Source organism: Armatimonadota bacterium (assembly GCA_017993055.1).
Classification (GTDB): Bacteria; Armatimonadota; UBA5829; order DTJY01; family DTJY01; genus JAGONM01.
This window is the reverse complement of the sequence record JAGONM010000004.1, coordinates 115,344-158,632: the sequence shown is the minus strand read 5'-3', so window position 1 is coordinate 158,632 and position 43,289 is coordinate 115,344. Positions and strand designations below refer to the sequence as shown.

Below are 43,289 nucleotides of genomic sequence, written 5' to 3'. Positions count from 1 at the left end.
CGGGACATGGTACGGCACGCCTGAGTTCACGTTCACGGCGGTCGGCGGGTTCGGGGCCGGGACGGTTGCCGGATACCGATACGCGTGGGTGCAGAGCGCGGGATACACGTTCACCGGCGCCGAGCCGGTATGGAACACGAGTGATCTGGTCGCGGCGGCGTCGGCCGACGGCGGATGGTATCTGCACGTACAGGGGCTGAATGCGCAAGGCGATGCGAACGGGACGCTCGCGCTCGGGCCGTACAACTTCGACGGGACTCCGCCGGAGAACCCGACGTCGGCGGTCGAGGTCGGCGGGGCCGCGGACGGTGAGTGGCAGTCGCTCGTATCCGACCCGTCGTTCACTTGGAGCGGCGCATCGGACGCGCTCTCGGGAATCGGCGGGTACTACGTGTACTTCGGCGAGGCCGACGACGGCACGTCGGAGACTCAGGTGACCGCGGCGGCGTACGATCCCCCAGCGGCAGACACCGGGACTTACTACCTGAGGGTCTGCGCGATGGACGGCGCAGGCAACCGGTCGCCCGACTGGGTGACACTCTTCACCTTCAAATACGACGGCACGAAACCGGAGACCCCGATCGTAAGCGACGACGGACCTTACACGGGCTCAAGGAGTGCCTTGAACGCCTACTGGTACTGCAGCGATCCGGAATCGGCCATAGCCGAATACCGGTACGCGGTCGGCACCGCGGTCGGGGGCGATGACGTCGTCGCCTGGACCTCTGCCGGTACCGCTACCGACGCGACCATAGACATCCCGACGCCCGGAATGATCTCCGGCACGACTTACTTCATATCCGTGAAGGCGAGGAGCGAGGGCGGTATCTGGAGCGATCCGGGGACATCGAACGGCATTCGGGTTGCGCCGGTCGTCCAGACTATAGCGCAGGCGAAGGCACTCCCCGACGGGACGCCTGTAGCCCTGGAGAACAAGATGGTGACCGCCGACCTCGGCGGCGCCTACTACATCGAGGAGACGGACCGGTCTTCCGGAATTCTGGTCATGGGCGCCGGTGCGGCTCCCGGCGCCCTGGTCACCGTCGGCGGAAGCATGGGCCTCAACGAGCACCGCGAGCGCGCTATCGTCAGCCCGGCGACCGTAGTCGAGGCTGAGCCGGATCCGATGCTCATACCATCGGCACTCCTCATCAGCTGCAGGGACCTGGGCGGCGGAGACCTCAACACGTGGACTTTCGGAGTGACGGGGAGAGTGAGCGCCAACAATGTCGGTCTCCTTGTGCAGGTAACCGGCACGGTGGTATCGGTAGGCGAGGGTGAGATCTGGATCACCGACGGCTCGTCGCCGAGCCCGGTCAAGGTCACTGCTTACTTCAGCGACCTCGGCAGCCTGCAGGCAGGCGACATTGTGATTGTGAGAGGCATATCTTCGCTCGAACTGAGCGGCAACGCGAGAATGCCTGTCGTCAGAGTCGGCGAGGCTTGGGGAATAGCCGAGAAGAACTGACTCGCCGGGGCTTCGGATCGGAGGTCCCGGCCTGCAGGTCGGATTGGATAGTTGCTGAAGGGCGGGAATGCGTGTCCCGCCCTTCAGCCATGTCGAGCGTCGGCAGTAGGCGGGATAGACTGATGGGGGTGCATGCGAACCTTGAATGCGGCATCGTTGAATGACATCGTGAGCAGCGGCGGTCGTCGCGACCTCAACCGGACGTCCGCCCGCAACTAAGAGCTTGACAGCCAGCGGGGATGAAGCGCCATCGGCCGATGCTGTCTCGCGAAACGAAGCCAAGTCCGGGCCGGCGGAGGGCCGAGAGAAGACCGGGGCGGAGCCACAGCCGGCCCCACCCCGAAACAAGGACTCGCTACTCCGCGCCGCGTCATCTCCTCCGGCGGAGAAGGAACGGGACAACGCCGAACGCCAGTCCGATGAGACTGCTTGGTTCGGGCACGACGTTGGACGGTACGTAGATAGGCACGTTCTCGGTATGACCGTCGTCCCAGGAGATGGTAGAAACCACCTGGGCAAACGGGAACTCATCCTCGAAGTTCGACTCGCAGTACTCCGCGTCCCAGAGACTGGCACTAGCGGCGGGCGCGAGCGGGAATCCGCCATCGTTTACCGCCGACGGGTGCGAACTCGGGATCACGGTCCCCGAGGCGCCTCCAGCCTGCCACGTCCAGGACGTAATGCTCCTAGTTATGGAGTTGTTCTCGATGTAGTAGTCGTACCACCAGGTGTCATAGACGATGCCGCCGACGTCGCCCGGCGACTGCACCAGCGACTCGTAGGTAAAGCCGTACCCGGGGGCGTTGCTGCTCGGAGCAGTCGGGTAGTTGTTCAGGGCATAGTTCTGCACCGGACCAGCGAACGAACTTGCCGACAGACAGATCAGCAGCGCCGCGAGCCCGACGAGAGACGTTCTGAAGCTCATATTCGGTCACCTCTTTTCCAGACAGCGTTTGCCGGCGCGCAGAGTGCCGTCACCCTCGGATGCCCTGCTTTCTTCCCGGGCGATGCCCGAAGAAGGCCGACGGTGCGACAAGTCGCACAGTAGAGCCCTGTGCAAGACTCGTGCCAAAGAACGCTGTTTGAGAAAGAAGGTCGAAAACCTGTCACTTTTGCCGGGTACTGTGCACCGGGCGAGGTCCCGTTCATCCGATGCGACGCGCCGAGCCGGCGGTGCTACCAATCCGCCTCGATAGACAGCTTGTCACCTGCCCTGAGTTCCAGAGGCTCTGTGAACCGGAGAGTGAGCCTCGACCCATCACGTTCAACTATCGGCGTCATGGCGCGCCTGCCGACGCCGGCAGATACGGAGAGCGGCTGCGCGCCTTCGGGCACGCGAAGCGAGACCGTCCGGAGATTCAAGGCGCCGTAGGCGAGCGATAGCGTGTTCACCTGGCTTGTCGAGGTGCGCTTCTGCTCGAACGTCCCCCACCCCTCCGCGACCGCGAAGAACGAGCGGTGGTTCTCAGGTTGGAGCCGCGGGTCAAAACCCATCGAGCCGTCCGGCCCGCAGTAGGCAAACCCTTGCGCGGCGGTCAGCATCGACCAACTGCTCATTGCCCTCGCGTAGTGCTGGCCGCACTCGATTTCGTTCCACGGGTTGCGCCTGAAAGGCGGGTTCGGGACGCCGTTGTACCGGTCGTGCACCGCACGCGCGACCATGGAGGCGTCGTTGATCTTCCCCTCGTAGAGCATCAGCCCCGCGACCTCATACTCAATGCCGGTCCAGGCCTCGTCGGAGTAGAGCGTCATCTGCGGGGGGCGGCCTCCCTTCGGCCAGGTGCAGTTCAGGAGACCCTTGTCGCCCTTCAGCGCAAATACACGCTGCTGGGGCACTTCGGCGAAGTCCCACCGCCAGTTGTACCTCATTATCGAGTCGAGCGACGCGCGCACCCGTTCCCTGGGAAGCAGGTAACCCAGGTCCAGGAGGTGCGCCCACCACTGCCCGAGAAGCTGATCGGCATGGCATCCGGCGCCGTAGGGACGGTTCGCCCCCGCGTCTTCTTTTTGCGGCCAGTCTTCCACGATCCAATGGGCACCCTCAAGCGCCTCGGCCTCGCGCCTCTCGTCTATGTGGACGTAGTATTCGCCGTTCCACAGAACGGAGTCGAGCCGCTCGCTCCCGGACTCGAAGATCGAGCGGTAGCGGGCCGACTCGGCCTCGTCGTCGGCCACCCGTGCCATCTCCTCCGATGCCCTCAGTGCGGCGAGGTACATCGTGCCGATGAACGTGTTCGGGCCGTACATGGCGGCATCGTAGGTATTCCACTGCTCATTGACGAGCACCCCATCGCCGTTCGGATCCCACTCGCGGATCACGAAGTCCATCGCCAGCTTGATCTTCGGCCACATACCGTCGAACCACGCGCGGTCGGCGGAAAGGCGATACTCGCGGTAGCTCTTGAGGATCGTGCCGAGTTGCCCGTCAACGAAAGTCCCCGAGGCTCTCGGGAGGGACAGCGGGAGCACAGTCCGATGGTGGACCGCGCCGCTCGACATCTGCTGCACATTGAGGTCTGTGTCGCGCATGTTGCGCTCGAGTTCCGGGAAGAGGTGCGCGAGGGCCATCTCGTAGTTGTAAACGTGCGTGCAGTTCATCGGGCAGCAGCCGTGATCCCCCGAGCCCTCGAACCCGTGGAAGCTGCCGTCCTCGATCCAGAGCATCGTCTGGCTGGTCAGTGTGCTGACCGGAGCGCCCACGCGCTGGACGAACCAGTACGGGAGCGTGCTGTCGAAGAACTTGTCGCGGAAAAGCCGGGTCTCCCGCGATAGCCGGGAGATGTTGTCCGCAATGTAGAGCGATACGGCGTCGGAGTCCCCGAAAACGTTGGCATAGTTCCGCCCGATACGGTACTTCGCGAGGTTATCCTGGTAATCGGCGTAGAAGTTGGGAAAGTGCCAGGTGACAACGAAGGAGACCGTGCCCTCCTGGCGGGGCTTGAGTTCGAGCGGCACGGCGATCGAGCCGTTCCACGTGCGCCCGGTACGGCTCGGCCTCGGGGCGCCGATCGAGTATATCCTGCCGTCGTCCGAGAAGTCGTTCCAGAGTATCTCATAGGAGTCCCACTGGGGGTTCGCCGTCGCGGCGTCCGAGAGGGCGGCCAGGGTCATCGTCCCGAACTGCCTGTCGTCAGGGGAGAGCGACGGGTTCTTCATGCTGACGGCGGTATAGTCCTTCCCGACGAAGACCTCGTTGAAGTTGCCGCCGTAGCCCTCGAACCGAACGCCGTCCATCTGAGTGCGCCCGTCGTAGTTCACGGCGTTCTGGAGCGATGCAACGAGCGAGACTGAGACGGCCCGCGAACCCGGGTTTCGGACCCTGAACGAGAATACGATCCCGGGGATTCCGGAATCCTTAGCGTTCATCGGAATGAACGGCGAGAAGGCCTCCATCCGCACACTGACGGGCAGATCGTCATCCCTATAGATCACTTCCGCAATCGGAAACTCCCCTATGAACTCAGTCGCGCCAACAGTGGGCAGGTCCGCGACCGGGGCGGTCTGAAGCAGTCGCGCGACCGGGGCTCTGTCCGCCAGCTTTGCCCAGATGGCGAAGAATCCGCCGGGAACGACGCACCCGGCATTCACCTTGTTGAATATCTGCCACTCGCGAAGCGCGCCGTCGCCGCAGACCGCGATGTTCCCCGCGCCTATTCCTCCGAGTGGCATGGCGAGGTCCCTCAGCTCCGCACCGGCGTACGCCCTTCTGCCGTCGCTCTTCATGAGGCTTTCCATCCAGCGCCTGCCGTCGGCCTCGCGCCGCAGCTTCTCGGCCTCGATGCGGGCCTGCTCCGCGGGGGTCAGTTCCCTGATGTCGTCAACGTTGACGTGACCCCAGCCGCCGCGCTCGCGGTCCACGATCCTGACATGCGCCGTCCGACCGCGGTAGGCGGAGACGTCCCAATACCTGCGCTGCATCTGCTCGGAGTTGGCTCCAGTCTCGCGGTAGACCTCCTCGCCATCGACGTAGAGGGCAACATAGGTTCGGTCCAGAAGGCTTCCTCCGCCGATCAGAAGCGTCATGGTATCCGCCGAGATCACGAACTCTGGCGACAGGTACTCCACCTCGGCGTCATCCTTCACGTTCTCGTATGTGCCGATGAAGTACTTGCCCTCTTTGTTGAAGTTGCCGCCGTACCGGTCGTCGCTCTTGTCTACCGGCTGAGGGCCGGCGTCGCCCGAAACAACGGTCCAGCCCTGAAGCGTCCCGTCCTCGAAGTCCCACTTCACCCCGGCATATGCAGGGAGAGCACAGATGACACAGATGATCAGGAGTATCAACAAAGCGGATCGAAGCACGACGACCTCCTCACGGTAGCATCGCGGTTGTCATCCCGAGTTGCTCACAGAATGACGGTTTCTGTAATACTAGAGCCCCTCTCCACCTTTGCCCACGTTGTCCATGGTGTATATCTTGGTGCCCAGGGTGATGTTCTTCTCGACCTGCTCGCCCTTGAGTATCTTGATCGCGGTCTCGATCGCCTCCGGACCGCCGGTCGGGTACTGGAAGGTGGCACTAAGGATACCTTCCCTCACGTAGCGCACACCCTCGTGGGGGAGCGCGTCTATGCCGACGAACTCGATCTGCTTCTCGCGGCCCTTGCCCTCCTGCTTGGTGACAAGGTACGCACCGTGAGCGCTCGGATCGTTGTGCCCGTAGACGGCATCAATCTCCGCGAAGCGAGAGAGCGCCGATTTCATCTCCCTCTGGGCGTTATCCTCGAGCCACGCACAGTCCGCTGCGAACACGACTTCGATGCCGGAGCCCTTGATTCCCTCCAGGAATCCGTTGTGCCGCTCCTGACCGGGGGTGGAGGTCATCAGCCCCTGAAGCTCCACGACCTTACCCTTGCCACCCAGTTTCTTGACAATATACTCGCCCGCCTTCCTGCCGATCAGCACATTGTCCGCACCGATGAAGCAGGTGTACTTGTCACCTTCTACCTTGCGGTCGAGCACGATCACGGGGATGCCGGCGGCCATGGCATCGGCGACCGGCTTCGTAAGCGGCCGCGACTCCTTCGGGCTGATGATGATCAGGTCGACGCCCTGAGCAACGAACTCGCCGACCTGGTCCTGCTGGATCGTCTCCTTGTTCTGGGCGTCCTTGAAAAGGACCTTGACCTCGGGATGCGCCTCGGCGGCCGCCTTGATGTCGGCGTCCATCTGGACCCGCCAGGGCTCGCCCCGGTTGCACTGCGACATGCCGATCACCCATGGGTTCTCGGCGGCACCCTTCTTCCCCGCCGACCGCTGCTTGGAGCAGCCCACAAATGACGCCGCGACGACAACGACAGCCACGACAACGAACAGCTTCCACGGATTTCGCATGTTACTCTCCTCTACTCTTTTCTGCTCTGCTGGATGAGAACGGCGGCGACGATGATACCGCCTTTCGCCAGCAGACGCAATGCCGGTTCGACGTTGTTTATGCTCAGAATCTTATCTATGTAGGCTATGATCAGCACCCCTATCAGGGTAAGAAACATACCGCCTCGACCGCCCATCAGGCTCGTGCCGCCGATGACCACCGCGGCGATCGCATCGAGTTCGTAGGTCGCGCCGGACTCGGGGTTGCCGAGCTCGAGCCTGCATGCGTTGGCGACACCCGCCATCGCCGCCAGCCCACCGCAGAGCACGTACGCCCCCAACTTGCTGGTCGCAACGTTTATCCCCGACAGGCGCGCGGCCTCTTCGTTCCCTCCGATGGCGTACAGATGCCTTCCGAATCGCGTGTACCGAACGACGAACAGCATGATGAGGATGGTGACCAGGAACATCAGCGTGATGGGCTGCATCCCCACCCCCGGAAGCTTCGACGTCATCGAGGAGTAGAACTCGGGAGTCCCGCTCTGGTAGGCGTAGGTGGCGTCGGTGCCGGGCTGGATCTTGATGCCGCCGGAAATCCACTTGGCGGCGCCTCTCGCGGCGACCATCATCGCCAGGGTCGCCACAAACGGCTGCATTCGAAACCTCGAGATCAGGAACCCGCTGACGCTTCCCAGGGATGCTCCCGCAAGGAGCGTCACCAGGAATGCAGTGCCCGGATTCCATCCGTACTTGATCACGAGCAGCGAGAAGAGAGTGGCAGCAAAACCGAGGACCGAGCCGACGGAGAGATCAATACCTCCCGTGAGGATAACCAGCGTCATGCCCGTCGCGAGGATGCCGTATTCCGCGTACTCAAAAAGGATGCTCGACTGCGTCTGCGGATCGAGGAAGATCGGCAACCCCGTGTCCAGCTTCACCGGCGTGAAGAACACGCCTAGAAGGAACACGGCGATCAGGGCGGCGACGCCCCGGAAACTGCCGATTACCGAGAGAGAGCGTTTCCAGGGAGACGTTTCCGGGGGCTTCATCCCTTCAGACGCGCTGTCCGCCATAGTTCCTCCGCCGGCCGAAATCTGCGGGTATGTTCCCGCGACCCAAGGACGTTCCCTTCACGTTTCACCAGCCCCAGTCGGCATTCGTTCAGACCCGTTTCCTCCAGCCGTATGAGAGGCGGACCAGGTCGTCAGCCTCCTCGTGCGAGTCGGCATTCACGACCAGATCCAGACCCTCAGGGCCGAACTCCTCGACGAGGGCCTGCGCCTCGCCCGGAGTCACTCCAAGCATCATGACGGACTTGCCGGCCGCGCGTATTCGTCGGTACAACGGATACCAGAGCGGGTCGCCGATACCGGGCTGGCCCGCGCCCGGCGTCCACTGGATCGCCTGCAGATCGGCCATCCCAAGCAGCGGACCCTCATGCTGGAGCGCGCACGTCCCGTCCCAGTGATAGACCGTGTGGTCGAGCTGGCGGCACTGCTCAGACATGTACGGCAACACGAACTCTTCGAACATCGCCGCCGAGATCATCGCACTGAAGTCGCACTGGAGCTTCGCTATCCGGCCCCTGCCGTAGATCCGAAACGCCGAGAAGCACGACCCGCCGACCTCGTCCTTGATGATCTCGTAGAGGCGCCTGTGGTACTCGATGTACAGCGGCTGGATCGCCCTCTGGAACTCATGGACCTTCGCCGGATGCTCGACGAGCGCGAAGAGCAGTTCCTCGTTGCCGAACAGCGACGAGATCGTATCCGCGTTCTCGATGAGGTCCGGGAACGAGACGAGCGCGCGTCCCTGGAAGTGGTCTACGCAATCCCTCGCGATGCGGAGGCTCGCCTGCCAGTAAGGATTCTGCTCGTCGAACACGGGAGGCTTGCCGTTCGGTATGTCGTGCACGCACTTGTGATACCAGACGGTGTTGTGATGGAACTCGGGCCGCGCACCAAGGTAGAGAGAGAGCGTTCCCGGGCCTATGTGCGTATCGACGTATGGGAAGGCATCGCCCGCGTAGTACGTGCGGGCCATCTCCCACTCCAGCCTGCGGATGCGCCAGTCGGCGTCCAGGTACCGGGCCTCGAGCGAGTCGTAGGCCGGCATCGGTTCGTCGGGCGCGTCATCGCTCGGCGCAAACACCTGAAGCAGCGGGCGATCTACAACCTCGCCGTGCCACCATGCCTCGAACCGCTCCCGCGACTTCTCCCAGTCCCGTTTCCACTCGATGCCCACGCTATTGCCTCCGCCTATGCTACGCCGCTCCGTCCTAACAGGCTTTTCGCCGCCTGCTCGGCCGAGTCCTCCGCCGGATATGCAGTGAACTTCGGTGGCAGATGAGCGTCTACACCAAGAGCAAGACAAACAGCTACCAGGAGGTAAAGGATTGAGTAGGGTACGCACATTTCTGATCTTGACACTGGTTCTGGCCGCGGCGTGCATTCCGGCGCTCGCATTCAACGAGGCCACGCCGACGGCCCAGCGGAACGCGATCCTGTTCTCATGGGACGGGGCCCAGAGGGATCATGTCAACGAATGCCTCAAGCGCGGGGAGCTTCCCAACCTGGCCAAGCTCATCGCGGAGGGCAAGACGGTAAAGATGGATGTGACCAGCCACAGCACTGACACGAAGGCCGGACACACTCAGATGCTCACCGGATACGATCCGGACGTCACCGGCGTAATGAGCAACGGGAAGTTCAGGGCCATACCGGCGGGTTACTCGATCTTCGAGCGCTTGGACCAGACGTACGGCAAGGACAAAGTCGCCACGATCATGCTCACGGCAAAGACCCATCACGTCGGCGCCTGCCCTCCTTCCAAGCCCGCGGATATCAAGGCTGCGAAGGCGAAGCTCGCGCAGATTCAGGCAAAGTCAGGCGGCAGAGGAAAACCGGCCAACGCCACCGTTACCGGCCTGGAGGACCCGGATGCCGCGACGCAGGCCGCCAGGAAGAGGAAGGCCACGGTTCAGAACCTCAAGGGAGTCATCCAGAACACTGACGGCGAACCGTTCCTGAATACCGCAAAGGCCCTCGATGTGTGGGACGGCGAGAAAGGTCGCACCTACGATGTAGTCGGCCCGCTGATGCTCGGATATCTGGACAAGTACTCCAAGGGCCGCTTCTTCGCGTTCTTCCACTACAGCGATCCGGACCACATGGGCCACAACCATGGCGAGAACTCGAAAGAGTATAACGACGCCATCATCAGCTGCGACAAGATGCTCGGCGAATGCCTGAAGAAGCTGAAGACACTCGGCATCTATGACAAGACGATGGTCTTCGTTACGGCAGACCACGGATTCGACGAGGGCAAGACATCGCACAGCAACGCGCCGTACGTCTTCCTGGCGTCGAACCTCAAGACCCTGGCCAGAGACGGCGACCAGCGCGACTTGGCCCCGACCATCCTGAAGGAGATGGGTGTTGATGTCGCGAAGCAGCAGCCGAAGTACAAGGGCGCTGTACTGACGAAGTAACCTGAGTTCACCGATGGCAGTTGACCGAGAAGGCAGCCTGCATGAGCAGGCTGCCTTCTCTCTGAGCGTTCACTCAGTGAACCAATTCAGCGGGATGTTTCGGAAGCGCAGGTTCCAACCCCCACCCTTCGGGTTGTCGTAGTAGGTCAGAAGCACGCGGTCCTTCACGAAGTCGACGCTGACGTACGCGTAGTTCGACGTGGGGTCGTCCTCGATGTTCTTCACATTGAGCCAGGTCTTGCCGTTGTCCTTCGAAACAGCAGCGGTAAGCGGCGAGCGCTGCCTGCTACCCGTTCCATTGTTGTTCCACACAAGGAGCAGGTTCCTCGTGCCGGGAATGCGCTTGATCGTCGCCGGCGACTCGGGCGACTTCACATCCGTCGGCTGAGCCTCGGACCACGTCGCCCCTCGGTCTTTGGACAAGCTGCTGTAGACGCGGCCCGTCTGGTTGCGGATGACCATCAGCACACGGCCGTTCGCAAGTTCCACCACTCCGGGCTCCATCGCGCCTCTCTGCGGGCACTTCAGATCGGGGACCGAGCGCTTCCAAGTTCTGCCCTCGTCGTCGGAATACATGCAGAAGACCAGCAGCGGATCATCGGCTACGCTGATGTCGAACTCGTACGAGATCGGAACGATGATCCGCCCGGTCTTGAGCTGAATGATCCGGTCGTTGTTGACGATGCTGTAGCCGGAGGGCGTCGGGACCTTTTGAATCGGCCCCCACGTCTTTGCCTCGTCCGCCGAGTAGCGGAAGTGAACCTGAAGATCGGAGTTGCTGTTCTTCTCGAGGTAGAACATGCCGATCTTCCCCGACTTCAGCCTCAGGAAGCTGAGCGACATCACGTTCTGCTTGCCGGTGTTCTCCTGGATGACATACGGCTCGGACCACGTGAGCCCGCCGTCCTCAGACGTCATCGCCGCGATGTGAGCGGTGGAATGATCCGCGCCACCGCCGGTGAACCTCGTCCATGCGAGCAGAAGCGTGCCGTCATCGAGCTCGACAATGTCGCCCTCGCTGTGGCGAGGGTACTCCCGAGAGACCTGACCGACAAGCGATGTGAATCCGATATCGGCATTCTGAGCCGTTACGATACAACCCAACAGCGCGACCGCGTACAGCATATGGATAACCTCCCTGCCTGCGTAGTATAGCACGCCGCGCAACCGTTCGTCAGCATCGGCAGGACTCGAGCGCGCGGCGGGCGAACATAGCGCTCGAGAATAGTGCGGCTCACGGCAAGCAGGAGGTTCGGTCTGATGGCAGTTGACATCCACAGATTTCTCATCACGTTCTGTCTAACGTTCGCGCTGGCAGCGTCCGCGGCGGCAACTGGGGCAAAGGCAGTGATCCTCAAGAGCCAATTGCCGGGAGACGACGCGGCGCTCTCAGATTTGGTCGAGGCGCAGATCCGTCAGGCCGGCTACGAGATCCGCTCTCTCAGCGCAGAGGACATCTGCGGCCACGGGTGGTCGGACACGGACCTCCTGGTGCTGCCCAACTCGGCCGCGCTGCCGGCGAAGTCCACCGGGGCGATCGAGGCATTCCTGAAGGCGGGCGGCGACATCATCGCGCTCAATGCGCCGATGTGGCAGACGGCATATATCATGGCAGGCGGGAAGTGGATAACCCTCGACGACTATCAGCGGGCAAAAGCGGGGACCCCGCCGCCGCATGTCATCTACGACTTCAAGTCCGGGAAGGCCTCGGACTGGCACAGGGCGAGCGACAACGATAGGGAGCCGTCCACGATAGAGATCGTTGACCAGGGTCCGGCTGCCGGAACGCGCTCGGCGCACGTCGTCATCCCCAACCTGACCTCCTGGGACACCTATGGCGTCGCAGCGGACATCGAGAAGGCCTTCCCCGCGGGGCACACACTGACCGTCTTCTCGGCCAAGGGCGGACCGCTGACGACCCAACTGGCGATCGAGTGGGTGGAGAACGACGGTTCTCGGTGGATAGCCGTCGTTCCGCTCTACCCGGAGTGGCGGCAGTACGTACTCGTCCCGGAGGATTTCAAGTACTGGCTGAGCAATCCGAATCGCGGCTTCCGGGGCGACCGCCTGAAGCCGGAGAACGCCGTTCGGATGTCTTTCGGCATGGCGCACACTCACATGGGCGCCGTCATCGGCAGGCAGGAATACTGGGTCGGCCCGTTCGGCACGGCACAGATGACTGCGGAGTATGAGGAGGTACTCGGAGCGTTTGACCCTCCGAGGCTCGACATACTCTCGCCGGGCTACAAGTTCTTCGATTCGACCGGCGCGGCATCGCTGAGCGTGCGCGAGGACCAAACCGTCGCCGGCGAGACCAAACTCGACGTTCCCGGCATCATCCGATCTCCGCACCCGAGGCCAGGCGGCGGCGGGTTCGACAAAGGCAGGGCATGGCGTTACATACCACTCGTTCAGGCCGAGACCGCCGGCGGCGAGTGGCGCGGGACGCCCGTCACGATGATCGCACACGCAGACGGCCCGTTCAAAGGGGGCGTCTGGGCATCTTTCGGGATCGGCGGCACAGACTGGTACAAGTCGCCGGCCGCGCTCGGGCTCGTCCGACAGATCGCGGAGAGAATGCTGGAAGGCGAATTCTTCGTTGACGCCGGCACCGATTTCTACACCTATTTCGACGATCAGCAGATCATGCTGGGGGCAACCGTCGCCAACCTCGGGAAGGAATCTCCAAGGACGGTGAAGGCGCGGGTCGTCATCACGGAGGCGAAGAGCGGCCGGATCGCTACCGACGCGGAGTTCACCCTCACGCACGACGCCGGCCAGAACGCCAACCTCGCAAGGAACTGGAAGCCGGAGAGGTGGCCGGAAGGCGGCTACATCGCCACGGCGGAGTTGCTCGTTGCCGGCAAGGTCGTTGACAGAGTCACGCACCCCGTCAACGTGTGGACTCCGAAGAGGGACAGGCACTTCGTCACCACCGAGGACGGCGATTTCGTGCTCGACGGCAAGCGATGGCGAGCCCACGGCGTCAACTACATGCCGTCGTCCGGAGTGGGGACCGAGGACGGCGAGTACTTCGAGCACTGGATCGGAGCGCGGTCGTATGACCCCGAGATCGTCCAGCGCGACATTGATCACATGAAGGACCTCGGCTACAACGCCGTCAGCGTCTTCATGTATACCGGCCACCACAAGGCCCAGAACATGCTCGATCTGCTCCGCCGCCTGGATGCCGCCGGAATGAGGGCGGATGTCTCTCTTCGCCCCGGCACGCCAATGGACTTCCTGTGGCCTCAGATCGGTGAGATGATCACCGACCTGCGCCTGCATGAAAACGACACGGTGGTCGCATACGACCTCGCGTGGGAGCCGATGTTCGGGCACCAGCGAGACCGCGTGATCTGGGACGGCGAGTGGGAGAAGTGGATAGTCGAACGGTACGGGAGCGTGGAGAACGCCGAGAAGGACTGGGGCTTCCCAGTGACCAGGGACGCGAACGGCAAGATAACGAACCCCGAGCCGCATCAGACACTGGAAGACGGCGAGTGGCGGGTGATGGCGGCCGCATACCGACGCTTCCTGGACACCCTGCTGTACAAGAAGTACGGTGAGGCGCGGCAGCTGATACGCAGCGTAGACCCGAACCACCTGGTGAGTTTCCGGATGGCAGAGGCGTCGAACCCGAACTACCGCTGGGAGGGACGCATACCTTACGACTTCCCGTACCTGGCAGGGGCGGTTGACTTTCTCGCGCCGGAGGCGTATGGGCGCATCGGCGACAGCTGGGAGAAGGTTAAGCCCGCCTGGTTTCAGTTCGAATACGCGCGCTGGGCCGCGCCCGAGAAGCCGATGCTCTGGAAGGAGCAGGGAGTCACCGCGTGGGACAACTCGCAGATGCGGAGCACCGAGGACAAGCTCGAATACCAGGCGCGGTTCTACGAGCAGTGGTACCAGATGCTCATCAAGAGCGGCGCCGACGGCCTCTACTCTTGGTACTACCCCGGCGGATTCAGGGTGGGCGAGAACAGCGATTACGGGGTGATCAACCCAGACGGTTCGGACAAGCCGGTCAGCAAGGTCATCCGCCGATATGCCGATCAGTACCTGAACGGCCCGTCATCGAAGCCGATTGACTATTGGATCACGATCGACCGTGACAAGTACCCCGAGGGCATCGCGGGCATCTACGACGCGTCCAAGAGGCGGTTTTGGGCCGCGATAGACCAGGGACTCGCGCCGGGCCTGCGGACCGACGGCACGGGCACGACCTCGGCGAACTGCCCGTTGGTCGCCGTCGGGAACGTGCCGCTCACCGGGAACAATCCGCCGAAGTACCTCGATGCGGCGTTTGACCTGGTAGAGGTTCAGGACTCGAACGGCAGGTGGGTCCGAGCCGAGAAGGACGGGAGCATCAGAGTCGCGTCGGGGACGACCGTGAAGGCGCGAATCGGGTTCACCAACCTGGGCGAAGCCACCCTCCTGTCAGGAAAGCGTGAGACGGGAACAGTCGTCATCTCCGCGCATTCCGACCGCTACACGTTACCTGTGCGGCCTAAACGCAATGTCGGCCACCTGCAGTCGGCTACGGTCGAAACGCGTCTGTACGAAAACGTGAAGTCACCGGTCGAGGTGACTCTCGCTTTCGACGCCATGAACCGCACGCAGTTCGGCGAGAGGTTCACTATCACGCTCGTGCCGGCAGACTAAGGAGGTATCCAAGTGCTCATCTACCCACTCATAGCGCTGAACGCGGCGGCCGGTCTCGTCAATCCCGGCGACGACATCTTTGCCCGCGAGAAGGCACTCGGGCACATCGAGACCAGGATCGTCGCGAAGAGCACGGATGCGGAGTACTTCGCGTTCCCGTCCGTGTGCAAGCTGAAGAACGGCGATCTGCTGTGCGTCTTCTACAACGGCACGGCGCACGTCTGCCCGGACTCGAAGATCTCGATGGTCCGCTCCACCGACGAGGGCAAGACGTGGAGCAAGCCGGTCACGATCATCGATACCCCAATGGACGACCGCGACCCGTCGATCAGGCAGACGCGTGACGGACGGATACTGGTGAACTTCTTCATCCGCGACTCCGGGACGACGGGGGCGGCGAAGCAGACCAACAAGGTGCTCGTGTCCGGCTCAGATGACGGCGGCAGGACTTTCGGCGAGCCGAAGACGATCGGCACCGACTGGCTGTGGGAAGCCACTTCCGACGAGATCCTGGAATTGAAGGACGGCACGCTCCTCCTGCCGATATACGGCGCGGCGAGAGGAAGCAAGACGTGGGGTGCTGCGGTGGCGTTCAGCCGCGACGGCGGACTGACCTGGGACAAGGAACCGATAGCCGTAGTCGCATACGACGACTCCGACGATCCGGTACGGTTCGAGGAGCCCGCGCTCGTCCAACTCCCCACAGGAGACGTGATCTGCGCCCTGAGGACGACAAATGCCGACGGGTTCATCTATGAAACCAGGTCTCGCGACGGCGGGAAGACGTGGACCCCGTTCAGGCGGCTGGGTCTTCAGGGGCAGGCATCGAACCTGCTGTATCACAGCAGCGGGGTAGTCTTCCAAGCTTATCGTGACCGGCTGGGCACGGGAGAGGTGCGCGGAGTCGCGGGCATCTTCCGTCGGCTGGGCAATGACTGGGACGCGAAGAAGCAGTTCTCGATCCTCAACATCGGGGGCGATTGCGCCTACCCCAGTTCGGTCGAGTTGAAGGACGGCAGCATCCTGACCGTCTACTACGCGAGGGAGCGCCGCTCCATCGAATCAACCACCCTGTATCCCGCAGCGATCAAAGCGCTAAGGTAGGCACGCGCGAGGGGCAGGAACCGACGGCTCCCGCCCCTCGCAGCTCTCAGTCCGCGTCTCTGCGCACCGTCATACCTTGACGAGATGCGCCAGCGCAGGGTCTTTGCTCTTCTCTGCCTGGGCGACGAGCTTCTTGTGCATCGCCTTCATATCCGCCGATGCACCCGTGTCTTCGCGGAGGTTCTTGACCTCACCGGAGTCCTTAGCCAGGTTGAAGAGCTCCCTGCGGCCGTCGCTGAAGTACGCATACTTCCACTCGCGGGTCCGGACCATCCGACTCCAGCCTCCCGTGTCGCCGAGCCCGCGCTCGCAGAAGCCCGGCCTGTCGTCGCTTTTCGCCCCACCCTCCAGCAGCGGCCGGAGCGATACACCCTGGGAATCCTCTAGAGGCTTCCGGCCCGCGAACTCGAGGAGTGTCGGCGCGAGATCAACGGTGTTCGCGTGCGTATCGATGACCGTGCCGGGCTTGATGACACCGGGACAGCGCACGATGAGCGGCACTCGGACGATCTCCTCGTAGTAGCCCGGAAGCGATTTCCCGATCATGCCGTGCGAGCCCTGCATATCGCCGTGATCGCTCGTGAAGATGACGAGCGTGTTGTCCTCCAGGCCCTTCTCTCGAAGTGAGTCCAGTATCCTGCCGATGCACCAGTCCATCATGGAGACCTGGCCGTAGTAGCACCGAACCATCTCTCTCGCGCGCGCCTCGCCCATCATGCCGCCCATCTGTGCGGCGATACAGTCTCTGTAGGCGGCCGGGCGGTCGCTCCATGACGACGGGAGAGGCACCCGCGCCGGGTCGTACATGCCGTAGTAAGGGTCAGGGACGATCCACTCCGCATGGGGCGGATTCGCGGACCAGGTGATCATGAATTGGTTCCCGCCGTACTTTTCGATCAGGTCAACGCATCTGTCAGCGAGCCATGACTCGTAGTTCCGCCGGGCAGGAAGCAGGGATCGCCCGATCATCGAGAGGTTCTGCCCCGATCCCTGTCTACCGTCGGACCATGTCTTGTAATACTCGGCCATCTCCGGGGTGTAGCAGACGTCGCCGATGCGCACCTCGCCCTTGCGCGGCTTGTCCCACATGTCCGGGGTCAGCGCCCTGCGGGATTGAATGTACGCGTCTGTCGAGAGCATATCCTGTTCCCTGCGATAGCACCTGAGATCGGCAGCCTCACCGAGATGCCATTTGCCCATCTGGAAGGTCCGAACGCCTTGGTCGAAGAGTATCTGCTCCGTCGCCTCGACATTGTCGTCTAGGCCTCTTCTCCTGGCGCCGTCAATGTTCTGCACGATCCCGTGGGCGTGTGGCCACTTGCCGGTAATCATCGAGGCGCGCGTAGGGCTGCAGAAGGGGGTAGCGCAGACTGCGTTGGTGAATCGAGCCCCCTCGCCCGCCAGACGGTCGAGATTCGGGGTCTGGACGACGCGGTTGCCCGCACATCCCAGCACCGAATGGCAGTGCTGATCGGTCATCAAGAGGAGGATGTTGAGCTTCTTCCCGTCCGCGGCAACTGCGCTCTGCAGCATATTCGGCGACAGAGCGGCGGCGGAGACGAATCCGCCGGCCGCCTTCATGAAGTCCCTGCGCGTGATGCGAGGCATAGTCAGTGCTCCATGCTGCGAAGATCAGATTAGTACGTCGGTCTTCCAGCCGAGCCTGATCAGCTCGATCTTGTTAAGATCGCTCACGCCGAGCCCGTACTTCTCGTCCGCGACGACGACGTGGCTCGTAGGGGTAATCGGCTTGTCTTCACCGTAGAAAGCGATGCGTTTTGCCCGAAGCAGGTGCGCGCCCACCGCGTCCAAGGCCACCGGATCGGTCGAGACTGCAAGGCCCTTGTAGGCCCACAGGTTCGCCGGGTCGAAGTTCTGCGGGCCGCGGCCGTAGAACTGCGGAGTGAGGAGCACAAGGATGTTCAGGCGAGTCTTGCCCTTGACGACGGGCAGGTGCCAGACCGACCCCAGGGCCGCACAGGACTCCGGGTGCAGTTCCGAGGGCTTCGGGTGCAGGATGATGTAGTTCTTGATGCACCCGCCGATTCCCGACCAGTGATGCGTCCTGGCCGGGCGGACGTTGATCAGGGCCGTACTCGCCGCAAACCTGTCTTTCGAGCCCCTGTCGTCGCAGAACACGTTGTCTGACGACACGCCCGCAGATGCCACTCGCTCGGCGATGATCTTCTCGATCTCGGGCGGAGTCGGGAGCCTGTTCCAGTGGTTCGTCTTGATACCGACGATGTCGGAGGGCTTGACAAGCGACTTCCAGGCATCCGCAGCCTTCGACTTGCCGAGCGCCTTCGCGACTGCCTGATCGAGCATCCGCGCGAGGACTGAGGGGTTGATCTTCCCTTCGGCGTCCAAGACTCCCTCATCTCGCATGAGTACGACCCGCGCCTTCTTCTCGGCGGCTGGGTCCGCGGCAACCGGGAGTCCCACCGCCGCCGTCAGGGCCGCAGTCGCGGCCCCTCTGAGAAAGTCACGTCTGGTGATGATGCGTTCTCTATCCGTCATTTATCTCCGACCTCTATCTTCGCGATGATGCCGTCCGCCAACGCCGACGCGAAGTCAGCAGTGGGCGACTCGAAAACAGCCACGATGTACCGACCGGAACGTCGTGCGACGGCGAACTTGCCGTCCTCGGTCAGAACTGGAGCCGCGCTCCTCGCCTCGGGAAGGTAAGCACGGGTGAACGAGTTGTACGCATGAACCGCGCTGACGGGCAGCCGGTATTCGACAACCATCACGCGGGCTTCCGTAGCTTCCTCAGCGACTCCACCGGCGGGAGCCTTGCACCTGGCGAGCAAGACGTTGGTCCGTGCGGTGAGATTCAGGATGTTCTTGTCCGCGAGGAAATATTGGTAGTCCAGACCGGATTTTCGGTGGAAGTACCTGACGCTCGTCTGAACGAGAGTGTCTTCCGGCAGAAACCCGAGGATGTGCGGTCTGGTTCCGGCTTCGGGGATCGCGTCCACGACAGCCATTCCGAGTCTCTTCACGGCCTTCTCCGCTTCCTGAGTATCCGTGTCGGCAAGGATCGAGACGAAGTACCTGCCCTTCCAGAAGCGCAGGAATCCGGACGCGTACTCCGAGTCCATACCGATCCCGGCGCTCTCCCTCTCGCGCTCAAAGGTGAATATGCCGTAAGCATCTTCGGGAGAACCCATGTCGAAGAGGTCGGCCGTGATCGCGGGCTGACCTGACCTGACGAACCGCCGGGCAAAGGCGTTCCGGTAATCGTAGGCCAGATAGACCTCGGCGGCGCCGTCGATATAGTCGAAGAGGTCGTCCCGGTCGTAAGAGCCGTCCGCGCCGTCGGACGTCCAACCGCCGATCTCCTTGGGCACGAGCCCCTTGAGCGTGTCATCGGCCAAAGCCAAAACTGAAGACAGTAGTACCGTCATGATGACCGCAGTCCCCAAGAGTGCTGACTTCATGCTCCCGCTCCGCATCAGAAGGGATTCTCGATGTCGAGCAGTTCCACCTCGAATGTCAGCGTCGCGTTCGGGGGGATGTTCGGGGGACTGCCGGACGCTCCGTATGCAAGTCCGGGGGGAATGACGAGTCGCCGCGTACTCCCCACCGTCATCGTTGCCACGCCCTCGTCCCATCCGGCGATCACTTGCCCCTGACCCAGGATGAAGGAGAAGGGCTCGGAGAGGTAGTTGTCGCGCGAGGTGTCGAACTGCGTGCCGTCCTGCAGCCATCCCGTGTAGTGCACGAAGCATCTCTGGCCCGGCTCGGGCGTCGGCCCGTAGGCGACGTTGACGTCCGCATACATCAGGCCGGAAGGGGTCGTCACCCAGTTCATCGTCGCCACGTCCACGAGCTCGACATCATAGATGAGCGTCGCGTTCGCGGGGATTCCGTACTGGGAGTTGCCCTCGTCGCCGTATCCGAGATGCGGCGGGATGATCAGCCTGCGCGTTCCGCCAACGCGCATCGTCCGCAGTCCCTCCTCCAGGCCGGCAATGACACCGCCTTTGCCAAACGTAAACTTGTACGGATCACCGCCGCGGGTATTCGCGAAAAGGACTCCGTTCTCCAGCCTGCCTTCGTAGTGAATAGTCACGTCGTCATCGGTGAAAGGGGTGCGACCGGCCCCGACGAACACGTCCCGATACTTCAGGCCGGAAGCCGTCGTCACGGTGTCGTACAGAGCCGGCCCACTGCTTCCACATCCGATCAGTGCAAGCGCAGCGATCAAGGAACTGATCAGCGCGACTGTAAGCTTCATCTTTGCATTGCCCTCCAGGCCGGCCGTGCCCACTTCCTGCCGACCGGCACGATTCCTGCTACTCGATGCCCAACAACTCGACCTCGAACCAGAGAGTCGCCTGGCTCGGGATCATTGGGGGATAGCCATCCTGTCCGTAGCCGAGATCGGGTGGTATGAACAGCCTTCTCTTGCCGCCCACCTTCATGGTCGCGATACCCTCATCCCATCCGGGAATGACTTTGCCCATGCCCAGCTCGAACCTGAACTCGTCTCCGCTGTTCAACGAACTGTCGAACTCGGTGCCGTCCGTAAGCCAGCCCGTGTAGTGGACGGAGACGACCTGGCCCTTCTTCGGCGAAGGTCCGCTTCCGACCTTGACGTCAGCATACCTGAGGCCGGACGGGGTCGTCACCACGTTGGCGTCCTTTAGCGCCGTCGTCATCTCCTGTACAACCAGCGCGGCGTCGCTCTCAACCTGTCCGCCAGCGGGTTGAGTCTCGGGCGGGCACGCTTCACCCTCGGCGTGGTTGTGACCGGCGTGCTCCGCGGGTCTCATGATAGTGTTGTAGGCTACTCCTACGCCCAGCAAGACTATCACAAGTATTATCGGGGCAAATCTCTTTATCACAATATCCCTTTCGATCAACCTGCGCACTGCGCGACCTACCGATGATGATAGCACTTGGCGAAGGGTAAGGCAATATCCCGGTGCGAGTCTGCATACCCTCGGCGACTGTCAGGCATTGACCGACTGCCGGATCGCCATAAGAATCTCCTCCGGCGTATCGGTCGGGACGGCGCAGCCCGAGGTCAGGATGAAACCGTCGGCCCCCGCGTCTTCGATCGAGGACCGGCCCTGGCGTAGAACATCGGCAGGAGTCATGTCCTTGATGTTCTCCTCGTCTATGCCTCCCGCGATGCAACCCTGGTGGATTCGCCGCGCCTCGCCGAGAGTCGGGGCGGTCAGTCGGTTGCTCCATCCGAGCACGTTGTTCGGGAGGTCGTGCAGCAGGTCGAACATTATGTCGGTGCCGTGGATGTGCAGGAAGTTGAAGGCTCCCACTCCCATCGCGGCCTCGAGTATCATGTAGTCCAGCGGCTTGAAGATGTTGCCGTACTCCTCCTCGCTCATGCAGGTCGTCTGCGCACCGTCGAGTGCGTAGTAGATGCCGTCGCCGCCCTCCTCGACCCAAGCCTGGGCGTAGTCAATCAGCGAGACAGTGATCGTGCGCAGCGCCCGGATGACCGCTTCGGGCTGTTTTCGGTAGTGCTCCATGAACCTCTTGCCGCACATCTTCCCGGCGGCGTGATGCGGGTTGAAGACCGTGTCAATGATGATAACGTCGTCACCGAGTTCGCGGCGCATTATCTTGAGGGCCTCCAACTGATGCGCGAAGTTGCCCTTCCGTGGGTCCAGCGGCCGGATTTTCGCCCAGTCGGCGGGATCTCCGATCTCCGCCATGTCCTCCGGCAGGTCCAGTGGGAGATCGTGCATCACCTTGAGGAAATCCACATCGTACTTGCGGAAGAACTCAATCTCGGCTTCGGCGAGCGGCTTTCCCGAAGGGAACTCCAGCGGGAAATGATACCAGAAACTCACGGGAACGCGGTCGGCCCGCATGCACTGAGTCGCGGCCATCACTCGGTCGCGTCTGCTTGTGTTCGACATATACTTCCTCCTTGGCAATACTTATGGATCCATGCGGCCCGTCGGACACATGAGACCGCTCATGCGCTGATCTCGGCCGCTCCGTAAAGCGCACACGGAGCACCCGTTCTAACTGCCCACGCGCTGTCGCCGTAGGAATAGTGCCACCACTCGCCGGGATAGCTGCTGAACCCCGCAGATGCCATGACGTCGGCGAGCATCTGGCGGTTCCGTGCTGCGTGCGGCGTCGCCTTCCTGCTGTAGAGGGGCATGGTGGCCAGGAAAGGCTTCTCCTCCCCGTCAAGCGATGAGACCATATCGAGCTCGCAACCTTCAGGTCCGACAATGGTCACATCCACGGCGCCCCCGGTCGTGTGCCCCGGGGGGTGCTTCGCATCCGGAGGCGCGAGGAACTTGTTGATCTCCCTGCGGAGGCGGCTCTTGGGCCACTCAGGATGCTTCTCCTGGATTTCAGAGGTGATCCTCGCGTAAACCTCACGCTGTCTATCGAGCGTCCGGAGCAGAGTGTTCACCTTCAGGTGATGCCCGGAGGGAAGCATGGCGTTTGCCCTCAGCAGCATCTCAACGACGGTCTTCCGACCCCAGGCCGGTTTCTCGCGCAGCTCGATCTCCGGCGCAGCTTCCTCCAGGCTCACAAGGGGTTCACCGTTCTCACGAATCGGCACAGCGTCAATCGCTCGGACGGGCTCGGGACGCGGGGCGCTGAAGAGCGTGTGCGGTCTCCGGGCGACGGCGACCATGACGTCCGACTCCAGCGACACGAACGGCTTGGCCGGGTATCCTCCGTAGAACCGGACGTTCTCGAACCCGGCGGCCTCGAGCTTGGACGCGAGCAGGCCACTGGTGAGGGCGCGCTGGGGGATCGGGTGTACGTGCATCGCCCAATCGCCGCGCTCCTTGACCATTGTCACGAGATTGAACGTGAGCGTGTCGCCGTGGAAATCGAAGAACCGCTGGAAGAGATACTCCTTGCCATCCGACCGCCGCGCCGCGATAGGCATGAAGCGCTGCGCTCTGCCGACGATCATGTCGTAGTTGTTGTTCTGGATGATGACCGCACCGCCCGGAACAAGAACATCGTACATTGACCTGAGCGACGCGTCGAGTTCCTCATCCGAGAGCACGTGAGGCAGCGAGTTGCCGAGGCAGGTGACTGCGTCGAACATGCCGTCCGACTTGGCCAACTCGGTGAACCCGGCCTCGACAAACGCAATCGGACGGTCGCCGGCATTCTTCCTGGCTTTCGCGACCATCTCCGGGCTGGAATCCGCGGCGATGACGTGATAGCCCCAGTCCTGGAACGCGAATGCGTGCCGTCCGGTCCCGCATGCGGTGTCGAGTATCCTCCGGACCTTGTGTTCCTTGAACACGCGGGCAAAGAGCGGTCGCTCGCGCCTCAGGCGGGCCTTCCATGAGATCAGCAGGTCGTAGTATGCAGCCACCGGGTCGTATGGCTCGTTCATGGTCGTCAGTTCTCAGCTGTCAGCGATCAGGAACTCCACGTTCCTTCAAAAACGGTTCGCGTCGGGCCGGACGCGAAGATATCAGCCCGTCCGGGCCAATCCACCAAAAGTGTCCCACCGGGGGAGCGCACCGAGGCCGATTCGCCGGCTGTCCCGTGCAGGTTCGCCGCCGCCAGCGCCGCGCATGCCCCGGATCCGCATCCGAGCGTCGGGCCGACGCCCCGTTCCCACGTGCGAATCACCAGCGACCCGGGGGATTCGACGTGGCACCAGGTCACGTTGACCCGATCCGGAAAGAGCGGATGCTTCTCGATGAGTGGGCTGTCCGCTGGAATCTCGTCCCAGAAAACCTCGATATCGGCGAAAATAACAGCGTGCGGGGTCCCAACCTGGATACAGCTTGCGGTGTATTCCCTGCCGTCAACCCGCACGGGCACGTCCAGCGATTGCGCGGACAATACCGCGACAGGGATATCGGCCGATTCTATGCTCGGCACACCCATGTTCACCCGCGCCGAGGGCTTGCCGCCCTCGCCGATCTGAATCTCAGCGCACACGATCCCGGACTTCGCGTCCATAGTTACGAACGGACCTCGCGCCAGCCCGCACTCGTATGCATAGACGGCCCCGCAGCGCATGCCGTTGCCACAGACATCCTCGGAGCCGTCGGGATTCCACATGCGAAACCTGAAGTCCGCCGAGTTCGACGCGGAGATCACCAGCAGACCGTCCGCACCGACCCCGAACGAGTGCTCGCACATGCTGAGCGCAATCAGCGACCAGTCCGCCTCCGGCATGGAAACGGCGTTCACCAGCACGAAATGGTTTCCGATCGCCTCGACTTTGGTGAAAGCGATTTGCATGCGATCAGGTATCCAAATCCTCGAACTCGAAATCGGCGGTTTCGACTACACGCCGGAACCACTTGAGGTGCGGGTCAACGAGCATGAACCACCATGCCGCCGGGCGGTGGCCGGTGTAGGTCAGGCCCCTGCTCGTCAGGATCGCGTCCCTGACCAGCCACGCCCGCGCCAGCTCGGCTTCTCGCTCGATCGCTTTCAACGCCTCGCGCGCGGCCACCGCCTCGGGGCTCTTCTCCAGGTCCTGCACCGCCTTCTTTAACTCGTGGCTCCGGTTCTGAGCATCGAGAGCCCGGGCGCGCGCATCGGATATGCGGCTCTCGATCTCGGCCCGTTCCGCCTCGTGGACGGCAATCCTGCCCTCGAGCGAACGAGCATCCGCTTCGGAAACACCCTCCTGCCCAATCCGCCACAACTCGTCGCGTAGAGGCTTGATCGCGGCGCGGAAATGCTCACCCTTTTCGATCTCCAGCCGCTGGACTTCCTGCTTGAGTTGATGGCTCAGATCTTTGAGCCTGACGGACTCCTCCTTCATCGGCCCGGTGCGCTCCGAAAGATCGCGGATGAACGCCGACGCTTGGCGGTATTCCTCGCACCGGACACACGACGACTCGCCCCTGTGCCTTGAAAGATACTCGACGAGTTCCTCGGTCGTGGACAGCTCCCCGATCTCCTCCAGAAGCGCCTCCTGGAAGCCCACCACCGACCGCCAAGAGTCCGAGAACTCTGCGGCCGTGATCTTGCCCTGACCGAATGCCGCCGCCAGGTGGCCCGGCAGATTGAAGGTGACGTCAGACGCCTTGAGCGAATCCCAGGTGTTGTAGCCGATTCGCAGGATCGGATGGAAGGACAAGTTGACCCCGCGCTCGCGCATCAGGCCGACCATATGTCGGCATCGCGGGATATAGGACGACCCCTCACGATTTAGGACGAAGACGAACTCCCCTGCGATCATCAGTACAAGCGTTACGGCCTTGCCGATCAGGGCGGCATCCGTTCCGAGGTGGTCCTCGACCATCGCCGCCAGACCTTCGAGATCAGTAGGGCAGGCTGAGCACGGCATTCGGATCGGCTCATTCGCGTCAATGACCACCTCGCCTTCCCGCAGGCAGATCGTTCCCCTGCCCCGGCCCGGGATCACCAGATCGAACGGGATCGCGCCTTCACAGAACCTGTCGAGTGTGAAGATGTCCGAATCGGCGACCGCCTCGTCGTAGGCCGACTGGCAGACTTCGCGGGTCGCGGGATCGAGGAACGCGGCAACGGGCTCAAACCTGGACAGGTGCGCCGTGGAGCGGTTGAAACGGAACAAGTCGAGCGAGGTCGTCAACTCGAGATTCCTCGGTTTATAACCAAGTAGACGCTCGTAGAACCTCGGAAGCAGATCGCGAAACAAATCCGCGACGGAAGCATCGGGGCGGCTCTCAGCGTAACCCCGAACTTCGGCGAGTAGGTCGTCAATGACTCCCGAAACCCGCCGCGAATCGGAGTCCGACAGCGAATCGAGGCTCTCGCGGAATCCCCAGGCGAGCAGTTCCATCAGGTGCGGAAGCGCGTCCTTGAGCGCCACACAGCACGAAACCTCCACGCCGGAATCCACATGGACCAAGCCGCGCCATCCCCAGGCCTCGGTGACGGTGTCCACGAACGCCGAACGGCCGCCGGGGAAATCCTTGCCGATCTTGTCGATTTGCACCCCATGCTCGACCAGCAGCTCCCTCGAAGGAATCGTCTCGCTGCCGAAGAGACGAGATATCTCGCCCGTGGCGACCCAGAGGTCTCTGGTCGAGCCATCGTTGTGCGAGAGGATCTCCCAGTCTTTCGAAAGATGGAGGTTCGCCGGAATCTTGGAGAAGTAGTCGGCATCGTGGATGCCGATCAGCATTGTGGTTTCGGGGAGGCGCTCGTCGAGGACGTGGCGGAGGACGGCCTTCATCGGCTCATCCCAAAACACCGTCTGGCCGAGAGCAAGCAGTTTCACCCCGGCCAGATCGTTTTCTAGGCGATATAGGATGCGATCGAATTCCTTGTGTCGGCTGTCCATCTTCGGAGAGAACCTCTGAGACGCATGAAATGATAACACAGACGGCGGGCACGGTCAACGCCGATCAAGAACCAACTGCGGGGCGAATCCGACGACATCGGCGGACACCAACCGGTAGTTGACGCCGCCAACGGGGCCCTCGAGCCAGCCGCCGATGCCGAGATGCACGTGGCCGTACACGAGTATATCCACCGAATGGCGAGAGAGCACCTCCGCGAACTCATTCGGTCGGAGCTTCTCATCGAACGGAGGGAAGTGGAGCATCGCGATGCGGACGCTCACCGAATCGGGAATCGAGAGCAGGCCGTTCTCCAGGTACTGCAGTTCTCGCTGAAAGATTCTCGCGGCCTGATCCTCGTCCGGGCATTCGGATCGCGCCCCTCGACAGTCCCAGTCGCTCCGCCAGCCGCGCGTCCCCGTGATGCCTACCGGCCCTACGACGACCGAGGCGCCCTGGATGAAGGTCATCGTGCCCCCTACTTCCCGCTGGATACGGGAAGTCGCCTTCCTGTGCCACCAGTAGTCGTGGTTGCCCCGGATCACAACCTTCCGACCTGGAAGGGCGTCCACGAATGCGAGGTCCGGCCGGGCCTCGGGTAGACGCATCGCCCAAGATAGATCGCCGGGCATCAGCACGAGGTCTTCCGGGGCGACGGTCTGCTCCCAGTTCGACCGGATTCTCTCCTCGTGGCCTTCCCAGGCCGGGCCGAAGATGTCCATCGGCTTGTGTTTCGCGAACGAGAGGTGCAGGTCGGAGAGTGCATAGATGCTCATGGCCACTGGATTATACCCCAAAACGGCGAGCGAGCGTTGGCATCTCGGCCCTGAGCGTGCTATAATCCCGGCAGCAAAAGATCTCAGGGGTACTCGATGCTCGCCAAGCGCATAATCCCGTGTTTTGATGTCAAGGAAGGGCGCGTCGTCAAGGGGACGAAGTTCGTGAACCTGCGGGATGCGGGCGACCCCGTGGAGCTTGCCCGCCTCTATGACCGGGAGGGCGCGGACGAGATCGTCTTCCTCGACATCACTGCCAGCCACGAGGAGCGCGACGTGATGCTCGAGGTCGCCGCGCGAGTGGCTGAGCAGGTCTTCATCCCGTTCACAGTCGGCGGAGGAATCCGCACGGTGGATGATTTCCGCAGGATGCTCAAAGCCGGCGCGGACAAGATTTCGATCAACACCTCCGCCGTTGAGAACCCGGCGATCATCTCGGAGGCGGCAGACAAGTTCGGAGCGCAGTGCGTGGTCGTCGCGATCGATGCGAAGCGCGTCGAAGCTCAGAGGTGGGAAGTGTACACCCACGGCGGCCGGACTCCCACCGGCATTGATGCGCGCGAATGGGCGGCGAAGGTCGAGCGGCTCGGCTCGGGCGAGATCCTGCTCACAAGCATGGACGCCGACGGGACGAAGGACGGCTATGACATCGAGCTGACGCGGGCGATCGCCGAGAGCGTGAACATCCCCGTTATCGCATCGGGCGGCGCGGGTACTCCGGAGCACATGTATGAGGCGCTGGCGGAGGGCGGGGCCGAGGCGGCGCTGATCGCCTCGATCGTACACTACGGCGAGTACAGCATCAGGGAGATCAAAGAGTACCTGACCGATCGGGGTATCCCGATGCGGCCGGTGCTGTAGGGCAAAGGTTCCATGGGCCTTTGGACTCCGGAGGAGCAAGCATGCGGATTCCCGATGAGATAAGATTCGATACCGACGGTCTGATCCCCGCGGTCATACAGGATGCGAACAGCGGACAGGTACTCATGCTTGGATTCATGAACCGCGATTCGCTGCAGCGAACCCTCGATGAGGGAAGGGTCTGCTTCTGGAGCCGCACGCGCAACAAGTTCTGGCTGAAGGGCGAGGAGTCGGGCAACTTCCTTCTTGTGAGGGGCGTCTATGCCAACTGCTACGCCGACTCGCTGCTCATCAAGGCCGAGCCGGTCGGGCCGACGTGCCACAACGGCTACGAGAGCTGCTACTATCGGCAGTTCGGTGATGACGGCCTGGAGATGATCGCCGAGCAGCTTTTCGACCCGAAAGAGGTGTACAATAAATGATTTCCCTGCGTCGCTGGGCAATTCTTGCAGTCTCGATCATCGCAGTTGTCGCACCGGCGGCGTCGGCACCGGAATACCGGGAGATCACAATACTGCACACGAACGACACGCACGACCACCTGTTTCCGTTCAGCTACCCCGACCCGCCCACCTCGAGTTCGGCCTACGCCTTGAGATCCGAGACCAAGGACATCGGCGGCATCGCGCGAAGGGCCACCCTCGCCCGCGAGATCAGGCTCGAGATGCACGGGAATGCGCTTCTGATGGACGCGGGCGATATCTCGGACGGCACTCCGTTCTCGATCGAGTATCTCGGCGAGGCGAGCTTCGCTGCGATGTCGGCCGCCGGATATGACATCATGACTCTCGGCAACCATGAGTTCGGGCAGACACTCGATCAGTTCAGGAGGAACATCGGGACCGCCACATTCCCGATTGTCTGCGCAAACCTGCTCGACAGAAAGACCGGCAAGCTGCTCCTGCCGCCATACCTCATCTACGATATCGACGGCGCGAAGATCGCCGTAATGGGGCTGACCGTCATGTCGCCCGAGTACAAGGCGGCGAAGGAGGGACTCGACTTCCTGGATCCCTATCAGGTCGCGAGAGAGTTGGTGCCCGCACTCAAGAAGCAGGCCGACATAGTGATCGTGCTGAGCCACCTGGGGTCCAGCGAGGACGAGATGCTCGCGAAAGAGGCGCCGGGGATAGACGTAATCGTCGGAGGGCATTCCCACGCACGAATCACGAAGCCCAAGCTGATTCGCCAGACCGATGAACGGCACGCCTTCTGGATCGGCGGGACGGTGATCGTACAGGCCTACGAGAAGGGGGCGGAACTCGGACGGCTCGACCTACGACTCCGTCGAGACGGCGGACCGTTCACACTCATGGGCTGCAAGGGACAACTGATCCCTATCACTTCGGCAATCTCGGACGATCCCGCGACGGCCGCCGTCGTGAACCGCTACTACCGGCCGATGAAGGCCTACTACGGCGAGGTGCTGGGGGAGGCTACTGCGACGTTCTACGACGACCGGTCCAGAGAGAGCACGATCCTCAACCTCGTGTGCGACGCGATCCGTGAGGCCGCGCAGTCGGAGGTCGGAATTTACGGCATCGGAGGCATCCGGGCAGATCTCCAGTCAGGCCCGGTGCGGGGCTGGGACATCGCGACCGTGCTTCCGTTCAAGAACAAGCTTGTCGTGATGGAGATCACCGGGCAGAGGCTCAAGGAGGGGCTTCTGCGCTTCAGGCCGGGTGTGTCCGGAATGCGATACAGGGTCGTGGGCGAGAGAATGGTCGAGGCGAGCATCGGCGGAGAGCCGGTTGACGACAGCGCGATATACAAAGTCGCGACGATTGACTGGCTCGTGAGCCTGTACTTCACCGACGTCGCCGATACGAAGGTGATGGATACCATGTGCAGCGACGCGGTGATATCCTATATCAAGTCGCGGGGCAAGATCACTCCCACGGCGGACGGAAGGCGGGTCATAGAGTGAGCGACACAGCGGACCTGATCCTTCAGAACGGGCGAATCTTCACCCTCGACCCAGTGAATCCCTGGGCATCGGCGGTCGCTATCGCGGGCGACCGGATTCTTGCTACGGGAAGCCTAGGCGAGGTCGAGGCGCTGCGCGGCCCCGGAACAGAGGTCATGGACCTGACGGGCAGTACTGCGATCCCCGGCCTCACCGATTCGCACATCCACCTGCCGATGTACGGAGTGGACGAGCTGTTCCGCGCGGATCTCGGCGGGTGCACCTCGATCGGTGACGTGCAGGACCGTCTCCGCAAGTTCGACAGAGAACGCTCGCCGCAGTGGATCATCGGCCGCGGTTTTGACCATGAAATCTTCGCAGAGAAGCGGTTCCCGACGCGCACGGAGTTGGACGCGGTCAGTCCGGACAAGCCGGTGGTGGTCGTGCGCCTCTGCGGACATGCCGTCGTCTGCAACAGCCGGGCGATCGCGATGGCGGAGGAGGGCAAGCTGCCCGCCGAAGGGCGCGAGACCGGCCTGCTCACCGAGGACGATCAGGACTACGTCTTCGAACACGCGCCGTGCCTGACCACCGCTCAACGTACGGAGGCGATCCTCTTCGCGGCCGAGAAGGCTCGCGCGAGCGGCATCACGGAAGTCCACTGTCTGATATCCGGCGCCGAGGATCTTACGATCCTGCAGGGACTGCACGCCGAGAACAGGCTCCCCATTCGCTTCTATGTGCAGGTGCCGTACAGCCTGTTCCCGCAGTTGTCGGCGGAGGGACTCAGGACCGGCGACGGCGACGACCGGCTTCGCATCGGCTCGGTGAAGATGTTCCAGGACGGCTCGATGGGGGCATGGACTGCCGGCATGCGCGAGCCTTTCACAGACCGGCCCGAGACCAGCGGCCTCCTCATGCACGCGCAGGACGAGATGACCGAGATGGTCCGCAAGGTCCACAACGCCGGATGGCAGGCGGCGACACACGCTATCGGCGACCTTGCGATCGAGACCGTGATCAACGCATACGAGACCGTTCTGAGGGAAACCGGAGAAGACAACCGCGTGCGCCGCCACCGCATCGAGCACGCCTCGATACTGGCCGAAGACCTCGTCGCGCGGATGGCGAGCCTGCACATTCTTGCCGCAGTTCAGCCGCAGTTCGTGCTGACGGACTTCTGGACGATCAACCGCGTGGGTCCGGAGCGCTACCGGTGGACCTACCCGTTCCGAACGCTCGTCGAGGCGGGAATACCGACTTCGCTCGGCTCGGACTGCCCGGTGGAGCGGCTGGACGCCTTCCAACTGATCTACCGCGCGGTGACGCGAGACGCATACAGCCAGTCGGAGTGCCTGACGGTGGAGGAGACGATCAGACTGTATGCCCTCGGCGGCGCATACGCGGGCTTCGAGGAGGGTCTGCGCGGCTCGCTGGAGGCGGGGAAGCTCGCGGACATCGTAGTGCTCGACACGGATATCTTCGGTTCCGATCCATCGGATATCGCCAAGTGCCGCCCGACGCACGTTATCATCGGCGGTCAGTACCATGCGGCCTGACCGATAGGCCCGCAATCCCGCAATCGTCTCACGCGTTCCGGGCCAGGAGTGCAACTCCTGGCCCAAATGCCGTCTGCAACCCGGCCCATTCGTTCTCCGTTGGTACGCGGAGTGTCCTCTAAACTTCCCCAGCAATCTCACCGATAATGTAGTCACTAGTTGCCTCGTGCGGGCACGAGCACGGCATCGCGATCATCTTCGATGAGGTATGGGGATGGCTAACTCGGAGTTCAGCATCACACTTAGAAACTACGCAGGTGTCCCAGTGCTGGATCTCACCGGCGAGATAAACAAGCACACACTCGAACGACTCGAGGAGATGATCGAGAGACTGGTCAGCGCGGGCCACTACAACGTCATGATCAATCTCAAGAAGGCCGCCGCACAGAGCCTCAGAAACCTGGAATCGCTCAAGAAGGTAGCATCGCTCGTACAGTCGCACTACGGCAACCTGGATCTCATTGCAGACGCCCAGCAGATAGCAGGCATCGTGCATCGAAACTCGGTGGAGAAGCTGTTTCGATTCTGCACGTCGGAGGGACAGGCGCTCTCCAGGATTCGCAGGATATCCGAGCCGGCATCCGACGTCCGCTCCGTCACGGCCAGACTCGCTGAATCAAAGGTGAAACAGGTACAGGCATGAGTAGAGAGAATACACAGCTTCGAATCATAAATGTGGTGGACCCGATCATGTGCTTGAGGTGCAGCAGCGCACATATTGCCGAGGTGCTGTTCACGGACGGGTCAACGAAGAAGATGTTCTACTGCTCCCGCCTGGACTGCGACAACTGGAACTGCAGCGGGTCTGAGGTCTCCGAGGTCGAGGAAGCAGCTACCGAAGAACTGGGCGAATAGTCTCTCCCGCAGATGCGGAGTACCGGGCCGGCGATCAGGGATTGCCGGCCTTTTGCACGTCTGCCTGGAGCAGCCCCACCGGCGGATCGATGCGCACGAGGTTGCCTGCCGCTCCATCGAGGACATACAGTCCTCCGTCGCCCGACGCGCATACGCCGCTGAAGAGATTCTCGATGCGGGGCAGGCCGACCGACCCGAGGAAGTCACCCTGCGGGCTGAAGGCGTCTAGAGCCTGACGTCCAGACTGCCGAAATGCGAGCAGCACCCACAGGATAGAGCTGGCGGGATCAAAGCAGATGTCCGATATCAGCACGGCGTCCTCGGGATGGTCGAAATCCCTCTGCCAAGTGTCCAGCGAAGTCCCGGCGCACCTATCGCCGACCTCAGCAACCTCTGCGGTTCGCGATATGCGCCAGACTCGGTATGGAGGCATTCCATAGCTCACGTAGGCGCTCCCAACGGTATCCACGTCTACACTCACGAGTTCGGGCGCAAGGTGCGAGCGGTGCCGTTTTGGAGCACACAGGGTATCCAGCGGGCAGCCGATCGCGTCATAGCAGTCGAGCTTCTCTTCATCGCCGCTCGATGAGAGAACGTAGACCGTATCATCTGGACCGCCGCAGAAAGCAAGCAGGCCGGGCGCGGCAAACTCGCCTGTCTCCCGGCCCATGGGATCGTACCTCACCACACGCCCGTTTCCGGGATCGGCGACAGAGAAGGAAGAATCCGCGGTTACCAGCAGACTGAGGCCGGACTCCTGACCCTGAATCGGCGCCGGGTTGATCACGTCGAATGTGCGCTCGATCTCGCCCTGCGGGGCGATGCGATGCACCGAGGCATTGACCCCGTCGCCTACATACACCCTGCCTTCCGGATCGGCGCACAGATCGTCGAATCCGGTCTCGAATAGATCCAGGGCTTCCGCGATGTTCACCCGCCAGATGACTTGCGCTTCGTTCACTGGGCGTTCTCCCTGATCCCGAATACCGTAGCAGTGACGACGACCGGGTTGGTCATGCCGGTCCAGGCGCGAACTCCGGCGTACTTGCCCGAGAGATACGTCTCGTACCACAGTGCGATCTCATAGGTGCCGGGCGCGGACATATCCCACCTCCCGCGAGCGCCGGGCTTGTTGATCTCGACGGCGAATGACTTCGTTTCACCGGGTCGGACGCTCAGGAAGTCGCCTTTTCGATGCAACGGCATGACGGCCGCGTCCCCGTGGTAGGTGGTACGCTCGCCACCGCGCTTGATATCAACCTTCAAGGGAAGCTGATTGCTAGCGAGGATGGCGGGATACGGCTCCACCCATGAACTGAGCATGATGCTCCGGCTGCCGCGATTGGTCAGAAGGACCGTCAGCCCGATCGGGGCGCCCGACGCAACGCTCTGGGCCGCCGGCCGGACGTCCAGCACAAGGTCATTCTTGATCCCCGACCGCTCGCCGAGGCCCTCATACTCGTCTACCTCGGCCATCCTGCGGCGCTCGTCAGCGCCTGCGTCCAGACGCGCGGAAACCCACAGGCTCGCCAGCCACCCGGCGACTGCGGCCACCAGGACCACGACGGCCATCAGACCATAGCGACCATTGAACCCGGCGAGTTTCACGATAACACCTGTGATAGAAGACTACGAACAGAAGGCCTGCCTCTTCACTCTCAGGTAGTAGAGGTAGTTCTCATAGGAAACATCCGGAGGCACTCGATGGTCAACGTGGGGTATGAACCCCCCTGACTCCACAGTCGGGCGCAGCCTCTCGATCTCCTGCTCGATCTCGCCTCTGCCCCGCGCCAACTGAATCTTGTCCACGCCGCCCGCGAGTAGAACCTGCTGCCCGTACTTCGCCCTCAGCTCGGCGGGAATCGTGCCGGAGTTGATCTCCAGCGGGAACATGCAGTTGACGCCGCCCTCGATCCAGAGGCCGACCAGCTCATTGATATTTCCGTCGCAGTCGGTGATCACCACGTCAATCCCGTGCTTGTGAAGTATGTCGGTGATCCGCTTGTAGCGCGGGACCATCCATTCCTTGAACATCTTCGGCGAGATGATCGGGCCGTGGTTGAAACACATGTCCTCCCAGCCGGAAGCGAAGTCCAGATCGGAGTACTGTTCGAGTGAGTAGTTGAGGATCTTCTCGATCATAACTGTGACTTGTTCCATGACCTCGACGATCAGATCGGGATCGTCGTAGCACGTGAGAGACACGCCCTCAAATCCCATCCAGTTGCGTATCCAGCCGAACAGCGAACCGAAGCCGATGCCCGCCGGGTAATCTCGCCCCACGAGGTTCTTCCGGACGGCGTCCCAGTCCACGCCGTACCGCGCGGGATCGTCCGGGTTGATGCGGTGCTTGAAGTCCTCCTCCCAAGTCTGCCGATCCTTGAGCGGAAACTCGATGTAGTGCGGGATAGTTGACGAACCATCCGTGTAGACCATGCACTTGGCCCCGTCGCCGCCCCGAATGATCTTGTAGCGGTCGGTCTCCTCCAACACCTCGTGCTGGTAGCCGGGGTTGATGCCCATGTGAACCGGCACGCCCCCGGTTGGGTCGAAGCCGAAAAACACATCGGCCGCCCAGTTGGAGTCAATCTCGGCGGGCAGGCCCTCGTCGTGCCACCGCACGAGAGTGTCGTCCCAGTAGCCGAACTCATGGTTCGGGATGCGGTCCACGCTCTGGAAGTGCATTGTGCGCCGATAGCGATCCCGGTGCGTATAGGCACCGGGAGACGGCGTCTCCTCAAGCCCGTATTCCTTCAGTTTCCGGTCTTCCGATCTCAACTCGAGCAGCCGAGTGCGCTTATCTTCTGCCATAGGTCCCCCTGGTCCGAAATGGGCGGTCAATCGCGCAACCAGCATACACAATGAGCCAAGCGAGGTCAAGAGCGGGTCGGAATACAAGAGAACGGGCCCGGCGCCGATGGCGCCGGGCCCGTGTGGCACGCGGTCTCGCATGTAGACTATGCGCGTCTTCGGCGGAGAATCAGACCCGTGAGGCCGGCCATGCCGCTGAAGAGCGCCAGAACGCCGCTCGGCTCGGGGATGACGTTTATCCTGTCAATCTGCGATCCCCAGTCCGCGTCGCCGAGGATCGTGATCACCGCCATGCTCGGGATCGGCGCGACATTCAGCACCCAGGTATCGGTATACCAGCCGCCGCCCACGGGGCCAGCTTCGGCCAGCACCGTCGTCTTGCCAAGCACCGTAAACTGCGGCGATGCCTGGATCGTCGGAGCCTTGCTGATATCATCCCAATAGGTGATCTTCACGACAAGCTCCTTCCACGATTCCGGAGGGGCGTTGTCCATATCGGGAATGCTCAGAACGATGGAGCCCGTGGCGATATCCCACCAGCCCTGGGCGCTCCCGTACACGGCGGGCATGGTGTCATACCAACCGGTACCCCATAGGGGGTCCACGTTGATCACAGCCGAAGGCACGCCGTAGAAGTTCTGGTACACCTCAGGCGATGCCGGATTCGCCCACGTGCTGAAGTTCCACGTCGCGTCGGCAGCCTGGGCAACAGAGACCATGAGCGCCAAGACGGCTATGATCGCCGCGAAGACAATTGGTCTTCTCATCCTTCTCTCCTTTCCTTCCGGTTCAATAGACCGGATTCGCTGTTCTTCGGCACCGTCCGGGACCCCGAGTCATGCGGAATGCACCGAGGCCCCGACGGTTGCCTTTTCTATTCTCAAGCCGATTCTACTGAGGATCGCCCGCGGTGAACCAGTTGGCCTTCATGATGTTGTAGTCCGCACCGTTGACTACCCCATCGCCACTGATGTCGGCCGCGGGAGCCGCCTGGAACCAACTAGACTTGAGGAGGTTGTAGTCCGCTATGTTGACAGAGTTGCCGCCGTCGATGTCGCCACCTGCGAGAACAAAGTCCACCGCATCAACCAGCGAAGCGGCTTTGTTCTGCCTGAGCGTCCACGCGGTCTTGGCGCTCAATGTGCTCACCGTGTCGGGCAGGTTCACCAGCTTGTAGCCAGCAACGCCGCCGGCGAACGACAGGGACCTGGTGATCGGCGCTGCGCCGTCAATCGAGAACGCAACGTCTCTGGAAGCTCCTACGAAGCCGGGCAGAGTGACCGTGCCGTTGATCTCGTTCTTGTTGACATAGATCCAGTCGTTCAGAACGGTCACAGAGTCATCGGCCTCAGTAACGGTTACGGTGATCTGATGCGCACCGTTGGCGGTCGCACCATCTACCGTTGCCGTGCAGACGTAGTTGCCGCCAGACTCCGTCACGGCGCCGGTCGCCACGCCGTCCACGGAGATCTGAACCGGGTCGTTCGCCCCGAAGCCGATCGCGGGGCTCGGCATCACGGTGATGAGCACGTCGCCGCGAAGCGTAACAGGGGCGGTCGCCGCGGAACTGCCGGTCTTCACGTTGGCCGCGTTCTGGGTGGCCGTGAACCACGGGGCATCGACGCCGATCACGGCGGTGGCCGTGCTGCCGAAGTCTCCGCCCTTCCCGTCGTCCTTGCGCATTCTCCAACTCGTGTTGTAGTAGCCGCCGGTCGCCGGCGCAGTGAGACTCACAGTGAAGGTCGCGGTGTCACCCGGATAGTAGTAGCCGTCGTTCGCGAGCTGAACCTTGACGCCGGCGCCTCCAAACTGGTCTGCGTTGGTCCCCTTCAGCACCCACACGTTGTAGGGCCCGTAGACGGTACCGACCTGCTTCATTCCCCAGCACCATGCCTGACCGAGGTTTCGCATAGTGACCGTGCCCGTGAAGGTCTCACCGGGCTGCACTACCGCCGGGAAACTCACCGACTCGACGGTCGCGGCCAGCCTCGCCTTAGGAGTCACACCGAAGAAGTTGCAGATTCCGGTGTACATACCCCAAGCCACGGTGGAGCGGAAGATCGGGTCCTGGTGGAATGCCTGATCGGGGTAGAACTTCCAGTCGTCGTGGAAGAGAAGCTCCATCAACTGGGCCGGGCACTTGCACTCCCGGATTTCACCGAAGTTGGTTGTCTTCACGCCGCGATCCTGCCAGCGATAGTTAGTCCCGCCGTCCTGCACGTAGCCGCGATAGGTGCCGTACGCGACGGTCCACTCGGGCGGAGTTATCGTTGAGTTTGCGCTGTCGTAGATGGGCTCGGCCCAGTAGCCGTCATACTGCGTGCGAATGGCGCTGATGACGCCGTTCTCCACCGCCGTGCAGAAGGCCTGGGACTGGGCCTGTTCGGTCGGATACTGGGTAGCGTACCAGTAAGTCTCAGTACCGCGTGCCTGAGACTGTATGGGCGTCCCTGTTGTGGCCGCGTTGCTATGCAGGCTGAACGAGACGGTGTTGGTATAGCTGTAGCCCAGGGTCTGCATCAGCCAGTTGGTGTAATAGGCCCTCGCCCGGAGGTCTATGTTGCTCTCTCCGGTCACATCCGTGGTGTTCCAGACCGTGGAAGGTATGCCGCCCCGATCCTGCAGGGCATACTTGGTGGCAGTCTGCCACTTCGGCAGCGGGAACGTTGGCGCCGGATAGCCATAGGTCGTGGCAGGGAAATCGCCGGCGTTCTTGTCAAGGTTTCTGGAGCAGTAGGTTGCGGCGCCTCCAGACTGACAGTAGGCATAGAGGAACCTGATGGTCTCCGGGGACATATCGTCCTCGTAGTACATCGGCCACCCGAGCCCCTTCGTCCAGTAGTAGTAGTCACTGGGCTGATAGGAGTACGGGGCGTATGGCGAGTTCGTCACCGGGTTCGGCCCACAGAACGTCCGCATGGCCCTATACCAGACCGACGGGGGCGTACCGTACACGTATGAGCCGTGGCTGGGATGAAGGACGACCAGTTTCCCGGCCAACTCAGTGGAGATGGGGGCCACGCTAGGCTCGGACAGCGGGTTCTGCGCGCCCATGGCAAGTCTGCGGACGACGGGGCTAACCGAGGGCACGTCACCCTCATAGGTCTGCTCCGATCTCGTGAGATAGGCCCACAGAGGCTGACCGCCGACCTGCACCTCGATGTCCGTCAGTTCCTTGAAGGGCGACACAGCATCCACAATGGCCTTGACCATGCTATCCGACATCGTATCGCAGAAATCCGGAGGGATCGCCTCCAGGCTCAGTTCCACGATGATGCTGCCGCCGACAATCGTGATATCCACAACCGAAGTCCCTTCCGGGAACACGCCGCTGTCGGTCACCACGCTCTCGACCGCATCATAGGGGTCTGCCTGAACCGCGGACCCTGCCGAACATATCGCCAAACAGAGTCCGAGCACGACAAACAGAAATCGCTTCCTTATCACTTTCCAAATCCTCCTTCCTTATGTCGTCCCGGCTGTGAACGCCGGGTACGGGATCGAGTTAGATTGGTCAGATATGCATCACCCCATTCCTCTCATGCCAAGGACTATAACGCAAGACCCCGACACGCGTGCGTCGAGAAACGCGCAATGTCGGGGTTTTGCAGAGAAACAATATGCATCCAGAGTAGGTTTCGACTCAACACGTACGGACGTATCATCTCCGTCGCTCCAGATCCGGATTGCAGACAGATGCCAACGCCAAACGCCTCAGAAGCCGGGGAAGTGGAAATCCCGGCAAGTTCTGAAGCCGGAGTAGTTACTTTCCCAGTATAAGTGCGGGTCCGGACATTGTCAACTGGTATCTGCAAAAACTGGTAATAATACCGGCTGCTTCCGGCGGTGACAATCCGGCAAAGCTCGCCCCTGCGCAACCGATACTCGCCGCAGGCGTCTGGGCACGAATCATGCGAGCTTAGCGATCAGATTGTGAGTACGAGAAGACTTGGCATAAGATGCGGGGCGATGCAGCCCCTCGCTTCTTCCTTGCCGTCGCCTACGCTAGATCCCTCCCATGGCATAAAACCCTTTCCGCCGTAGTGAACTGGGACAAAGGTAGGCCAAGAGCGGGGTGGGCTATAAGAGAGCAGGCCCGGCGCCATCGCGCCGGGCCTGTCTGCCGATTTGACTCGAAGATGGTAACTTCGAGCCTGCCACTGGCACTAGTGGATCTGGACATTCCCTCCACCGAGGGTTCCACCCGCAGTGTAGCCGGTATCCAGTGTGATCTTGAACACATCAGCGCTACCGGGCTCACCGTTGTCGGTGACATCCACACGGAACCAGTGTCCCGGCTCACCGTTGATTGTGCAGTTCGCATAGAACCAGGCCTGGTTGCCAGCGATTCCCAGCGCGATCATCTCGGTAGCCTGCACGCTCATCTTCAGGTCGTGGTCTTGATAGCTAAGGCTGCCGGTGGGAGCGGCCGCGCCATCAACATACTCGCAGACGAAACCGCATGTAGCCTTCTTGCCCACAAGATCGAACCATCCGCCTGCCGTTACCTTGCCGACGGAGTTCGCAACCTCTATCCGCGCCGACGCGACATCGCCGAACGCACCGCCCCGTGCATCATCCTTCAGCATCTGCCATTCGGTGGCGTACTGACCGGTTGTGACAGGCGCCGTGAGCGTCAGGTTGAACGTGAGCGAGTCGCCAGGGAACACGGGAGCAGCATTGGGCACCGCGAGCTTCGTACCGGCCGGAACGAACGGATCGCCCGCAGCCGCGGCCAGGTACCATACCGTGTAAGGGAAGTAGATCATATCCACCCACTTGTCACCCCAGCACCAAGCCTGGCCGAGGTTCTTGACAGTCACCGCGCCGGTGAACGCCTGCCCCGGGGCAACGACCTGCGGGACGTCAATGCTCTCGACGGCCGCAGCCAGCCTTGCCTTCGGGGTAACTCCGAAGTGGTTGCAGATCCCTTCGTACATGCCCCAGGCAACCGTGGACTGGAAGATTCGATCCATTGCGAACACGTGGTCAGGGTAGAACTTCCAATCGTCATGGAAGAGAAGCTCCGTCAAGACCGCGGGTACCATGGCCTCACGGATCTCGCCGAAGTTGCTGGTCTTGACGCCGCGGTCCTGCCATCCGGAAGTGGTACTGGGAGTGCTGGGCCCATCGTGGTCGTATCCGCGATAGGTGCCGCTGGGCCACTCCGGCGGGTTCGGGCCGACTGGGTACATGGCTTCCGCCCAGAAACCATCGTACTCGTTCTTGATGGCGTTGATCATGGCGTCGTTGAACGACTTGGCGAGAGCCTGAGCCTTCGACTGCAGCCACGGATAGGTCGAGGTATACCAGTAGGTCTCGGTGCCGCGAGCAGTGCCGGCCCCAGCCGCATTGGTGTGCAAGTGGATGGATACCCAGTTCTCCCAGACGTCCGGCCTGTTCTTGACGATATCCTTCTCGGCGGCGGTCAGCGGCCACTTCTTTTCGCCAAATACGGGCTCAACCATGTTATAGTTGGTCCAGTACGGCCTCGCCCGGATATCCTTGTCGGTCTGAGCGGTCAGAGAAGGCTCGTTCCAGACCGCCTCGGGCGCACCGATATCCTGCAGGTAGTACTTTGCAGCCGTAGCCCACTTCGGAATCGGATACGCGCAGTTTGGGTACCCGTAGGCATTGTAGTCGAAATCGCCCGCGGCCTTGTCGAGGTTTCTCCCCACGATGACGTTCGCACCTGACGACTCACAGTAAGCCTTTAGGAAGGTGATCTCCTGCGGAGTGCGATAGTCCTCATAGAACGATCCCCACTGGAAGCCTTTTGTCCAGTAGTAGTAGTTGCTCGGCTGGTAGACACTCTGCCAAGTCGAATCCCACCCCGCGGGAAGAGGAGGACTGGGATTCGGCCCACACAAGGTCCGCATAGAAACGAACCAGCGGTTGTAGCCCTGATGCCAATACATGCCGTGGCTCGGGTATAGGCCGACGCCTTTGCCCGCCAACTCGCTCGTTAGGGCTGCCACACCGGAGACCAGCGGAGCCTGCACGGACATGGCTCTGAGAAGGGAAGGCGCGGTAGACGCGACGGACGCGTCGGCCTGTGGGAGGTACTCCCACAGAGGCTTGCCGGCAACAGTGACTTCGATGGCCTTGATGTTCTCAAACTCGGCCAGAGCATCCGTGATGGCTTCAACCATTGCATCCGACAGAGCATCGCCGAAGTTTGGAGTGATGGCTTCGCCACTCAGATCAACTACCGCGCTGGTGTCGTCATAGGTGACACCGACTACGCTCGTGCCCTCCGGGAAGACCCCGCTATTGGCGACCGCACTCGCGACGGCGTCCACCGGAGTCTGCGCAGAGGCACCCGACACCAGCAATGTGCCGACAGACATCAGGCACAGACAGAGAATGCACTTCTTCAACATTTCTCAACAACCTCCTTTTATCGTCGCTGCCGGCCTTATGAGCCGGTGGTGATTGCGGGGCAGATATGATCCGTTCGCATCACCCCTCTCCCATGCTGGGTCGGTAACTCAAGAAGCCCGATCCCAGCACGTCCGAAGACGTATTGAGGATTCGGGCTTCCAAGCTTCGCTCGCCCGCCAGGAAGACGAACTCGCGTTTCGAAACGTTCGGCCGTCGCATCTTCGTCGCTCCAAAACTGCGCTGAGAACGAGACTGCAAGCAGAACGCAAACCATCATGCGCCCGGACGCGAGTGTCTCTGCACATCCTGCCTCTGCAGACTATCCGACCCACGCCTACGGCAAGTAATCTACTTTCCCAGTATATTTGCCTGCTTTCGGGCTGTCAAGCACCAAACACGGAAAACAGGTAATAATACCGGCTTGTTCCGGCGGTTCCGATCCGGCGTCACTCGCATCCAGAAAACCGGTACTTACCGTAGGCGGTTCGGCACGGATCATGCAAGCTCAGCAGTGAGAGTTTGAACATGAGGAGAGGTGCCATGAGAACCAGGATGACGCTGCTGTTCGCCGTTTCCTTCCTGCTGTATGCCGCTGAACTGGCCTACGGCGAGAACGTCTCCTACACCAAAGTGCGCTGGAGCGGCGTGTCGGCCAACGTCGTCTACGTCAACATGGCATCTCCGAACGTGCGCGTCACCCCCGCCCTTGCGAAGAACGGCACGGGCACCAGCGAGACATTCGGGGCGATGGTCGAGAGGCTGAATCCTACGGCGGCGATCACCGGTACGTTCTTCTGCACCCGCAGTTACAGGCCCACGGGAGACATCGTAATCGAGGGCAAGCTGGTTCACTCGGGATCTGTAGGCGTCGCCCTGTGCGTCACGGACCAAGGGCGAGTGGACTTCAAGAGCATGAGAGAAGGGCGAACCTCCGACTGGGCGGGCTGCCGGACGGTTCTCTGCACCGGACCCACGCTTGTACGGAACGGCAAGCCGTCGGTAGCGCCGAAGTCGGAGGGCTTCCGGGACCCGGAGATCTTCAGGCGGAAGCCGCGCACGGCGGTCGGCATGACCGACTCGAACAAGCTGATACTCGTCACGACGAGCACCCCCGTATACCTGAGCGAACTGGCGAAGGTCATGCGCCACCTCGGCGCAGTTGACGCGCTGAACCTCGACGGCGGCAGTTCCACCGCCCTCTACTACCGCGGCAGTACGATCGTCAGGCCCGCCCGCAGCATGACGAACCTCCTGGTCGTGTACGAAACGCCCAAGCTGTACGCGTCATACCGGTCTCAGCTCGCGCCGAACATGCCTCGCACGACGGTCGCATCGCGGCCGGCAGCCGATCCCGCCGACGATCTGCTCGAGCGCCTGTTCGCCGCGAGACCGAGACGCATCCTGCCGTATCCCTGGCAAATGCCGGCGGCCGTGAGCCTGGGAGGCGCCGGCGCGACCGTGATCACGTCAAGAGGCTCGATCCTCAACTGAAGTCGGCCTCCCCGACCGATGAAACCTTGACACCCGGCGCCGGTTCGGGGATAATCAGGGCGCGTAAACCCACTTCATCAGGGAGCAATCACTGGAATGAGCAAGGTATTCTTCGCCTCGGCTGTCGCGCGCGAACTCAAGGCGGACTCGACTCTCCCAGCCAAGTTCGACCGCGTCCTCGATCGCCTCAGCATCGCGCCCGAACTCAAGGACAAGCGGGTCTGCATCAAGATGCACCTCGGCGGGAACATCGGCTACTCGACGATCCACCCGCTGTTCGTCCGCAGACTCGTCTCGTTCATCAGATGCGCCGGTGGGCGTCCGTTCGTCACAGACACGCTCGGAGGGGCAAT

35 protein-coding genes (1 of these 35 only partly in view) are annotated in these 43,289 nt (G+C 62.0%); 12 read left to right on the top strand and 23 right to left on the bottom strand.

What is annotated here, in order from left to right; translation table 11 throughout:
• The coding region (locus tag KBC96_03215; protein ID MBP6963397.1) for a hypothetical protein at window positions 1-1,468 on the top strand (1,468 nt) is incomplete at its 5' end.
• A 370-nt stretch (window positions 1,469-1,838) separates the two neighbouring features.
• Here KBC96_03215 and KBC96_03210 read toward each other — a convergent pair.
• The 5 genes from KBC96_03210 to KBC96_03190 form a co-directional block, all read right to left on the bottom strand.
• Window positions 1,839-2,393: a PEP-CTERM sorting domain-containing protein gene (locus KBC96_03210; GenBank protein MBP6963396.1), complete on the bottom strand. Its 555-nt coding sequence runs from the start codon at window positions 2,391-2,393 to the stop codon at window positions 1,839-1,841.
• 251 nt (window positions 2,394-2,644) lie between these two features.
• Window positions 2,645-5,767: a hypothetical protein gene (locus tag KBC96_03205; protein MBP6963395.1), complete on the bottom strand. Its 3,123-nt coding sequence runs from the start codon at window positions 5,765-5,767 to the stop codon at window positions 2,645-2,647.
• Between the two features lie 69 nt (window positions 5,768-5,836).
• The gene (locus KBC96_03200) at window positions 5,837-6,799 is read right to left on the bottom strand and encodes a substrate-binding domain-containing protein (GenBank protein ID MBP6963394.1); all 963 of its coding nucleotides are present in this window, start codon (window positions 6,797-6,799) and stop codon (window positions 5,837-5,839) included.
• 11 nt (window positions 6,800-6,810) lie between these two features.
• On the bottom strand, window positions 6,811-7,851 hold the full coding sequence (locus KBC96_03195) for an ABC transporter permease (protein MBP6963393.1): 1,041 nt from the start codon (window positions 7,849-7,851) through the stop codon (window positions 6,811-6,813).
• 88 nt (window positions 7,852-7,939) lie between these two features.
• A complete protein-coding gene (locus KBC96_03190; GenBank protein ID MBP6963392.1) occupies window positions 7,940-9,022 on the bottom strand; it encodes a hypothetical protein in 1,083 nt (360 codons plus the stop codon).
• Window positions 9,023-9,173: 151 nt separating this feature from the next.
• On the opposite strand from KBC96_03190, the gene KBC96_03185 reads away from it, so the two are divergent.
• Entirely contained in the window at window positions 9,174-10,268 is a 1,095-nt protein-coding gene (locus tag KBC96_03185) for an alkaline phosphatase family protein (GenBank protein MBP6963391.1), read from the top strand.
• A 69-nt stretch (window positions 10,269-10,337) separates the two neighbouring features.
• Here the strand turns inward: KBC96_03185 and KBC96_03180 are convergent, their stop codons facing one another.
• A complete protein-coding gene (locus KBC96_03180; GenBank protein ID MBP6963390.1) occupies window positions 10,338-11,393 on the bottom strand; it encodes an exo-alpha-sialidase in 1,056 nt (351 codons plus the stop codon).
• A 135-nt stretch (window positions 11,394-11,528) separates the two neighbouring features.
• Between KBC96_03180 and KBC96_03175 the strand changes: the two genes are divergently transcribed.
• Both KBC96_03175 and KBC96_03170 read left to right on the top strand, forming a co-directional pair.
• Window positions 11,529-14,933, top strand: coding sequence for a hypothetical protein (locus tag KBC96_03175; GenBank protein MBP6963389.1), 3,405 nt, complete (start codon window positions 11,529-11,531; stop codon window positions 14,931-14,933).
• A 12-nt stretch (window positions 14,934-14,945) separates the two neighbouring features.
• Window positions 14,946-16,037 carry an exo-alpha-sialidase gene (locus KBC96_03170; GenBank protein MBP6963388.1) on the top strand — a complete coding sequence of 364 codons (1,092 nt, stop codon included), beginning with the start codon at window positions 14,946-14,948 and terminating at the stop codon, window positions 16,035-16,037.
• 69 nt (window positions 16,038-16,106) lie between these two features.
• Here the strand turns inward: KBC96_03170 and KBC96_03165 are convergent, their stop codons facing one another.
• The 10 genes from KBC96_03165 to KBC96_03120 all read right to left on the bottom strand — a co-directional run bounded on the left by KBC96_03165 (window position 16,107) and on the right by KBC96_03120 (window position 27,069).
• Window positions 16,107-17,645, bottom strand: a complete 1,539-nt coding sequence (locus KBC96_03165; protein MBP6963387.1) for a sulfatase-like hydrolase/transferase — start codon at window positions 17,643-17,645, stop codon at window positions 16,107-16,109.
• A 24-nt stretch (window positions 17,646-17,669) separates the two neighbouring features.
• On the bottom strand, window positions 17,670-18,554 hold the full coding sequence (locus KBC96_03160; protein ID MBP6963386.1) for a DUF362 domain-containing protein: 885 nt from the start codon (window positions 18,552-18,554) through the stop codon (window positions 17,670-17,672).
• Entirely contained in the window at window positions 18,551-19,477 is a 927-nt protein-coding gene (locus tag KBC96_03155) for a hypothetical protein (protein ID MBP6963385.1), read from the bottom strand. Before KBC96_03155 ends, KBC96_03160 begins: the two co-directional genes overlap by 4 nt.
• 14 nt (window positions 19,478-19,491) lie before the next feature.
• Window positions 19,492-20,277, bottom strand: a complete 786-nt coding sequence (locus KBC96_03150; protein ID MBP6963384.1) for an FKBP-type peptidyl-prolyl cis-trans isomerase — start codon at window positions 20,275-20,277, stop codon at window positions 19,492-19,494.
• Between the two features lie 58 nt (window positions 20,278-20,335).
• Window positions 20,336-20,815, bottom strand: coding sequence for an FKBP-type peptidyl-prolyl cis-trans isomerase (locus KBC96_03145; protein ID MBP6963383.1), 480 nt, complete (start codon window positions 20,813-20,815; stop codon window positions 20,336-20,338).
• 180 nt (window positions 20,816-20,995) lie between these two features.
• Window positions 20,996-21,928 carry a hypothetical protein gene (locus KBC96_03140; GenBank protein ID MBP6963382.1) on the bottom strand — a complete coding sequence of 311 codons (933 nt, stop codon included), beginning with the start codon at window positions 21,926-21,928 and terminating at the stop codon, window positions 20,996-20,998.
• A 59-nt stretch (window positions 21,929-21,987) separates the two neighbouring features.
• Window positions 21,988-23,391 carry a methyltransferase domain-containing protein gene (locus KBC96_03135; GenBank protein ID MBP6963381.1) on the bottom strand — a complete coding sequence of 468 codons (1,404 nt, stop codon included), beginning with the start codon at window positions 23,389-23,391 and terminating at the stop codon, window positions 21,988-21,990.
• 26 nt (window positions 23,392-23,417) lie between these two features.
• The gene (locus KBC96_03130; GenBank protein ID MBP6963380.1) at window positions 23,418-24,254 is read right to left on the bottom strand and encodes a diaminopimelate epimerase; all 837 of its coding nucleotides are present in this window, start codon (window positions 24,252-24,254) and stop codon (window positions 23,418-23,420) included.
• A gap of 4 nt (window positions 24,255-24,258) precedes the next feature.
• Window positions 24,259-26,295, bottom strand: coding sequence for a hypothetical protein (locus tag KBC96_03125; GenBank protein ID MBP6963379.1), 2,037 nt, complete (start codon window positions 26,293-26,295; stop codon window positions 24,259-24,261).
• Between the two features lie 54 nt (window positions 26,296-26,349).
• The gene (locus KBC96_03120; GenBank protein MBP6963378.1) at window positions 26,350-27,069 is read right to left on the bottom strand and encodes a metallophosphoesterase; all 720 of its coding nucleotides are present in this window, start codon (window positions 27,067-27,069) and stop codon (window positions 26,350-26,352) included.
• A gap of 96 nt (window positions 27,070-27,165) precedes the next feature.
• Here KBC96_03120 and hisF point away from each other — a divergent pair, with 96 nt between their 5' ends.
• From hisF to KBC96_03090, 6 genes are all read left to right on the top strand, one after another.
• The gene (hisF, locus tag KBC96_03115; protein MBP6963377.1) at window positions 27,166-27,930 is read left to right on the top strand and encodes an imidazole glycerol phosphate synthase subunit HisF; all 765 of its coding nucleotides are present in this window, start codon (window positions 27,166-27,168) and stop codon (window positions 27,928-27,930) included.
• Between the two features lie 41 nt (window positions 27,931-27,971).
• The gene (gene hisI, locus KBC96_03110) at window positions 27,972-28,352 is read left to right on the top strand and encodes a phosphoribosyl-AMP cyclohydrolase (GenBank protein ID MBP6963376.1); all 381 of its coding nucleotides are present in this window, start codon (window positions 27,972-27,974) and stop codon (window positions 28,350-28,352) included.
• Window positions 28,349-29,857: a bifunctional metallophosphatase/5'-nucleotidase gene (locus KBC96_03105; GenBank protein MBP6963375.1), complete on the top strand. Its 1,509-nt coding sequence runs from the start codon at window positions 28,349-28,351 to the stop codon at window positions 29,855-29,857. Before hisI ends, KBC96_03105 begins: the two co-directional genes overlap by 4 nt.
• Window positions 29,854-31,395 carry an amidohydrolase gene (locus tag KBC96_03100; GenBank protein MBP6963374.1) on the top strand — a complete coding sequence of 514 codons (1,542 nt, stop codon included), beginning with the start codon at window positions 29,854-29,856 and terminating at the stop codon, window positions 31,393-31,395. Before KBC96_03105 ends, KBC96_03100 begins: the two co-directional genes overlap by 4 nt.
• A 214-nt stretch (window positions 31,396-31,609) precedes the next feature.
• Window positions 31,610-32,038 (top strand): hypothetical protein, encoded by a 429-nt coding sequence (locus KBC96_03095; protein MBP6963373.1) that lies wholly within the window; start codon window positions 31,610-31,612, stop codon window positions 32,036-32,038.
• A complete protein-coding gene (locus tag KBC96_03090; protein ID MBP6963372.1) occupies window positions 32,035-32,250 on the top strand; it encodes a hypothetical protein in 216 nt (71 codons plus the stop codon). The genes KBC96_03095 and KBC96_03090 overlap by 4 nt, the downstream gene beginning before the upstream one ends.
• A 34-nt stretch (window positions 32,251-32,284) precedes the next feature.
• Here KBC96_03090 and KBC96_03085 read toward each other — a convergent pair whose 3' ends face one another.
• The 7 genes from KBC96_03085 to KBC96_03055 form a co-directional block, all read right to left on the bottom strand.
• Window positions 32,285-33,211 carry a hypothetical protein gene (locus KBC96_03085; protein MBP6963371.1) on the bottom strand — a complete coding sequence of 309 codons (927 nt, stop codon included), beginning with the start codon at window positions 33,209-33,211 and terminating at the stop codon, window positions 32,285-32,287.
• A complete protein-coding gene (locus KBC96_03080; GenBank protein MBP6963370.1) occupies window positions 33,208-33,858 on the bottom strand; it encodes a hypothetical protein in 651 nt (216 codons plus the stop codon). The genes KBC96_03085 and KBC96_03080 overlap by 4 nt, the downstream gene beginning before the upstream one ends.
• A 21-nt stretch (window positions 33,859-33,879) precedes the next feature.
• Window positions 33,880-35,061: a hypothetical protein gene (locus tag KBC96_03075; protein MBP6963369.1), complete on the bottom strand. Its 1,182-nt coding sequence runs from the start codon at window positions 35,059-35,061 to the stop codon at window positions 33,880-33,882.
• A 146-nt stretch (window positions 35,062-35,207) separates the two neighbouring features.
• The gene (locus KBC96_03070; GenBank protein ID MBP6963368.1) at window positions 35,208-35,828 is read right to left on the bottom strand and encodes a PEP-CTERM sorting domain-containing protein; all 621 of its coding nucleotides are present in this window, start codon (window positions 35,826-35,828) and stop codon (window positions 35,208-35,210) included.
• A 124-nt stretch (window positions 35,829-35,952) separates the two neighbouring features.
• Window positions 35,953-38,508 (bottom strand): N-acetylmuramoyl-L-alanine amidase, encoded by a 2,556-nt coding sequence (locus KBC96_03065; GenBank protein ID MBP6963367.1) that lies wholly within the window; start codon window positions 38,506-38,508, stop codon window positions 35,953-35,955.
• Between the two features lie 719 nt (window positions 38,509-39,227).
• A complete protein-coding gene (locus tag KBC96_03060) occupies window positions 39,228-41,444 on the bottom strand; it encodes a GerMN domain-containing protein (protein ID MBP6963366.1) in 2,217 nt (738 codons plus the stop codon).
• Window positions 41,445-41,523: 79 nt separating this feature from the next.
• On the bottom strand, window positions 41,524-41,664 hold the full coding sequence (locus tag KBC96_03055) for a hypothetical protein (protein ID MBP6963365.1): 141 nt from the start codon (window positions 41,662-41,664) through the stop codon (window positions 41,524-41,526).
• Between the two features lie 321 nt (window positions 41,665-41,985).
• Here KBC96_03055 and KBC96_03050 point away from each other — a divergent pair, with 321 nt between their 5' ends.
• Window positions 41,986-42,936 carry a phosphodiester glycosidase family protein gene (locus tag KBC96_03050; GenBank protein MBP6963364.1) on the top strand — a complete coding sequence of 317 codons (951 nt, stop codon included), beginning with the start codon at window positions 41,986-41,988 and terminating at the stop codon, window positions 42,934-42,936.
• Between the two features lie 96 nt (window positions 42,937-43,032).
• Window positions 43,033-43,289: the 5' end (the start) of a DUF362 domain-containing protein gene (locus KBC96_03045; GenBank protein MBP6963363.1), read on the top strand. It continues 850 nt past the right edge of the window; 257 of the gene's 1,107 nt are visible here — the first part of the coding sequence; the start codon lies at window positions 43,033-43,035; its stop codon lies beyond the right edge, outside the window.

What these genes read in the sequence shown, in the direction of transcription:
- KBC96_03180 (MBP6963390.1), bottom strand. Translation starts at nt 11,393, where the DNA reads ATGCTGTACGCGGTCGCGCTGTTGGGTTGTATCGTAACGGCTCAGAAT.
- KBC96_03090 (MBP6963372.1), top strand. Translation starts at nt 32,035, where the DNA reads ATGAGTAGAGAGAATACACAGCTTCGAATCATAAATGTGGTGGACCCG.
- hisI (MBP6963376.1), top strand. Translation starts at nt 27,972, where the DNA reads ATGCGGATTCCCGATGAGATAAGATTCGATACCGACGGTCTGATCCCC.
- KBC96_03195 (MBP6963393.1), bottom strand. Translation starts at nt 7,851, where the DNA reads ATGGCGGACAGCGCGTCTGAAGGGATGAAGCCCCCGGAAACGTCTCCC.
- KBC96_03130 (MBP6963380.1), bottom strand. Translation starts at nt 24,254, where the DNA reads ATGCAAATCGCTTTCACCAAAGTCGAGGCGATCGGAAACCATTTCGTG.
- KBC96_03070 (MBP6963368.1), bottom strand. Translation starts at nt 35,828, where the DNA reads ATGAGAAGACCAATTGTCTTCGCGGCGATCATAGCCGTCTTGGCGCTC.
- KBC96_03140 (MBP6963382.1), bottom strand. Translation starts at nt 21,928, where the DNA reads ATGTCGAACACAAGCAGACGCGACCGAGTGATGGCCGCGACTCAGTGC.
- KBC96_03200 (MBP6963394.1), bottom strand. Translation starts at nt 6,799, where the DNA reads ATGCGAAATCCGTGGAAGCTGTTCGTTGTCGTGGCTGTCGTTGTCGTC.
- KBC96_03135 (MBP6963381.1), bottom strand. Translation starts at nt 23,391, where the DNA reads ATGAACGAGCCATACGACCCGGTGGCTGCATACTACGACCTGCTGATC.
- KBC96_03055 (MBP6963365.1), bottom strand. Translation starts at nt 41,664, where the DNA reads ATGCGACGGCCGAACGTTTCGAAACGCGAGTTCGTCTTCCTGGCGGGC.
- KBC96_03145 (MBP6963383.1), bottom strand. Translation starts at nt 20,815, where the DNA reads ATGAGACCCGCGGAGCACGCCGGTCACAACCACGCCGAGGGTGAAGCG.
- KBC96_03125 (MBP6963379.1), bottom strand. Translation starts at nt 26,295, where the DNA reads ATGGACAGCCGACACAAGGAATTCGATCGCATCCTATATCGCCTAGAA.
- hisF (MBP6963377.1), top strand. Translation starts at nt 27,166, where the DNA reads ATGCTCGCCAAGCGCATAATCCCGTGTTTTGATGTCAAGGAAGGGCGC.
- KBC96_03160 (MBP6963386.1), bottom strand. Translation starts at nt 18,554, where the DNA reads ATGACGGATAGAGAACGCATCATCACCAGACGTGACTTTCTCAGAGGG.
- KBC96_03150 (MBP6963384.1), bottom strand. Translation starts at nt 20,277, where the DNA reads ATGAAGCTTACAGTCGCGCTGATCAGTTCCTTGATCGCTGCGCTTGCA.
- KBC96_03210 (MBP6963396.1), bottom strand. Translation starts at nt 2,393, where the DNA reads ATGAGCTTCAGAACGTCTCTCGTCGGGCTCGCGGCGCTGCTGATCTGT.
- KBC96_03165 (MBP6963387.1), bottom strand. Translation starts at nt 17,645, where the DNA reads ATGCCTCGCATCACGCGCAGGGACTTCATGAAGGCGGCCGGCGGATTC.
- KBC96_03060 (MBP6963366.1), bottom strand. Translation starts at nt 41,444, where the DNA reads ATGTTGAAGAAGTGCATTCTCTGTCTGTGCCTGATGTCTGTCGGCACA.
- KBC96_03155 (MBP6963385.1), bottom strand. Translation starts at nt 19,477, where the DNA reads ATGAAGTCAGCACTCTTGGGGACTGCGGTCATCATGACGGTACTACTG.
- KBC96_03120 (MBP6963378.1), bottom strand. Translation starts at nt 27,069, where the DNA reads ATGAGCATCTATGCACTCTCCGACCTGCACCTCTCGTTCGCGAAACAC.
- KBC96_03075 (MBP6963369.1), bottom strand. Translation starts at nt 35,061, where the DNA reads ATGGCAGAAGATAAGCGCACTCGGCTGCTCGAGTTGAGATCGGAAGAC.
- KBC96_03175 (MBP6963389.1), top strand. Translation starts at nt 11,529, where the DNA reads ATGGCAGTTGACATCCACAGATTTCTCATCACGTTCTGTCTAACGTTC.
- KBC96_03095 (MBP6963373.1), top strand. Translation starts at nt 31,610, where the DNA reads ATGGCTAACTCGGAGTTCAGCATCACACTTAGAAACTACGCAGGTGTC.
- KBC96_03050 (MBP6963364.1), top strand. Translation starts at nt 41,986, where the DNA reads ATGAGAACCAGGATGACGCTGCTGTTCGCCGTTTCCTTCCTGCTGTAT.
- KBC96_03105 (MBP6963375.1), top strand. Translation starts at nt 28,349, where the DNA reads ATGATTTCCCTGCGTCGCTGGGCAATTCTTGCAGTCTCGATCATCGCA.